This is a genomic window from Mesorhizobium sp. RSR565B, from assembly GCF_054719465.1.
Map to the genome: position 1 here is coordinate 3,020,680 of NZ_JBTTIE010000001.1, position 54,771 is coordinate 3,075,450.

General features: G+C 64.0%; 57 protein-coding genes and 1 tRNA gene (2 of these 58 cut by a window edge). 26 read left to right on the top strand and 32 right to left on the bottom strand.

Annotation, left to right across the window (positions count from 1 at the left end; genetic code table 11):
* Positions 1-266 carry the 3' portion of a thiol:disulfide interchange protein TlpA gene (gene tlpA / locus ACYG9R_RS14750; protein ID WP_023824696.1) on the top strand. The gene continues 427 nt to the left of window position 1, outside the view, so only the last 266 of its 693 coding nucleotides appear in the window; its start codon lies off the left edge, out of view; the stop codon is at positions 264-266.
* On the opposite strand, the gene ACYG9R_RS14755 is transcribed toward tlpA, so the two are convergent.
* Both ACYG9R_RS14755 and ACYG9R_RS14760 read right to left on the bottom strand, forming a co-directional pair.
* Positions 263-2,710 (bottom strand): bifunctional diguanylate cyclase/phosphodiesterase, encoded by a 2,448-nt coding sequence (locus tag ACYG9R_RS14755; RefSeq protein ID WP_023824695.1) that lies wholly within the window; start codon positions 2,708-2,710, stop codon positions 263-265. The two genes, tlpA and ACYG9R_RS14755, sit on opposite strands and share 4 nt — an antisense overlap.
* 147 nt (positions 2,711-2,857) lie before the next feature.
* On the bottom strand, positions 2,858-3,004 hold the full coding sequence (locus ACYG9R_RS14760) for a hypothetical protein (protein WP_023685332.1): 147 nt from the start codon (positions 3,002-3,004) through the stop codon (positions 2,858-2,860).
* A 185-nt stretch (positions 3,005-3,189) separates the two neighbouring features.
* Between ACYG9R_RS14760 and ugpB the strand changes: the two genes are divergently transcribed.
* The 4 genes from ugpB to ACYG9R_RS14780 all read left to right on the top strand — a co-directional run bounded on the left by ugpB (position 3,190) and on the right by ACYG9R_RS14780 (position 7,382).
* Entirely contained in the window at positions 3,190-4,500 is a 1,311-nt protein-coding gene (ugpB, locus tag ACYG9R_RS14765) for a sn-glycerol-3-phosphate ABC transporter substrate-binding protein UgpB (protein WP_023685331.1), read from the top strand.
* A 70-nt stretch (positions 4,501-4,570) separates the two neighbouring features.
* Positions 4,571-5,455, top strand: coding sequence for a sn-glycerol-3-phosphate ABC transporter permease UgpA (gene ugpA, locus ACYG9R_RS14770; protein WP_023685330.1), 885 nt, complete (start codon positions 4,571-4,573; stop codon positions 5,453-5,455).
* A gap of 9 nt (positions 5,456-5,464) precedes the next feature.
* Positions 5,465-6,313 carry a sn-glycerol-3-phosphate ABC transporter permease UgpE gene (gene ugpE, locus ACYG9R_RS14775; RefSeq protein WP_023694018.1) on the top strand — a complete coding sequence of 283 codons (849 nt, stop codon included), beginning with the start codon at positions 5,465-5,467 and terminating at the stop codon, positions 6,311-6,313.
* Positions 6,314-6,320: 7 nt separating this feature from the next.
* Positions 6,321-7,382, top strand: a complete 1,062-nt coding sequence (locus ACYG9R_RS14780) for a sn-glycerol-3-phosphate import ATP-binding protein UgpC (protein WP_023824694.1) — start codon at positions 6,321-6,323, stop codon at positions 7,380-7,382.
* Positions 7,383-7,417: 35 nt separating this feature from the next.
* Here ACYG9R_RS14780 and ACYG9R_RS14785 read toward each other — a convergent pair whose 3' ends face one another.
* From ACYG9R_RS14785 to ACYG9R_RS14795, 3 genes are all read right to left on the bottom strand, one after another.
* Positions 7,418-8,500, bottom strand: coding sequence for an ABC transporter ATP-binding protein (locus ACYG9R_RS14785; protein WP_023686694.1), 1,083 nt, complete (start codon positions 8,498-8,500; stop codon positions 7,418-7,420).
* Positions 8,497-10,068, bottom strand: a complete 1,572-nt coding sequence (locus ACYG9R_RS14790; protein ID WP_023824693.1) for an ABC transporter permease — start codon at positions 10,066-10,068, stop codon at positions 8,497-8,499. Before ACYG9R_RS14790 ends, ACYG9R_RS14785 begins: the two co-directional genes overlap by 4 nt.
* A gap of 154 nt (positions 10,069-10,222) precedes the next feature.
* Entirely contained in the window at positions 10,223-11,230 is a 1,008-nt protein-coding gene (locus tag ACYG9R_RS14795) for an iron ABC transporter substrate-binding protein (protein WP_023698702.1), read from the bottom strand.
* Between the two features lie 204 nt (positions 11,231-11,434).
* On the opposite strand from ACYG9R_RS14795, the gene ACYG9R_RS14800 reads away from it, so the two are divergent.
* The 3 genes from ACYG9R_RS14800 (at position 11,435) to ACYG9R_RS14810 (ending at position 14,763) form a co-directional block, all read left to right on the top strand.
* Positions 11,435-11,986, top strand: coding sequence for a sigma-70 family RNA polymerase sigma factor (locus ACYG9R_RS14800; RefSeq protein ID WP_023824692.1), 552 nt, complete (start codon positions 11,435-11,437; stop codon positions 11,984-11,986).
* 1 nt (position 11,987) lies between these two features.
* Positions 11,988-12,626, top strand: coding sequence for an NrsF family protein (locus tag ACYG9R_RS14805; protein ID WP_023824691.1), 639 nt, complete (start codon positions 11,988-11,990; stop codon positions 12,624-12,626).
* A gap of 202 nt (positions 12,627-12,828) precedes the next feature.
* Positions 12,829-14,763, top strand: a complete 1,935-nt coding sequence (locus ACYG9R_RS14810) for a PAS domain S-box protein (RefSeq protein ID WP_050590548.1) — start codon at positions 12,829-12,831, stop codon at positions 14,761-14,763.
* A 27-nt stretch (positions 14,764-14,790) separates the two neighbouring features.
* Here the strand turns inward: ACYG9R_RS14810 and ACYG9R_RS14815 are convergent, their stop codons facing one another.
* The 7 genes from ACYG9R_RS14815 to ACYG9R_RS14845 all read right to left on the bottom strand — a co-directional run bounded on the left by ACYG9R_RS14815 (position 14,791) and on the right by ACYG9R_RS14845 (position 20,217).
* Positions 14,791-15,669: a 3-hydroxybutyryl-CoA dehydrogenase gene (locus ACYG9R_RS14815; RefSeq protein WP_023671668.1), complete on the bottom strand. Its 879-nt coding sequence runs from the start codon at positions 15,667-15,669 to the stop codon at positions 14,791-14,793.
* A 120-nt stretch (positions 15,670-15,789) separates the two neighbouring features.
* Complete coding sequence (locus ACYG9R_RS14820) at positions 15,790-16,719, bottom strand: electron transfer flavoprotein subunit alpha/FixB family protein (RefSeq protein ID WP_023824689.1); 930 nt, start codon at positions 16,717-16,719, stop codon at positions 15,790-15,792.
* A gap of 20 nt (positions 16,720-16,739) precedes the next feature.
* Positions 16,740-17,489 (bottom strand): electron transfer flavoprotein subunit beta/FixA family protein, encoded by a 750-nt coding sequence (locus ACYG9R_RS14825; RefSeq protein WP_023685322.1) that lies wholly within the window; start codon positions 17,487-17,489, stop codon positions 16,740-16,742.
* Positions 17,490-17,703: 214 nt separating this feature from the next.
* Entirely contained in the window at positions 17,704-18,504 is an 801-nt protein-coding gene (locus ACYG9R_RS14830) for a rhomboid family intramembrane serine protease (protein ID WP_023685321.1), read from the bottom strand.
* Between the two features lie 29 nt (positions 18,505-18,533).
* Positions 18,534-19,115: a cob(I)yrinic acid a,c-diamide adenosyltransferase gene (locus tag ACYG9R_RS14835; protein WP_023671672.1), complete on the bottom strand. Its 582-nt coding sequence runs from the start codon at positions 19,113-19,115 to the stop codon at positions 18,534-18,536.
* 19 nt (positions 19,116-19,134) lie between these two features.
* Positions 19,135-19,326, bottom strand: coding sequence for a twin transmembrane helix small protein (locus ACYG9R_RS14840; protein WP_023671673.1), 192 nt, complete (start codon positions 19,324-19,326; stop codon positions 19,135-19,137).
* Positions 19,327-19,350: 24 nt separating this feature from the next.
* Positions 19,351-20,217 carry an SDR family oxidoreductase gene (locus tag ACYG9R_RS14845; RefSeq protein WP_081726921.1) on the bottom strand — a complete coding sequence of 289 codons (867 nt, stop codon included), beginning with the start codon at positions 20,215-20,217 and terminating at the stop codon, positions 19,351-19,353.
* A gap of 60 nt (positions 20,218-20,277) precedes the next feature.
* Here ACYG9R_RS14845 and ACYG9R_RS14850 point away from each other — a divergent pair, with 60 nt between their 5' ends.
* Positions 20,278-21,129 (top strand): YihY/virulence factor BrkB family protein, encoded by an 852-nt coding sequence (locus ACYG9R_RS14850; protein ID WP_023671675.1) that lies wholly within the window; start codon positions 20,278-20,280, stop codon positions 21,127-21,129.
* Here the strand turns inward: ACYG9R_RS14850 and ACYG9R_RS14855 are convergent.
* Positions 21,126-22,001: a DMT family transporter gene (locus ACYG9R_RS14855; protein ID WP_031199678.1), complete on the bottom strand. Its 876-nt coding sequence runs from the start codon at positions 21,999-22,001 to the stop codon at positions 21,126-21,128. The genes ACYG9R_RS14850 and ACYG9R_RS14855 overlap by 4 nt on opposite strands.
* Positions 22,002-22,220: 219 nt before the next feature.
* On the opposite strand from ACYG9R_RS14855, the gene ACYG9R_RS14860 reads away from it, so the two are divergent.
* Positions 22,221-22,508, top strand: coding sequence for a hypothetical protein (locus ACYG9R_RS14860; RefSeq protein ID WP_023701414.1), 288 nt, complete (start codon positions 22,221-22,223; stop codon positions 22,506-22,508).
* On the opposite strand, the gene gluQRS is transcribed toward ACYG9R_RS14860, so the two are convergent.
* Positions 22,509-23,384, bottom strand: coding sequence for a tRNA glutamyl-Q(34) synthetase GluQRS (gene gluQRS / locus ACYG9R_RS14865; RefSeq protein ID WP_023824688.1), 876 nt, complete (start codon positions 23,382-23,384; stop codon positions 22,509-22,511).
* A 73-nt stretch (positions 23,385-23,457) separates the two neighbouring features.
* Here gluQRS and ACYG9R_RS14870 point away from each other — a divergent pair, with 73 nt between their 5' ends.
* Positions 23,458-24,099 carry a DNA-3-methyladenine glycosylase family protein gene (locus tag ACYG9R_RS14870; RefSeq protein WP_023685318.1) on the top strand — a complete coding sequence of 214 codons (642 nt, stop codon included), beginning with the start codon at positions 23,458-23,460 and terminating at the stop codon, positions 24,097-24,099.
* Between the two features lie 128 nt (positions 24,100-24,227).
* Entirely contained in the window at positions 24,228-24,785 is a 558-nt protein-coding gene (locus ACYG9R_RS14875) for an HNH endonuclease (RefSeq protein ID WP_008874122.1), read from the top strand.
* Between the two features lie 266 nt (positions 24,786-25,051).
* Here ACYG9R_RS14875 and ACYG9R_RS14880 read toward each other — a convergent pair whose 3' ends face one another.
* Complete coding sequence (locus tag ACYG9R_RS14880; RefSeq protein ID WP_023685317.1) at positions 25,052-25,570, bottom strand: disulfide bond formation protein B; 519 nt, start codon at positions 25,568-25,570, stop codon at positions 25,052-25,054.
* 62 nt (positions 25,571-25,632) lie between these two features.
* Positions 25,633-26,217 carry a YqaA family protein gene (locus tag ACYG9R_RS14885; protein ID WP_023685316.1) on the bottom strand — a complete coding sequence of 195 codons (585 nt, stop codon included), beginning with the start codon at positions 26,215-26,217 and terminating at the stop codon, positions 25,633-25,635.
* 206 nt (positions 26,218-26,423) lie between these two features.
* Here ACYG9R_RS14885 and ACYG9R_RS14890 point away from each other — a divergent pair.
* A tRNA-Leu gene (locus tag ACYG9R_RS14890) sits at positions 26,424-26,508 on the top strand.
* Positions 26,509-26,696: 188 nt separating this feature from the next.
* On the opposite strand, the gene ACYG9R_RS14895 is transcribed toward ACYG9R_RS14890, so the two are convergent.
* The 7 genes from ACYG9R_RS14895 to ACYG9R_RS14925 all read right to left on the bottom strand — a co-directional run bounded on the left by ACYG9R_RS14895 (position 26,697) and on the right by ACYG9R_RS14925 (position 32,804).
* Positions 26,697-27,272, bottom strand: a complete 576-nt coding sequence (locus ACYG9R_RS14895) for a cation transporter (protein WP_023673757.1) — start codon at positions 27,270-27,272, stop codon at positions 26,697-26,699.
* A gap of 139 nt (positions 27,273-27,411) precedes the next feature.
* Positions 27,412-28,563, bottom strand: a complete 1,152-nt coding sequence (locus ACYG9R_RS14900) for a YncE family protein (RefSeq protein ID WP_023694009.1) — start codon at positions 28,561-28,563, stop codon at positions 27,412-27,414.
* A 75-nt stretch (positions 28,564-28,638) separates the two neighbouring features.
* Entirely contained in the window at positions 28,639-29,919 is a 1,281-nt protein-coding gene (locus tag ACYG9R_RS14905; protein WP_023698693.1) for a GNAT family N-acetyltransferase, read from the bottom strand.
* A complete protein-coding gene (locus ACYG9R_RS14910; protein ID WP_023824687.1) occupies positions 29,919-31,322 on the bottom strand; it encodes a lipopolysaccharide biosynthesis protein in 1,404 nt (467 codons plus the stop codon). The genes ACYG9R_RS14905 and ACYG9R_RS14910 overlap by 1 nt, the downstream gene beginning before the upstream one ends.
* Positions 31,323-31,586: 264 nt before the next feature.
* Positions 31,587-32,090 carry a hypothetical protein gene (locus tag ACYG9R_RS14915; RefSeq protein ID WP_023694007.1) on the bottom strand — a complete coding sequence of 168 codons (504 nt, stop codon included), beginning with the start codon at positions 32,088-32,090 and terminating at the stop codon, positions 31,587-31,589.
* Between the two features lie 158 nt (positions 32,091-32,248).
* Positions 32,249-32,554, bottom strand: coding sequence for a hypothetical protein (locus ACYG9R_RS14920; protein ID WP_081725564.1), 306 nt, complete (start codon positions 32,552-32,554; stop codon positions 32,249-32,251).
* Positions 32,532-32,804: a DUF4242 domain-containing protein gene (locus ACYG9R_RS14925; protein ID WP_023673765.1), complete on the bottom strand. Its 273-nt coding sequence runs from the start codon at positions 32,802-32,804 to the stop codon at positions 32,532-32,534. Before ACYG9R_RS14925 ends, ACYG9R_RS14920 begins: the two co-directional genes overlap by 23 nt.
* Positions 32,805-33,048: 244 nt before the next feature.
* Here ACYG9R_RS14925 and ACYG9R_RS14930 point away from each other — a divergent pair, with 244 nt between their 5' ends.
* On the top strand, positions 33,049-35,637 hold the full coding sequence (locus ACYG9R_RS14930; RefSeq protein ID WP_031199676.1) for an ATP-binding protein: 2,589 nt from the start codon (positions 33,049-33,051) through the stop codon (positions 35,635-35,637).
* Positions 35,638-35,857: 220 nt separating this feature from the next.
* Here ACYG9R_RS14930 and secA read toward each other — a convergent pair whose 3' ends face one another.
* Entirely contained in the window at positions 35,858-38,590 is a 2,733-nt protein-coding gene (gene secA, locus ACYG9R_RS14935) for a preprotein translocase subunit SecA (protein ID WP_023672992.1), read from the bottom strand.
* Positions 38,591-38,834: 244 nt separating this feature from the next.
* Between secA and ACYG9R_RS14940 the strand changes: the two genes are divergently transcribed.
* Entirely contained in the window at positions 38,835-39,755 is a 921-nt protein-coding gene (locus ACYG9R_RS14940) for a peptidylprolyl isomerase (protein ID WP_023672991.1), read from the top strand.
* Positions 39,756-39,801: 46 nt separating this feature from the next.
* Here the strand turns inward: ACYG9R_RS14940 and ACYG9R_RS14945 are convergent, their stop codons facing one another.
* Both ACYG9R_RS14945 and ACYG9R_RS14950 read right to left on the bottom strand, forming a co-directional pair.
* Complete coding sequence (locus tag ACYG9R_RS14945; protein ID WP_023714960.1) at positions 39,802-40,389, bottom strand: TetR/AcrR family transcriptional regulator; 588 nt, start codon at positions 40,387-40,389, stop codon at positions 39,802-39,804.
* A 114-nt stretch (positions 40,390-40,503) separates the two neighbouring features.
* The gene (locus ACYG9R_RS14950; protein ID WP_023824685.1) at positions 40,504-41,733 is read right to left on the bottom strand and encodes a caspase family protein; all 1,230 of its coding nucleotides are present in this window, start codon (positions 41,731-41,733) and stop codon (positions 40,504-40,506) included.
* Positions 41,734-41,902: 169 nt separating this feature from the next.
* Between ACYG9R_RS14950 and argJ the strand changes: the two genes are divergently transcribed.
* From argJ to ACYG9R_RS14975, 5 genes are all read left to right on the top strand, one after another.
* Positions 41,903-43,144, top strand: a complete 1,242-nt coding sequence (gene argJ, locus ACYG9R_RS14955) for a bifunctional glutamate N-acetyltransferase/amino-acid acetyltransferase ArgJ (RefSeq protein WP_023824684.1) — start codon at positions 41,903-41,905, stop codon at positions 43,142-43,144.
* 29 nt (positions 43,145-43,173) lie between these two features.
* Positions 43,174-43,923 (top strand): GNAT family N-acetyltransferase, encoded by a 750-nt coding sequence (locus tag ACYG9R_RS14960; RefSeq protein WP_031195769.1) that lies wholly within the window; start codon positions 43,174-43,176, stop codon positions 43,921-43,923.
* Entirely contained in the window at positions 43,920-44,336 is a 417-nt protein-coding gene (gene mutT / locus ACYG9R_RS14965) for an 8-oxo-dGTP diphosphatase MutT (RefSeq protein WP_023685791.1), read from the top strand. The genes ACYG9R_RS14960 and mutT overlap by 4 nt, the downstream gene beginning before the upstream one ends.
* A gap of 97 nt (positions 44,337-44,433) precedes the next feature.
* Positions 44,434-44,742, top strand: a complete 309-nt coding sequence (locus tag ACYG9R_RS14970; RefSeq protein WP_023824682.1) for a hypothetical protein — start codon at positions 44,434-44,436, stop codon at positions 44,740-44,742.
* A gap of 127 nt (positions 44,743-44,869) precedes the next feature.
* Positions 44,870-45,052 carry a Flp family type IVb pilin gene (locus tag ACYG9R_RS14975; RefSeq protein WP_023672984.1) on the top strand — a complete coding sequence of 61 codons (183 nt, stop codon included), beginning with the start codon at positions 44,870-44,872 and terminating at the stop codon, positions 45,050-45,052.
* A 12-nt stretch (positions 45,053-45,064) separates the two neighbouring features.
* Here ACYG9R_RS14975 and ACYG9R_RS14980 read toward each other — a convergent pair whose 3' ends face one another.
* A complete protein-coding gene (locus tag ACYG9R_RS14980; RefSeq protein WP_023733657.1) occupies positions 45,065-45,937 on the bottom strand; it encodes a methyltransferase domain-containing protein in 873 nt (290 codons plus the stop codon).
* A 72-nt stretch (positions 45,938-46,009) separates the two neighbouring features.
* On the opposite strand from ACYG9R_RS14980, the gene ACYG9R_RS14985 reads away from it, so the two are divergent.
* From ACYG9R_RS14985 to ACYG9R_RS15000, 4 genes are all read left to right on the top strand, one after another.
* Positions 46,010-46,795 carry a ComF family protein gene (locus ACYG9R_RS14985; RefSeq protein WP_196813620.1) on the top strand — a complete coding sequence of 262 codons (786 nt, stop codon included), beginning with the start codon at positions 46,010-46,012 and terminating at the stop codon, positions 46,793-46,795.
* 22 nt (positions 46,796-46,817) lie between these two features.
* Entirely contained in the window at positions 46,818-47,099 is a 282-nt protein-coding gene (gene grxC / locus ACYG9R_RS14990) for a glutaredoxin 3 (RefSeq protein WP_023672982.1), read from the top strand.
* Positions 47,100-47,185: 86 nt separating this feature from the next.
* Entirely contained in the window at positions 47,186-48,052 is an 867-nt protein-coding gene (locus tag ACYG9R_RS14995) for a carbon-nitrogen hydrolase family protein (RefSeq protein ID WP_023824681.1), read from the top strand.
* The gene (locus tag ACYG9R_RS15000; protein WP_023824680.1) at positions 48,049-48,474 is read left to right on the top strand and encodes a DUF1178 family protein; all 426 of its coding nucleotides are present in this window, start codon (positions 48,049-48,051) and stop codon (positions 48,472-48,474) included. The genes ACYG9R_RS14995 and ACYG9R_RS15000 overlap by 4 nt, the downstream gene beginning before the upstream one ends.
* 4 nt (positions 48,475-48,478) lie before the next feature.
* Here the strand turns inward: ACYG9R_RS15000 and ACYG9R_RS15005 are convergent, their stop codons facing one another.
* Positions 48,479-48,964 (bottom strand): MarR family winged helix-turn-helix transcriptional regulator, encoded by a 486-nt coding sequence (locus ACYG9R_RS15005; RefSeq protein ID WP_023672979.1) that lies wholly within the window; start codon positions 48,962-48,964, stop codon positions 48,479-48,481.
* Between the two features lie 101 nt (positions 48,965-49,065).
* Here ACYG9R_RS15005 and ACYG9R_RS15010 point away from each other — a divergent pair, with 101 nt between their 5' ends.
* Positions 49,066-49,956: a DMT family transporter gene (locus ACYG9R_RS15010; protein WP_023824679.1), complete on the top strand. Its 891-nt coding sequence runs from the start codon at positions 49,066-49,068 to the stop codon at positions 49,954-49,956.
* Between the two features lie 86 nt (positions 49,957-50,042).
* On the opposite strand, the gene ACYG9R_RS15015 is transcribed toward ACYG9R_RS15010, so the two are convergent.
* The 4 genes from ACYG9R_RS15015 to ACYG9R_RS15030 all read right to left on the bottom strand — a co-directional run bounded on the left by ACYG9R_RS15015 (position 50,043) and on the right by ACYG9R_RS15030 (position 53,373).
* Positions 50,043-50,375, bottom strand: a complete 333-nt coding sequence (locus ACYG9R_RS15015) for an MmcQ/YjbR family DNA-binding protein (RefSeq protein ID WP_023693995.1) — start codon at positions 50,373-50,375, stop codon at positions 50,043-50,045.
* Positions 50,376-50,400: 25 nt separating this feature from the next.
* The gene (ubiG, locus tag ACYG9R_RS15020) at positions 50,401-51,150 is read right to left on the bottom strand and encodes a bifunctional 2-polyprenyl-6-hydroxyphenol methylase/3-demethylubiquinol 3-O-methyltransferase UbiG (RefSeq protein WP_023672976.1); all 750 of its coding nucleotides are present in this window, start codon (positions 51,148-51,150) and stop codon (positions 50,401-50,403) included.
* Between the two features lie 85 nt (positions 51,151-51,235).
* Positions 51,236-51,535, bottom strand: coding sequence for an antibiotic biosynthesis monooxygenase family protein (locus ACYG9R_RS15025; RefSeq protein WP_050588469.1), 300 nt, complete (start codon positions 51,533-51,535; stop codon positions 51,236-51,238).
* Complete coding sequence (locus ACYG9R_RS15030; protein ID WP_023824678.1) at positions 51,532-53,373, bottom strand: CHASE3 domain-containing protein; 1,842 nt, start codon at positions 53,371-53,373, stop codon at positions 51,532-51,534. Before ACYG9R_RS15030 ends, ACYG9R_RS15025 begins: the two co-directional genes overlap by 4 nt.
* A 245-nt stretch (positions 53,374-53,618) precedes the next feature.
* On the opposite strand from ACYG9R_RS15030, the gene ACYG9R_RS15035 reads away from it, so the two are divergent.
* Positions 53,619-54,771, top strand: partial view of an aspartate kinase gene (locus tag ACYG9R_RS15035; RefSeq protein WP_023685777.1) — the 5' portion only. It continues 101 nt past the right edge of the window; only the first 1,153 of its 1,254 coding nucleotides appear in the window; it begins with the start codon at positions 53,619-53,621; its stop codon lies off the right edge, out of view.

Genomic DNA, 54,771 nt, shown 5'->3' on the forward strand with positions numbered 1-54,771 from the left:
TCGAAGTGGTCGCGGTCAATGTCGATGCCGGCGACGATGTGAAGCCGAAGAAGTTCCTAGCCGATATCGGCATCGGGTCGCTCGGCTACTACCGCGATTCGACGCTGGCGCTGTTCAACGACGTCAAGACGCGTGGCTTGGCGCTAGGCCTCCCCGTCACCATGCTGATCGACGGCGAAGGCTGCCTGATCGCGCATATGAACGGACCGGCCGAATGGTCGGGACCGGATGCCAAGCGCCTGGTCGAGGCCGCACTCGCCCCTTAGGATGAGCGCAGGGCCGCCGCCGGCGGCAGCATCAAGATGCTGCCGCCGCGTTGTTTGACGCTGGCGTCGTCGTGTGCCGCCGGCGCCGCGACGCCGGTCAGTTCGCTGAACGCCTCGATCGGGCTCGGCCGGCCTAGATAGTAGCCCTGGCCGATCTCGCAGGCCTCGGCGTCGAGGAATTTCAGCTCGCCCAGCGTCTCGACGCCCTCGGCCAGAACCGGCAGGCCGAGACCGCGGCCAAGCCCCAGAACGGCGCGCACGATGGCTGCCACCTGGCCGTTGCTGTCGACTGATTTGATGAATGAGCCGTCGATCTTGATCTTGTCGAAGGGGAAGGCGCGGAGATTGGACAGCGAGGAGTAGCCGGTGCCGAAATCGTCCATCGCCACACGCACGCCAAGCGCCTTCACCTGGCGCAAGGTCGCCAGCGCGCGCGGCATGTCCTTGACCAGCGCCGTTTCGGTGATCTCGAGTTCGAGCCTGCCGGGCGTCAGGCCGGAGCCGAGCAGGACTTCATGCACCTTGCGGCTGAAATTCGGATTGTGGAGCTGCACCGCCGAGACATTGACCGCGACGGTGAGAGGGTTCTTCCAGCGCGCAGCCTCGGCGCAGGCCGTCGCCAGCACCCATTCGCCGATCTGGATGATGACGCCGCTGTCTTCGGCCACCGGGATGAAGGTCGCCGGCGACACGTCGCCGCGCTGTGGATGGCGCCAGCGGATCAGCGCTTCGAACCCGACCATCCGCCCGCAGCTGATCTCCTTTTGTGGCTGGTAGACGAGGCGAAACTCATCGCGCGCCATGGCCTGGCGCAGTTCGTGCTCCATCACGCGCCGGTCTCGCGCCTCGGCGCCCATCGAGGCCTCGAAGTAACGGTAGGTGTCCTTGCCCTCGGCCTTGGCGCGGTAGAGCGCGGTGTCGGCGTGGCTGACCAGGAGTGTCGGCTCATCGGCGTCGAGCGGATAAAGTGCAATGCCGATGCTGGCCGACACCAGCCCGCCACCGACCGACAGCCGGTTTTCCTCGCGCATTGCCGCCAGCACCGCCTCGGCGATGCGGCCGGCCGCCTGCGGATCGGGAAGGTTCGGAGCGATGATGGCGAACTCGTCGCCGCCGAGACGCGCCAGCATCTGTCCGTGGCGGAGCACGGCGGAGGCGCACAGCGCCACCTTCTGCAGCATGGCATCGCCGGCGCCATGCCCGAACAGGTCGTTCACTTCCTTGAAGCGGTCGAGGTCGAGCAGCAGCAGCGCAAGATGCCCACCCTTGCCGCCGCGGTCCATTGCGGCAATTTCGGCCTCGAGCCGGCCGGAGAAACTGCGGCGGTTGGGGAGCCCGGTCAGCGGGTCGAAATGGGCGAGGCGCAGGATCTCCTGCTCGGCCTTCCTGCGTTCGCGGATGTCGCGCACGGCGACCACGCTGTGCCGCTTGCCGCAATAGTCGATGCTTCTAGCGATAAGTTCGACGGGGATGGTGGCGCCGTCATGGGCTCTGAGTTCGGCTTCCTGTGCCTGTCCGCTGCAGTCGGACATGCCGGCCGCGGTGCGTTCGCCGAAGAGGTCGCCAAGCAGCATCGCGTTCAGCACTTCCGGCGCAATGCCGGTGAGTGCCGCGATGCTGTCATTGGCGCTGACGATGCGGGCGCCGTCGCAGACGATCAGCCCCTCGACGGCGGCGTTGGCGAGGCCGTGCATGCGCTCGGCCTCGAGCTTGTGACGCCGGAAGCGAAGGTCGATCCACAATGCTGCGGCTGAAAGCACCAGGATAGCCATGCTGACTGCAGCGGCGGCGAAGGCCTGCGACACCGGTTCGACCGTGAACTGCGATATCTCGATGGAGGAGTCCGGGAAGATCGACACCGCGCCCATGGCGATGAAGTGCAGGCTGCAGATCGCCAGCGTCAACAGGATGGCGGCGGCGATTGTGGCCTGCATGGACGGCCGTCGCAACACGACCAGCAGCGCCAGCGCGGCGAGGGTGACGCCTGTCAGCACCGAGACGCCGACCAGCAGCGGGTTCCAGACGATGCGCCCTTCGACCTCGAAGGCGGCCATGCCGATATAGTGCATGGCGGCGATACCAGCGCCGAGGACCGCGCCGCCGACCAGAGGGTAGTCGATGCCCCGGCGCAAGGTGGCGATCCACATGCCCGCAGCGGTCAGGGCGACGGAACCGGCGAGCGAAAGCGCCGACATTTCCGTATTGTAGGCGTTGGGGATTCCGGGAGAAAAGGCAAGCATTGCGATGAAGTGCGTCGCCCAGATACCGAAGCCGGTGGAAGTGGCTGCTATCATCAGCCAGGTATAGCGGTTGCGCTCGCTCGAGCGGTCGACATGGCGAAGCAGGTTGACCGCCGAGAAGGAAGAAATACCGCAAATGAGCGCTGCCAGTGCGACCAGTCTCAGATCGTGCTCATGCACGATACAATTATAGACCGTCAGCATCTCGCCCCACCTGCTCTCCCACAGCAATCAAGCCGTCCACTTGATTAGTATGCCACGCTTGACGAAGAATCGGTTATGCGAACTACAACTACAGCGGGTTTTTCGGGTTGTACGTTGCGGCGATCCTGTCTCATTCCAGACGCACGGTTACAGCAGCGCCTGGCGCGATGCCGCTCGGCCGATCTCGATCTGGCCGAGCGCCGGTTTGGCGGCCGCACGGTGCAGGTGCGTGGCGCTGTCACGCGGGCCCTTCACGCATCGCTGGGCGGTCGGCGATCCTTGCAGGCCCACCATGCCCCATTCTATCGCTGAGCCGGCTTGGCATTTCTCTCTGTCCTCGTTGCAAGGCGAGGGGGCGCGAAGTTAGCCGGGTATGAAATTCACGAAACAGCAACAAATCCGTTGTCCGATTGTCATCAGCGACACATATTGCGTTCGCGGGAGCGCCCCTTTCGCCAATGACAAACGGGAGATGAAACATGAAGTTGTTCGGCTTTGCGGCCGGTGTTGCCGCCACCTTGACCCTGCTTTCCACCACCTCCGCCTTCGCCGCCACCCAGATCAGTTGGTGGCATGCAATGACCGGCGCCAATGCCGAGGTGGTCGACAAGATCGCCAAGGATTTCAATGCCAGCCAGAGCGACTATGAAATTCTCCCCGTTTTCAAGGGCACCTATCCCGAAACGCTGAATGCCGGCATCGCTGCCTTTCGTGCGGGGCAAGCGCCCGACATCATCCAGGTGTTCGACGTGGGTACCGGCGTCATGATGGCCGCCGAAGGTGCGATCAAGCCGGTGGCCGATGTGCTGACCAGCGCCGGCGTGACCTTCGACAAGAGCCAGTATTTGCCCGGCATCGTCGGCTACTATTCGAAGCCGGACGGGACCATGCTGTCCTTCCCCTATAATTCCTCGTCGCCCATCCTCTACTACAACAAGGATATCTTCCAGAAGGCCGGGCTTGATGTGAACAATCCGCCAAAGACCTGGAACGAGGTGTGGGAAGCCGCCAAGAAGATCAAGGCGAGCGGCGCCGCTTCCTGCGGCTATACCTCGACGTGGTTGACCTGGATCCACCTTGAGGCCTTCGCTGCCTGGAATGACGTTTCCTATGGCACCAACCAGAACGGACTTGCCGGAACTGACGTCGAGCTCAAGATCAATGCGCCGATCTTCGTCAATCATTTCCAGGCGCTCGCCGACCTGGCCAAGGACGGCACCTTCAAATATGGCGGCCGTACATCCGAAGCCAAGCAGATCTTTCTTGCCGGAGAATGCGGCATCTTCACCGAATCGTCGGGGGGTCTCGGTGACATCGTCAAGTCGGGCATGAACTACGGCATCGGCCAGCTTCCCTATGATAGTGACGCCAAGGGCGCGCCCCAGAACACCACGCCGGGCGGCGCCAGCCTGTGGGTGTTCGGCAACAAATCGGACGAGGAATACAAGGGCGTCGCGGCGTTCTTCTCCTACCTGTCCAAGACCGAAGTGCAGGAGTATCTGCATCAGAAGTCGGGTTATCTGCCGGTGACGCTCGCTGCCTATGAGGCGACCAAGAAGTCCGGCTTCTATGACAAGAACCCGGGCCGTGAGACGCCGATCCTGCAGATGCTGGGCAAGGCGCCGACCGAGAACTCGAAGGGCGTGCGCCTCGTCAACCTGCCGCAGGTGCGCGACATCGAGAATGAGGAGTTCGAGAAGATGCTGGCCGGCCAGCAGACTGCGCAGCAGGCGCTCGACAACGCGGTCGCACGCGGCAACAAGGCGATTCAGGAAGCGATCGGAAACTGAAGCGATTGTCAGTTGAACCTCGTCCACGCGGACCCGCGTGGACGATTTCCTGAATAGCGAGGGAATCACCCTGTCTCCACGCGTCGTCTTTCCCAACAAGACCCTGCCTTACCTGCTGGTGGCGCCGCAACTCGCCATTACGCTGATCTTTTTCTACTGGCCGACCGGGCAGGCGCTCTACCAGTCGATGCTTAGGGAAGACCCGTTCGGGCTGAAGAGCAAGTTCGTCGGGCTCGCCAATTTTCGCAAGGTGCTGGCCGACCCGGCCTACCTCAACTCGATCAAAGTTACGCTGGTGTTCTCTCTGGCGACCGCGATGGTCGCCATGGGTGTGGCCCTGTTGCTTGCCGTCATGGCCGAGAAGGTGGTGCGCGGCAAAGGCCTTTATCGCACGCTGCTGATCTGGCCGTATGCGGTGGCGCCGGCGATTGCCGGCATGTTGTGGCTGTTTCTGTTCAACCCCTCGATCGGTTCGCTGGCCTACGCCTTGAGAGGTCTCGGCATCGCCTGGGATCCCTTGCTTAACGGAAACCAAGCCATGATCCTGCTGGTATCTGCGGCTGCCTGGAAGCAGATCAGCTACAATTTCCTGTTCTTCGTCGCCGGGCTGCAGGCGGTGCCGAAGACGTTGATAGAGGCGGCGGCCATGGACGGCGCCGGGGAGACGAAGCGCTTCTGGACCATCGTCTTCCCGCTGCTCGCACCGACGACCTTCTTCCTGCTGGTCGTCAACACTGTCTATGCGCTGTTCGACACTTTCGGTATCGTTCATGCCGTCACCGGCGGCGGGCCAGGCAAGGCCACCGAGACGCTGGTCTACAAGGTCTACAATGACGGTTTCGTCAATTTGATCCTCGGCGATTCGGCCGCGCAGTCGGTCATCCTGATGGTCATCGTCATCTCACTCACGGCCATCCAGTTCCGCTATGTGGAACGCAAAGTCCACTACGGTTGAGCGCGAGCGATGATTGGTCAGTCCCCGCTTCGCGCCCTCATCGCCCACGCCGTGCTCATCCTGGGCATCCTGATCGTCGCTTTCCCGATCTACTACACCTTCGTTGCCTCCACGCAGACGCTGCAGACCATCCTCAAGCCGCCATTGCCTCTTTTGCCCGGCGACCAGGTCTGGAACAATTACAGCGAGGCGCTGTTCGGCGGTGTCGGCCGCATCGGCGGCGTCAGTGTCGGCCGATTGCTGCTCAACACCACGATCATGGCGCTCGGCATCGCGGTGGGGAAGATTTTCATCTCGATCCTTTCGGCCTATGCGATCGTGTTCTTCCGTTTTCCGCTTCGGATGGTCTTCTTCTGGCTGATCTTCATCACGCTGATGCTTCCCGTCGAGGTGCGCATCCTGCCGACCTACAAGGTGATGGTCGATCTCGGCATGATCGACACCTATGCCGGCCTGATCATTCCGCTGATCGCCTCGGCCACCGCCACGCTTCTGTTTCGCCAGTTCTTCATGACCATCCCAGGTGAGTTGGTGGAAGCGGCGCGTGTCGACGGCGCCGGACCATGGCGCTTCTTTTTCGACATCCTGCTGCCGCTGTCGCGCACCAACATCGCGGCGCTGTTCGTCATCCTCTTCATTTATGGATGGACGCAGTACCTGTGGCCGCTGCTCGTCACCAACAGCAATGACATGAACACCATCGTCATCGCACTTAGAAAGATGGTCTCCTTCGCCGATGCCGATACCCAATGGCATCTGGTCATGGTCACCGCGATGCTGGCCATCCTGCCGCCGATCCTGATCGTGGTGCTGATGCAACGCTGGTTCGTGCGCGGACTGGTCGATACCGAAAAGTGAGAAGCTGATGGCGACCGTCGATCTGAAGGATGTGAAGAAAGCCTATCCCGGCGGCGTCGAGGCGGTGAGGGGTGTCTCGATCGCCATTCCCGACAAGGAGCTTTGCGTTCTGGTTGGGCCGTCCGGCTGCGGCAAGTCCACGCTGCTGCGGATGATCGCCGGGCTTGAGACCATTTCTTCCGGCACCGTCGCCATCGACGGCAAGATCGTCAACACGATCGGTCCGACCGAGCGCGACATCGCCATGGTGTTCCAGAACTATGCGCTCTACCCGCATATGAAGGTCTACGACAACATGGCCTACGGATTGCGCAACCGGGGTACTCCCAAGGACGAGATCGACAGCAGGGTTCGCTCGACCGCCAAGGTGCTGGAACTCACGGCGCTGCTCGACCGGCGCCCACGCGAGCTTTCCGGCGGCCAGCGCCAGCGCGTGGCCATGGGTCGCGCAATCGTGCGCAATCCAAAAGTCTTCCTGTTCGACGAACCGCTTTCCAACCTGGACGCCAAACTGCGCGGCCAGATGCGGGTCGAAATCAAGAATTTGCAGCGCTCGCTCGGTGTCACCTCGGTCTACGTCACCCATGACCAGCTTGAGGCGATGACGCTGGCCGATATTCTCGTCGTCATGAATGGCGGATTGGTCGAGCAGACGGGCGCGCCGCTCGACATCTACGAGAAGCCAGCCTCGACCTTCGTCGCTTCCTTCATCGGCGCACCGCCGATGAACCTTCTGCCTCTTTCGCAAGGACCGGCTGGTCCAGCGCTGACCGATGGCAAGGCGATTGACTTTGCGCCTGCGAAGGCCGCCACGCTTGGCTTCCGTCCCGAGGATGCCGACGTCACCTTCGGTGCCGAGGCACCGTCCGGCGCGCTTATTCTGCCTGCGGCGGTCGAGGCGGTCGAACCTGTGGGAGCCGAAAGCTTTCTTCACTGTGCCGCCGGCGGCAACCGCATCGTCGTGCGTGTGGCCGGCCGCGCCACGGCCAAACCCGGCGATCAACTGCGCGTCGTGGCCAGGGCCGAGAAGCTGCATTGGTTCGACAATGCTGGGAAACGAGTCGATTGACGCAGCCGCTCGCGCCAATCCGACGCATCGGCAGTTCAGGCGAAGACATGCGCCTTGCCGGAAACTGTCAGACGCACGATCTCGCCGACGGCAGGCGCGTCGATTCCCGGCTTGCGTAAGGTCAGCGGTGTGCTGCCGATCGCCGCGGCGTCCGGCGGATCGGGGTTGTTCAACAGCCGCACGGCAATGGTGCACATCGAGCCTGCGAATTCCGAGTCCGTCACCTCGGCGAATATCGTGCCCGCAGGACCCGACATGCCTTCGCGCGACGTGCGCTTCACCTGCACCTGCTCCGGTCGCAGCATGATGCGGGCGATGTCGCGCCGCTCCTTCGAGTCGACGGCTATGCGACCAAGCGAGGAGGTGGCGAAGCCGCCTGAAATCTTTGCCGGCAAGATGATGGCGTCGCCAAGAAACTCGGCAACCATGCGGTCTTTCGGCTGCAGATAGAGTTCTCGAGGTGTGCCGATCTGAGAGAACTTTCCGTCGCGCATGACCGCCACCTGGCTGGCGAAGGACAGCGCCTCGGCCTGGTCGTGGGTGACCAGGATGGTGGTGATGCCGGCGGCTTCGAGTAGTTCGGCGACCGCCTTGCGCATCGAGGCGCGCAGACCGGTGTCGAGCGCCGAGAACGGTTCGTCGAGAAGCATCAGCCTGGGCTTCATCGCCATGGCGCGGGCCAGCGCCACGCGCTGCTGCTGGCCGCCGGAGAGCTGGTGCGGGCGGCGCTTGAGGATCGCCTTGTCCAGCCCGACGGTATAGGCGAGCTCGGCGATGCGCTCGGCGCGCTGGTCCTCGCCGCGGGCCATGCCAAAGCCGATATTGTCGCCGATGCTGAGATGCGGGAACAGGGCGCCATCCTGCGCCACCAGGCCGATGCCGCGGCGGTGCGCCGGCACCGCATGGCCGCCATTGGCCAGCACCTCGCCGTCGAGCACGACGCGGCCCTGGTCGGGCGCCTCGAAGCCGGCGATCAGCCGCAGCAACGTCGTCTTGCCGCAGCCGGACGGGCCGACGATCGCGGTGCGACTGCCGCTTGCGGCGCTGAGCTCGATGCCGGCAAGGGCTGCGACCGGGCCGTAGTGCTTGGTGAGGCCACTGATTTCGAGAAAGCTCATCGCCCGGCCATCCGTTTCGACTGGACATAGAGCAGCCAGGTCAGCGGCAGCGACATCGCCACCATGATGAAGGCGTAAGGGGCGGCGGAGGCATAGTCGATCTCGCCGCTGTAGGACCAGAACGCCATGGCCAGCGTGCGCGTGCCGTTGGGCGCCAGCATCTGGGTGGCGGTCAGCTCGTTCATGATGCCGAGCGCGACCAGCGCCATGCCGGCCGCAGCCCCCGGCGCCGACAGGCGAATCGTTGTCGACCAAAGCGCCTTCAGCGGCGGCCGGCCAAGGCTGGCGGCGGCGCGTTCGAGCTCGACCGGCGCCTGTGCGATCGAGGCTCTGAGGCTGATCAAGGCGCGCGGCAGGAACATCAGGGCATAGGCGACCAGGATTGTGAACAGCGTCTGGTAGAGCGGCATGGCGATGCGCACGGTAATGGTGACCAAGGCCAGCGCGATGACCACGCCGGGCAGCGAACCGACAATGTAGTTGCAGCCTTCGAGCAGCCGCTGCAGCGGTCCCGGCGCGCGGATCGAGATCCAGGCCATCGGCATGGCGGCGATGGTCGCAAGCAAGGCGCCGGCCAGCGCCAGGAACAGCGTCTGGCCCAGCGCCAGGCCGATCTCGTCCAAACGCCAGACATCGGCGCCGCCGGCGACCAGCCAGCGGCCGATGGTGACGAAGGGCACGCCGATGGCGAGCAGCGTGGTGACGGCAGGCAGAGCCAGGCAAGCCAGCGTGGCGCGCCCGAGCCTCGAGCGCTGCCGGTGGCGCGCCGCGCCTGAGCCGACGCGGGCATAGCGCTCTTCGCCGCGCACCAGCACCTCCAGAGCGAGCAGCACGAAGCAGCATGTCACCAGGACGCCGGCCAGCATGTTGGCGGCGGGGCCGTTGAAGGTCGACTGGAACTGGTCGACGATCGCGGTGGTGAAAGTGTCGAAGCGGATGAAGACATAGAGGCCATATTCGGCAAGCAGATGAAGTCCAACCAGCAGCGCACCGCCGCAAATGGCGAGCCTGAGCTGCGGCAGCACGACGCGCCAAAACACGCGCCATGGTCCGAGGCCAAGCGCTGCGGCCGCATCTTCCAGGGCGGGATCCAGCCGGCGCAATGCGGCCGCTAGTGGCAAATAGAGGAATGGGAAATAGGCAAGGACCGACACCAGCACGCCGGCCCACAGGCCATGCAGTCCCGGCACCAGGGTAATCCAGGCATAGGAGTGCACGAAGGCGGGGATGGCAAGCGGCGCTACCGACAGCCAGGCCCAGAGGCGGGCGCCTGGCAGGTCGCTGCGCTCGGTCAGCCATGCCAGCGTCACCGACAGCACGGTGGCGATCGGCACGGTGAGCGCCACCAGAAGCACGGTGTTGACCAGAAGTTCGCCGACGCGCGGCCGGAAGACCAGGGCCGAAGCAGTGTCCCAGCCGATCTGCACACCGATCCAGATGATGAACGCCAGCGGCAGCAGCGACAGCAGCGAGACAATTATGGCGGCAAGCGCGATCCAGGACATGGGCTTCCGGCGGGACCGCCCGACTGTCTGGCCTGAACGTGCGAGATCGACCGCAGTTTGCATCAGCTCGACCGCGCCACTGCCGCCGGGGCGGGGGCGCCGCAGGCGCGGCCGGAAACGCAATGTGTCGTCATGGACAATGCCATCTCGAAAACAGAGCGCTCCTGCGGAAAGTCCGGCAGGAGCGCAATCGTTGCCCTTTTAGGACGAACCCAGCCTAAAGCAAGCCGGCTGCCGTCATCAGGTCCGTCACCTTTTTGGAGTTCAGTGTCGCCGGATCGACCTTCGGCGCCTGCAGGTCGGCCAGCGGCACCAGCTTGGGATTGGACTGCGCGTCCTTGCCGATAGCGTATTCGAAGGACGTGCCGGTCTTCAGCACGTCCTGGCCGCCTTTCCCGGTCACCCATTTGAGGAACGCCTGGGCTTCCTTCGGGTGTTTGCTCGAGGCGAGCACGCCGCCGCCGGAGATCGAGACGAAAGCGCCGGGATCCTGGTTCTTGAAATAATGCAGTTCGACGTTCTTGCTGTTTTCGCCGGTCTTTGCCTGATCGCCGAAATAGTAATAGTGGTAGATGATTCCGCCTTCGATCTCGCCGGCATTGACCGCCTTCATCACCGTGCCGTTGCCCTTGTAGGCGGTGAAATTCTCCTTCATGGCCTTCAGCCAGTCGGCGGTTGCGGCTTCGCCCTTGAGCTCGAGCAGCGCGCTGACGATGGCCTGAAAATCGGCGCCGGAAGGCGAGGCTGCCCAGCGGCCTTTCCAGGCGGGATCGGCGAGATCGAGCATCGATTTGGGCAGCTTTTCGGCCGTGAGCTTGGTCTTGTTGTAGGCAAAGACGGTGCTGCGCGCCGCGACACCCACCCATTTGCCGCTGCTCGGCTGGAATTCGGCCGGGACTTGCGCCAGCGTGTCGGCGTCGACCGGCGCGAAAAGGCCCGCCGCTTCGACCAGAGTCATGGCCGGCGAGTTCTCGGTCAGGAACACGTCGGCCGGCGAAGAAGCGCCCTCGGCGACGATCTGGTTGGAGAAATCGCTGTCGCCGCCATTGCGCAGCGTGACCTTGATGCCGGTTTCCTTGGTGAAACCTTCGACCCATTCCTTGGCCAGGCTCTCATGCTGGGCGTTGTAGACGATGATGCCGGCATCCGCGGCCATCGCCGGCCCGGCGATCATGCTCACGGCCAGCGCTGTGGCCCCCGCTAGGGTGGAGAGCGTGTATCTCATGGCGTCATCCTCAATCTCGGTGGTTCTGGTTTCGCAGGTTGCACCTATCGATACCTGACAGCAGTAGTCAACATTGCTCGGCTGCTTCAATCGGTCGCCGCTCCCGCAAACTTTCGTGATTTTGCGGCACTTTGGCTTGGACATCATTTCGCCGGACACGTAACAAATCGGTGCCGAGGCGCGAAGATCGGGGAGTGAACTCTTGTGAGCGGCAAGGATGAGGCCGAGCTTTCCCGGCTGATGCGGGCCGCGATCGCGGGAGATGAAAGGGCCTACGCCGACTTTTTGCACCGGATCGCCGCGCTGGTTCGCGGCTTTGCGAGGCGCAAGATCGTACAGGGCGGGGTCGATCCCGAGGATGTCGTGCAGGAAACCTTGCTGGCCATTCATGTGAAACGGCATACCTGGCGCCAGGACGCGCCGGTGTTGCCATGGATCTATGCGATAGCCCGCTTCAAGCTGGTCGATGCTTTCCGGCGGCGCGGACGGCGCATCGAAATCGAGATCGACGAGATCGCCGAGACCTTTGCCGAGCCGGAAACCGAGACCGTCAGCGAACGCGACATCAACCGGGCGCTGGACGGACTGCCGGCTGCGCAGCGTTCCGTCGTTTCTTCGATCTCGGTCGACGGCCGCTCCATCGGCGAGACGGCGGCCAGGCTCGGCGTCAGCGAGACGGCGGTGCGGGTGTCGCTGCATCGCGGGCTTGCCGCGATCGCCAAGCGATTTGGGCAGGGGCGCTTCGGGCGGCAGTGACATGAGGACGGAGGATCTCATCAAGGCACTCGACGCCGACACAAGCAGCAAGGCGATGCCGCTGCGCTCGGCCTGGTTGATGGCGGCGGCAGCCGCGGCGGTGATCGCGGCTCTGGTCTTCTTTCTCACCATCGGCCCGCGTCCCGACATCATGACCGCCATGCACACGATGCGGTTCCTGGCGAAGTTCGTGTTCACCATCGTGCTCGCCGTCACCGCCTTTGGCCTGGTCCGGGCGTTGTCGACGCCGGGCGCTTCGACGGCGAGAGCTGCGGCCTGGATACTGGCGGCGCCGCTGCTGGTGGCCGTGGCGGTGGCTCTCGAACTGTTCATGGTGCCGGAGCCGATGTGGAGCACGCGCATGGTCGGCTCCAACATGATGATCTGCATGGGGTTCATCCCGCTGATCGGCATCGGCCCGCTTGCCGTCTTCCTGTGGATGCTGCGCTATGGCGCGCCGACGCGGCCGGTGTTGGCCGGGGCGGTCGCGGGACTGCTCGCCGGCGGCCTGGCGGCGACCTTCTACGCCGCGCACTGCTTCGACGATTCGCCGCTTTTCGTCGCCACCTGGTACACGCTCGCCATCGCCGTCCTCGCCGGTCTGGGCGCGCTCGGGGGACGGTTCTTCGTGCGCTGGTGACCGGGCCGTTCAAGATCGCCCAATAATCACCGATCCTTAATCATGCCGGCAATTGTTTGCGGGTTCACCGTGTTGCCGGTGGCTCCGGCGCAACCTTTCCTTAAAATCGATCATCCAGTGTTTTTTGCAGAAATGTGTTGCGCATGGGGTGGCATGCACAGTGATGCGGCGAGAGCGAAAAAGCCTGCGGGCTGACAGTCACGTGGCTTTGGTGCTTGCGGCCGGAGGGCTTTGCGCTGCCGTGGTCGCGCTCCTGCTGTCGCGGCTCGATGTCAGCGCCGAAGTGCTGAAGCTATGCCTGCAGATATCGGTGCCGGTCGCCGCCGTGGCGCTGATTCTCGCCGCCCTGTTCATTTACCGGATACTGGACGATCGCCGGCAGATCGCCGAAAGCGAGCAGCGTTTCCGCCGCGCCATGGAGGATTCGGCGATCGGCATCGCCATTGTCGGCCTCGACGGCCGCATCCACGAAACCAACCCGGCCTTCGCCGCCATGCTCGGCTACAGCAAGCAGGAGATCGAGGCGCTGACCTTCTTTCAGATCACCCATCCCGACGATGTGCAGATCGGCCGTGAGACGATGGACGGCATGCGAGCGGGCACCGTCAACGCCTTCCACTTCGAAAAGCGCTACCTCAGGAAGGACGGCACGCCGGTATGGGCCCATCTTGCCGGTTCCGTCATTCGCGACGAGAAGAGCGGCAGCCCGCTCTACCTGGTCTCGCAGATCGAGGATATCGATGCGCGCAAGCAATCCGAGGCGCGCATAGCCGAGGCCGAAACGCGCTGGAATTTTGCCCTGGCCAGCGCCGGACAAGGCGTCTGGGACCTCGACATGCGCAAGGGTGGCACCACCTACTCCGCCACCTGGGTGAAGATGCTGGGCTATGCCGATGGCGAGCTGGACGGCGACCCCGACCGCTGGCTGGCGATGATCCACCCCGGCGATCGCGAAAACGTGGCCGAAGCCGATCGTGCCCATCTGGAGGGCAGGACACCGTTCTTCGAAGCCGAGTTCCGGATGCGCCACAAGGATGGCCACTGGGTCTGGATCCTTGATCGCGGCAAGACGCTCGAACGCGACAAGGACGGAAGGTTGGTCAGGGCCATCGGCAGCCTGACCGACATCACCCAGCGCAAGCAAACCGAGGAAAGCCTCATCGTATCGGCGGCAATGCTGGCCGACGAGAAGGAGCGGCTGAGGGTGACGCTGCAGTCGATCGGCGACGCCGTCATCTGCACCGATGCCGCAAACCGCATCACCTTCATGAACCCTGTCGCCGAAAAGCTCACCGGCGTTGTTGGCGCAGAGGCGCTCGGCAAGACGCTTGGCCATGTCTACTGGGCGGTGGACGAAGAAACCGGGCAAAGGATCGGCATGACGCGGCCGGCGCTCGGCAGCGCCAGCCCTGCCGACCAGAACAGTCGCGCCGTCCTCATCCGTCGCGACGACACGCGCTGCAGCATCCGCCAGGTGGTGTCGCCGATCATGAACGACCGCCAGGAGTTCTGCGGCCTGGTCATCGTCTTCCAAGACTTCACAGATGCGCGCGCCTTGCAGCGCCAACTCGCCTATGCCGCGGCGCATGATGCGCTGACTGGCCTTGCCAACCGTTCGAGCTTTATCCGCACCATGGAGGAACTGGTCGACCGGAGCCGCAAGGCCGGCACAGCCAGGCCGGCGGGCGAACATCATTTCATGTTCATCGATCTAGACCATTTCAAGCTGGTCAACGACACTGGCGGGCACGCCGCCGGCGACGCCTTGCTGAAGCGGGTTGCCGAGGCCATTCGCGGTGCGCTTGGGCCGGAGGATATCGTGGCCCGCCTCGGCGGCGACGAATTCGCGGTCATCCTGAAAGCCGGGCCGAGCGCCGGCGCCAGGATTGCCGCACGCTCGGTCATCGACGCCATCCGCGGCCTGCAGTTCAGCTGGGACGGCCGGCCGCATGCGATCGATGCCAGCATCGGGCTGGCGCCAATCCACAGCAACAGCGGTGAAGTCGACGAGATCATCGCCCGGGCCGATGCTGCCTGCTATGCGGCCAAGGCCGCCGGCCGCGGCTGTGTTTCCGTGGCGCCTGACGATACCGGGTCAAGAGGCCAAGCAGAGCCGCCGCTTGCAGCGGCGTCCTGAGGGAGCACGGAACTTTCGTTCTGGTGGTTAGCGCGTCGGAACCGGATGCTCGCCGCGATAGTCGTAGAAGCCGCGCCCGGTCTTGCGGCCGAGCCAGCCGGCCTCGACATATTTCACCAGCAGCGGGCAGGGGCGATATTTCGAATCCGACAGGCCGTCATGCAGCACCTGCATGATCGACAGGCAGGTGTCGAGGCCGATGAAATCGGCGAGCTGCAGCGGTCCCATCGGATGGTTGGCGCCGAGCCGCATGGCGGTGTCGATGGCATCGACCGAGCCGACCCCCTCATAGAGCGTGTAGATCGCCTCGTTGATCATCGGCAACAGAATGCGGTTGACGATGAAGGCCGGAAAATCTTCAGAGACGGTGATCGTCTTGTCGAGCTGTTTCACATAGGCCTTGGCCGCCTCGAAGGTCTGATCCTCGGTAGCGATGCCGCGCACCAGTTCGACCAGCTTCATTAGCGGCACGGGGTTCATGAAATGTATGCCGATAAAACGCTCGGGACGGTCGGTCTGCGCCGCAAGCCGGGTGATCGAAATCGACGAGGTGTTGGTCGCCAGAATGGCTTCCGGGTTGAGCTGGGGACAGAGCTGCGCGTAAATCTTGCGCTTGACCGTCTCGTCCTCGGTCGCCGCCTCGATCACCAGATCGGCACCGGCGAGATCAGCCATGGTGGGGGCTGCGGAAATGCGCGCCATCGCTTCGTTACGCAGCTTTTCCTCAAGCTTGCCGGAGCCGACCTGGCGGGCCATGTTGCCGCTGACCGTGGCAATACCCTTCTCGATACGGTCGGGCGAGACGTCGTAGATCAGCACCTTGAAACCCGAAAGTGCTGATACATGCGCGATGCCGCCGCCCATCTGGCCGGCGCCGATGATGCCGATCGTCTCGATCTTGGCCATTTGCAGCGATCCCGTCGAAAAGGCCTTTGCGGCCTGCTTTTTGTGCAGTGCAAACTAAAAGGGTGGGGCAGCTTCGTCTACCCCACCCTTTCACAATTTAATACGCTTTGGCAGAAAGCGTCAAAGCGCCTTTTGCAGTTCCGGCAGGATGACGAACAGGTCGCCGACCAGGCCATAATCGGCAACCTGGAAGATCGGCGCCTCTTCGTCCTTGTTGATGGCGACGATGACCTTCGAATCCTTCATGCCGGCAAGGTGCTGGATGGCGCCGGAAATGCCGACGGCAATATAGAGGTCAGGCGCCACGACCTTGCCGGTCTGGCCGACCTGCCAGTCATTCGGGGCGTAGCCGGCGTCGACGGCAGCGCGCGAGGCGCCGACGGCTGCACCGAGCTTGTCGGCGACCGGCAGGATGACTTCCTGGAACTTTTCCGAGGAACCGAGCGCGCGGCCGCCCGAAATGATGATCTTGGCCGAGGTCAGCTCCGGACGGTCGGTTTCCGAGAGTTTGTTCTCGACGAAAGTGGAGAGGCCGGGATTGGCCGCGGCCTTGACCGTCTCGACAGCTGCCGAGCCGCCCTCCGGGGCAGCCTGGAAGGAGGCGGTGCGCACAGTGATGACCTTCTTGGCGTCGCTCGACTGCACCGTCTGGATGGCGTTGCCGGCATAGATCGGCCGTTTGAACGTGTCTGGTGAAACCACTTCGATGATCTCGGAGACTTGCGCGACATCGAGCAGGGCCGCCACGCGCGGCGCGACATTCTTGCCCGACGAGGTCGCCGGCGCGATTATGGTGTCGTAGGCGCCGGCCAGCGAGACAACGAGTGCGGCGAGCGGTTCGGCGAGGCGCTCGGCCAGTTCGACGGCCTCGGCCAGCAGCACCTTGCTCACGCCCTCGAGCTTGGCAGCGGCGTCGGCCGCGCCCTTGGCGCCTTTGCCGGCGACCAGCACATGCACGTCCGAACCGATCTGCAGCGCCGCCGAGAGCGCCTTCGCGGTCTGGTCGGAAAGGCTGGCGTTGTCGTGTTCTGCGATGAGGAGAATGGTCATTTTATCTGTTCCTTCCAGTCTCAGAGCACGCCGGCTTCGTTCTTGAGCTTGTCGACCAGTTCGGCGACACTGTTGACCTTCACGCCCGCCTTGCGGCCGCTGGGCTCCTCGGTCTTGAGCACCTTCAGGCGCGGCTTGACGTCGGCGCCGTAATCGGCCGGGCTCTTTTCGTCGAGCGGCTTCTTCTTGGCCTTCATGATGTTGGGCAGCGAGGCATAGCGCGGCTGGTTGAGGCGAAGATCGGCGGTGATGATCGCCGGCATCTTCAGTTCCACCGTCTGCAGGCCGCCGTCGACTTCGCGCGTCACCTTGGCCTTGTCGCCGTCGATCACGACCTTGGAGGCGAAAGTGCCCTGTGCCCAGCCGAGCAGGGCGGCCAGCATCTGGCCGGTCTGGTTCGAGTCATCATCGATCGCCTGCTTGCCGAGGATCACGAGACCGGGCTGTTCGGCGTCAACGACGCCCTTCAGCACCTTGGCGACGCCGAGCGGCTCGGTCTGCTCGTCGGTCTTGACCAGGATGGCGCGGTCGGCGCCCATGGCGAGCGCGGTGCGGAGCGTTTCCTGCGCCTGCTGCGGGCCGACCGAAACGACGATGATCTCTTCGGCCTTGCCGGCTTCCTTCAGCCGGAGCGCCTCTTCCACCGCGATCTCGTCGAACGGGTTCATCGCCATCTTGACGTTGGCGAGTTCCACCGCCGAACCATCGGCCTTGACGCGAACCTTGACGTTCGCATCCACAACCCGCTTCACGGGCACAAGGATCTTCATTGTCTGTCACCTCTCCTGAGATATCCGGGCGCGCTATAGCAGCGTGCGCCTCCGCAGAGTTGTCGAAAGCCGACATTCCTGACTGAATTCCGGCCAAACGGAATCCTGGCCGGACGAATTCTGGTCTTCTGCCGCCTAGCGGTGGCGCTCTCCGTAGTTGTGGCGACGCAACACGTCAATATGCCACGGCAGCGGCCAAACCACCCAAATCGGTTCACTTGTGACCGGAAGCGCCACCCCGGCCCCAACGCGTCTCAGGTTGCACGGGAGCGGGACCGGCTGGCGCCGGCCCAGTAGAAGCGGCTGGCTGATCGGCGGGTTGCGGCTCGCCGTCGCCACCGGCGAGCAGCGGCACGCCGCGGCTGCGCATAATGAGCACCAGCACGCCACCGGCAATGATGCCGCCAATATGGCAGGCCCAGGATATCTGGTTTTCGCCGCCGGCGGCAAACATCACCACCTGGAAGCCGATCCACAGGATCAGCGGGATGAAGGCCGGGATACGCAGCGGAATCCGGGCAAAGACCAGCACCCACACTTTCACCCGGGGGTAGAGGACCAGATAGGCGGCGACGACGCCGGCAATGGCGCCGGAGGCACCGATCAGCGGAACCTCCGAACTCCAGGCGACGAGCCCCTGGAAGAAGGCGCCGGCGATGGCGCAAAGCAGGTAGAAGATGAGGTAGCGGATGTGGCCGAGTGCGTCCTCGACATTATCGCCGAACACCCACAGGAACAGCATGTTGCCGCCGAGATGAAAGATATCGGCATGCAGGAAGGCATAGGTAAGGTAACTCAGGCTCTCGGGAATGACGACGAATTGGGGCGAGAGTTCTGCCGTGTCGTGGACAACCGAAGGAATGAAGCCGAAGCCGAGCACGGCTGCGTTGTTGAAATTTTCGCCGCCGATCGTGGTGATGAGAAACACAAGCGCGTTGACCGCGATCAGGCCGATCGTCACATATTGCAGCCGGATGTGGCGCAACCTGTTGGAGTCGTAAAGCGGGATGAACATGCCCCAAGCCCTTTCCCGCCTTCGAAAATTCAGCGGTTCTTGCCGGGCACCCATAACACGTCGGCATTTCCGTTGTCATTGACCGCACGAGCGGCGACGAACAGAAAGTCCGAGACGCGGTTTATGTATTTCAGCCCCTCGCGATTGACATGTTCGGCCGGGTCCTGCGCCAGCGCCACCATGATCCGCTCGGCCCGTCGCGCCACGGTGCGGGCAAGATGAAGTGCTGCCGCCGCCGGCGTGCCGCCATTGAGCACGAAGGATTTGAGCGGCTGCAGATCCTTGTTGAGAAGGTCGATATCCTTTTCGACGCGGTCGGTCTGCGAGGCGATGATGCGCAGCGGCTCGTAGCCCAGCGGCTTGCCGTCGTCGGGCACGGCGAGATCGGCGCCGAGGTCGAACAAATCGTTCTGGATGCGGGACAGCATGGCGTCGATGGCGGGATAACTTGCCGCTGTGTGCAGGCGGGCGATACCGATGCAGGCATTGGCTTCATCGACGGTGCCGTAGGCATCGACGCGCAGGTCGGATTTCAGCCTGCGTTCACCGGTGCCGAGGCCAGTGGTGCCGTCATCGCCGGTGCGGGTGTAGATCTTGTTGAGCTTGACCACGTCGCCTCCCGAACGGCCGTCACTTGCGGGTGAAATACACCACGAGCAGGATCAGTGCCAACGCCAGCGCCTGCAGCAGCACGCGTGCCTGCATCAGCTTGTTCGAGCTCACACCGGAGCCGCCGCGCATCATGTTGATGAGGCCGCGGACAAGCACGATCACCACGGCGACCATGACGAGGACGAGGAGGACTTTGATGACGGTTGCCATGATCTGTTCCCAGTTCTGTTGCGATCAGGCGCGTCCGGCCAGAACGCGGTAGAGCATCGATGCCGGCAGGATGCGCTTGAGCATCACGCCGATCCTGGCCGGCACTGTTACCACATAGTGCGGGCGCGGGCGCCGCGACAGAAGAGCATGGCGCAAGGCCGCATAGACCACCTCCGGCCCCTTTTTCAGCGGCGATGAACTGCCGCCGGCCCGAAGCCGCGCCAGTTGCGCGGCATAGGCGACGTGGTGGACGGAATTCTCGTGGTCGATGTTCTTCAGGAACCAGAACAGCCCGTTGCTGGCGATTTTCGAGGTCACCGGCCCCGGTTCGATCAGCGAGACATGGATGCCGCTGCCCCTGAGTTCCTGCTGCATGCACAGCATCAGGCCTTCGATCGCGTGCTTGGAGGCTGAGTAGGCGCCGCGAAAAGGCACCGGCGCGAGCCCAAGGATCGAGGAACAATGAACGAGGCGGCCATGTCCCTGGCGACGCATTACCGGTACGATGCGTCGGGTGAGGTCGTGCCAGCCGAAGAAATTGGCCTCGAACTGCTCGCGCAATGCCGCAACCGGCAGGTCTTCCACAGCGCCGGGCTGTGCATGGGCGCCGTTGTTGAACAGGGCGTCGAGGCGTCCGCCTGTCCGCTCCTGCACCGAGCCCACAAGGGCTTCGATAGAGTCCGGCTCACGGTAATCGAGGTAAAACGCCTCGATGCCGTCGGCTTCAAGTGCGGCTATGTCATCCGGCTTGCGCGCCGTTGCAAACACGCGCCAGCCATCCGCCTTCAGCGCACGGGCGCAGTAGGCGCCTATCCCGGACGAGGCGCCGGTGACGATGATGGTGCGCAACTCTTTGGCAGGCGGCATCGTGGTTTGAGCAAGGGTTGCCATTTGCCACAATCCCTTCCCATATTCGCGGCGTCGAGACAATCGAAGGGAACGCGGCTCTTGATGCGGAATATCGTCGTGCTGCGCCGCGTGCTCTATGACGCGCTTGGCCATTTCAACACCGATGACGGCTGGGCCATGGCCAGCCATCTGGCGATCACTTCGCTCATGGCGCTGTTCCCGTTCCTGATCTTCGCCACCACGCTGGCGAGCTTCCTCGGCGCGCAGGCGTTCGCCGATACTGCCGTGCACCTGGTCTTCGACACCTGGCCCGAACAGATCGCCAAGCCTATCGCGCGCGAGGTGCTCAACGTGCTGACCGTGCGGCGCACCGATCTTTTGACCTACGGCGTGCTTCTGGCGGCCTATTTCGCCTCCAACGGCATCGAGGCGCTGCGCACCTCGCTCAACCGCGCCTACCGCGTCGCCGAAACGCGCGGCATCATCTACCGCCGGGTGCAGAGCATTTTCTTCGTGCTGATCGCGACGGCCGGTTTCCTGGCGATCAGCGTGCTCCTGGTCTTTGCGCCTTTGCTGGCGCGGCTGGCGGAAGCTCATTTCGAGTGGATCAAACCCTATACGGGCACGATCACGCTGTGGCGCTACGTCATCGCCTCAACCGTCATCATTGGTGGCTTGTTTGCCGTCCACTACTGGCTGCCGGCGGGCAAGCGCCGCTTTGTCTCGCTGGTGCCTGGCATCATCTTCACTCTGGCTGCGTGGCTTGTCGGCTCGACGATGTTCGCGACCTACCTCGACCATTTCTCGTCCTATGTGACGACCTATGCCGGCCTCGCCTCGATCATGATCGCCGTGGTTTTCCTCTATATGCTGTCGGCGATCTTCATCCTCGGCGGCGAACTCAATGCGGCGATCAGCCGCTTTCTCGAAGCGCGCGCACGGGTCGGCAGCTAGGTTTTGGCTGGCCGAGCCGTGGCCAGCCCGACGCCGAGCGTCGCGATTGCCATGCCGACGATCTGCACGAGGCTGAGCTGTTCGCCGAACAGCGCCCAGGCGATGACAGCGGTGACGGCCGGCACCAGGTAGAACAGCGACGCGACCTTCGACATCTCGCCGTCGCGGATCATCACCATCAGCAGGAAGATGGCGCCGATCGACAGCACCAGGACCAGCCAGGCCATGGCGAAGATCAGTTCGCCGTTGATGATCACCGTGTGGGTCTCCAGTGCCAGCGAAGCCAGGATCATCAGCGAGCCGCCGCCGATATATTGCCACATCGTCGCCGCCACCAGGTCGCCGCCCGAGGCATAGCGCTTCTGCCAGATGGTCCCGGCGCTCATGCCCAGCACCGAGACCAGCGACGCCGCCAGGGTTTCGGGCGTAACGCCGCCGCCGAGCGCGCCGAGCTTCGGCCACAGCACGATGATCACCCCCACAAGCCCGACGGCAAGGCCGGCCCAGTGGCGCGGCAGGATGGCCTCGCCGAGGAACCGGCCGGCAAGCACGGCGGTGATCAGTGGCTGCAGGCCGACGATCAGCGCCGAAAGCCCAGCGGGCATGCCCCTGTGGATCGCCCAGAACACGGCGCCGAGATAGATGCCATGCATGAGGATGCCGGCGACCGTGGCGTGAAGCGCTTCTGCCCTTGTGGCTCGCTTTGAGCCAAGCACGAGCATCAGCCCGGCAAGCAGCAAGGCGGCGATGACAAAGCGGGCTGCCAGAAAGGTGAAGGGCTCCGCCCAGGGCATGGCGTAGCGCGCGCCGATGAAACCTGTCGCCCACAGGACGACAAACGAGGCGGGGATGAACCGCTTGAGACTGTGCATTTTCGGGGAAGCCGTTTCCGGTGGAGAGGTCCGATTCGGTGAAGAGACAAATACGGCAATTGCTCTAATGCGGTTCAATCCGGCAAGCAAAGCGAAACAATTGGTACATAAGCTCATCCTGATGTAGGAGGTGGCCGAATTCAAAGGGCGGCGTCAGGGCAATCGACTTCTGTCGATCGATCCGGCGACATGGCGTTTTGGCTTCGACAGGGAGCGCGCATGCTGTTGCATCTGGACACAAGCTGGCTGTTGATGACGGTGGCCAGTGTGGCCGTGTTCGGCTTCTTCTTCGGTTCAGCGCTCGACGCCATCATGCAGGAGGACGGTTTTGGGTCGACCGGCAACACATTGCTGTTCACGCTCGGCTTTTTCGTCGCGGTCATGGCCGCGAACGAACATGGCATCGTCCTGAGAGATCTGAAGCTCGCGGTTGCCTGGGGACTGGGCGGCGCCTTCGCGTTTATCGGCGCGTTGGCGCTGCTCAAGGCGGGGCTGGCCCGGCTTTAGTCAGAGCCCGACCAGCCGCCTGACATCGTCCGGCGACATGCCTGCCTGCCTCAGCGCGGCAAGGCCGGTATCAGCAAAACTCTTCGACAGTTTGCGCCCATCCGGTCCGAGTATGAGACGGTGGTGGAAATACTGCGGCTGGCCGAGGCCGAGCAGTTCCTGCAGCAGGCGCTGGATGCCGGTCGCGGAATAAAGGTCGCGGCCACGCACGACATGGCTGACGCCTTGCAGAGCGTCGTCGACGACGACGGCCAGGTGATAGCTGGTCGGGATGTCGCGGCGCGCCAGAATGACGTCGCCCCAGTCCTGCGGACGCGCCTCGACACGCTGCGTCGCCGAAAGCGTCTCGTTGGTGAATTCGCGCCAGGACAAATCCGTGCCGACGCGCGCCAGCGCTGCATCAATGTCGAGGCGCCAGGCGAAGGGCGCATTTTCGGCGATGCGGCGTTTGCGTTCGCTGACCGGCAGCGCCTTGTCGGCGGCGGGATAAAGCGGCACGCCGTCCGGGTCGCGCGGCCAGTCGCGGCCGCGTTTTTCACTGTCGGCGATGAAGGCCCTGATCTCGCCACGGCTCATGAAGGCAGGGTAGACGAGGTCTTCGCGGACCAGCCGGTCGAGCACGGCCTGGTAGTCGGTGAAATGCTCGGCCTGGCGCCGCACCGGCCGCTCCCATTCGAGGCCTAGCCATTCGAGGTCGCGAAAGATGCCGGCCTCGAATTCAGGCGTGCAGCGGATCGTGTCGATGTCCTCGATGCGCAGCAGCAGGCGGCCGCCGGCCGCACGCGCCAGTTGCTGGTTGAGCAGTGCCGAATAGGCATGGCCGAGATGCAGTTCGCCATTCGGGCTCGGCGCGAAGCGGAATGTCAGGAGCGTCATCTCACAAGCGGCAATCGGGTTGTGCAGCGGTTTTGCCAATTGCTACCGTGCGGTCGGTTCAGGAACAAGAAACATGCAACGCATCGCGACACTGGACGATATTGCGCGCGGGCTGGATGCGCTTTGCGCAATCGATCCGCGCCTGGAAAAGGTGCGCGGCATGGCCGGAGAGGTGCCGCTGCGGCTGTCGGAGCCCGGCTTTCGAAGCCTGGCCTCCATTATCGTTTCGCAACAAGTATCCCGTGCGAGCGCCGATGCGATTTTCGGCCGGCTGGTGAAACTGGTCGATCCGCTGACGCCGCAGGCGATCCTTGCCGCCGGCGAGGACATGTTTCGCGAGGCCGGGCTGTCGCGGCCGAAGCAGCGCGGTCTGATCGCGGTTGCGCAGGCCGTGGTTGAGGGGCTCGACCTGCATCACCTCTGTTCGCTCGACGCCGAAGAGGCGATCGCGGCTATGATCGCGGTGCCGGGCATCGGCCCGTGGACGGCGGAAGTCTATCTCCTGTTTGCCGCCGGCCACCCCGATATTTTCCCCGCGCGCGACGTCGCGCTGCAGAGCGCGGTCGGCCACGCGCTCGGTATCGAGCCGCGTCCGCCGGAGAAAACGCTGATCGCCCTGGCCGAATCATGGAGCCCGTGGCGAGGTGTCGCATCGCGGCTTTTCTGGTCCTATTATCGCGAAACCAGGGGCCGGGACGCGGCACCTCCGGCCTGAAACCGCAAAAAAGCATGAAAACCCTGCATTTTTGCCGCGTTTGGCTGATGACAATCCGCTTCACATCCCTGTCATGTCGGGCTTACAGTATCCACGCCGATCGGTTCTAGAACGAGGAGGTCAACAAGGTGACGGTTGCCGTATCTCCGGATGGGCTTCCTGCGCTGGTGCTGAATGCGGATTACCGTCCGCTCAGCTATTACCCCTTGTCGCTCTGGTCCTGGCAGGATGCCATCAAGGCGGTGTTCCTCGACCGGGTCAACATCGTCGCCGAATACGAGCATGCGGTGTCTTCGCCGACCTTTTCGATGAAGCTGCCCAGCGTCGTCAGCCTGAAGGCCTATGTGAAGCCGTCGAGGCACCCGGCATTCACCCGCTTCAACGTGTTCCTGCGCGACCGCTTCCAGTGCCAGTATTGCGGCACGCCCGAGGATCTGACCTTCGACCACGTCATCCCGCGCCATCGCGGCGGGGCGACGACGTGGGAGAATGTCGTGGCCGCCTGTTCACCCTGCAATCTGAGGAAGGGCGGCATGATGCCGGCGCACGCCAAGATGTGGCCGCTGCAGAAGCCCTACCAGCCGACCGTGCACGACCTGCACAACAATGGCCGGCTGTTCCCGCCCAACCATCTGCATGAAAGCTGGATGGATTATCTCTACTGGGATGTGGAGTTGGAGCCGTAGGGATTGGCCCGATCGGCCTTGCCAGGGCAATCGCCGATGTCAGGTGCTGCCCCTCATCCGGCTGCCGCCACCTTCTCCCCGTATAGTGACGGGGAGAAGGGAATTGGCTGCAAATTTGGCGCCCTTCTTTCAGCGTTCGGGATTGGCGAAACCATTGATGACTGCGTCTTTCTCCCCGTCACTATACGGGGAGAAATGCCCGGCAGGGCAACGAGGGGCGGTGCCAACATTTAGAGACTGGCCGCATGGCGCGACCTCGCACTTGATTAATCGCGGGCCAGCGCGCCGCGAAAGGCGACGGCGGCGAGGATGAAGCTGGCGATGGCGTTCCAGCCGGCCAGCGACAGGCCGAGGATACGAAGGGCTGCCTTGTCGCAGGATGGCGGCACGAATTTGTCGAGCGCGTCGAGCACGCCCTTGCCGCCGGTGTCGACCGGGCCGGCGCCGGCCGTGCAATCGGCCGGGCCCTGCCACCAGGCCCATTCGACGCCCGAATGATAGACGCCGAGATAGAGCCCATAGAGCATCAGCAGGCCGCCGACGGCAAGCAGGCCGCGCGTCAGCCATGCGGGCGCGCTAAGCATCGAGGTAATCACCGCCAGCAGCATCAGCGGGGCGCCGATATAATAGGGCGTGCGCTGCTCCAGGCACAGATGGCAGGGGATGTAGCCGCCTATGTGCTGGAAGGCGAGCGCGGAGCCGACCGTGGCGGCCATGGCCACGGCGAGAAACAAAGCGGTGCGCGTCCGCTGGCGTCCGGTATCGGCTGTCATCGTGGCTGTCATGTTTCGTCCGTTGAATTCGCCGTCCGCCGGCATAGTCCTGACCCACCGCCCGCCTTGGACGGTCAGAAGGCGTATTTGACGACGATATAGAGCAAAATCAGGGCGGCGGCGCCGGCGCCGACGATCAATCCCAAACGCTTCTCGATGAATTCCTTGATCTCTTCGCCATAGCGGCGCAGCAGCCAGGCAAGAAGCAGGAAACGAGCGCCACGCGCCAGGATGGCGGAGACGATGAAGACGACAAGATTGACGTGGAGGGCGCCTGCCAGAATGGTGACCACCTTGATCGGCGGCAAGTGGGCGGCACCCGATGTGACAAGCAGCACCAGCATCAGCCCGGTGCCGGCCGACTGCCACCTCTCGAACGCGTCAAGGCCGCCAAAGTGCTCCAGCATCGGCCGTGCTATCGTGTCGTAGGCATAGTAACCGATCAGCCAGCCGGCAATGCCGCCCAGCACCGACGCGACAGTGGCGGTCAGCGCATAGCGATAGGCGCGTTCGGGCCGCGCCAACGCCATGGGCAGGTACAAGACGTCGGCAGGTATGAAAAACACCGAGCTTTCGACGAAGGCGATGAAGGCCAGCCACCATTCGGCGGATTTGCGGGCCGCCAGCGACAAGGTCCAGTCGTAAAGTCCGCGAAGCATCGGCTCTCCTGGATGCAAGTTGCCCAGACGCAACGCGCTTTGATACGCGTCTGTCTAGAAAGGTTTTCCGCGCCGCACAATGGCAGGAGCTTCACGAAACAGAAAGGCGGGCTTTTGCCGCAAGCAGGGCACGGCGGCGCATTTGGCCAGTTGACGAACAGGCCTCCAACCGTATAGTCCGCGCCCATCCAGGCCTTTGGGCCTGAGCCCCTATGGCGGAATTGGTAGACGCGCTCGACTCAAAATCGAGTTCCGCAAGGAGTGCTGGTTCGATTCCGGCTAGGGGCACCATTTTTGATCTCACGCCAGTTCGCTTCGCTCATGGGCTCCGATGGGGCGGCCTGACCGGCCGACGGGCGGTCGCCCTTGCGAACCCTCCGGGTTCGAACAGTGCCTCGAACACAGAGCCAACCGCGGCTGCTGAGGATGACAGCGATAGCGCCAATCAGCGGCGGCCGGTAGCCCCGCACTACGTGCTCTCAGGCCGCCGCACGGTGTTCTTCACGGGCAGCTTCCCACACTTCGCGGGCCGCGTCGGCGTTCATGACCGCGATCCCCAATCCCACCGCCAAATCGGGCCACGCGGAATGCCAGAGCAAGGCCGTGACCAACCCTGCGGCAATAATGGCGATGTTGGCCAAGGCGTCGTTGCGGGCCGACAGGAAGGCCGCCTTTGTGAGGCTGCCGCCACGATGCCGGTGCGCGGCCAGCATGTAGGCGCAGGACAGGTTGACGGCGAGAGCGCCAAGTCCCGCCAAGGTCAAGGCGATGGGCTGCGGCGGCACCGGCACGTTGAACTTCTCCCAAGCCGTCCAGAGCGTTGCCAGACCCGGCATGAGAAGGATGAGCGCCAATGCCATCCCCACCCGCGCACGGGAGCGCACAGACCACCCAAGTGCGAGCAGGATAAGGAGGTTCACGGAAGCATCTTCAAGAAAGTCGATGCTGTCGGCGAACAGGGACACTGATCCAATGGCGAGCGCCACAGCGAACTCGATCCCGAAATAGGCAAGATTGAGAAGCGCGACGATGAGGACGATGCGGCGAAGGTTCATCTTCTGGCAGTATCCGAAACCAGTGTGTGGAGCTACAGCTTCGCGGTTTCCAAGGAAAGCCCCTGCTCGTTCCGGGTCCCGGCCGATGGGCGGTTGCCCTTGCGACCTTTTGCGTTCGAGCCGCGCCTCGAACACGGACTTAGCGCATATTCCCCGTATGCCCTTGCGAATACCGCCCCGGCTGTGGCCACACCGTCAGGCCGTGCGGCTCTGAGCCAACCCGAAACTTGGTCACCGCGCCTGATGTCGTGTCGATCATGTAGGCGGCACTGTCGAAGCGGCCGGACAGCCATAGTTGTTTGCCGTCGGCGCTGACGTTGCCCATGTCGGGGCTGCCGCCGCCGGGGATCGGCCATTGCGTGACGACCGCGCGGGTAGCGAAGTCGATCACCGTCACGCTGCCCGGTCCCTTTGCCTGGCCCTGCTCCATCTTGTGCGAGCCCCGGTTCGAGACATAGAGCCGCTTGCCGTCGCGGCTGACGACGAAGCCATGGGCGCCGATGCCGGTCGGGATGAAGCCGATTTCCTTGAAACTGTCGCCATCGACGAGGAACACGCCGTCATTCATCATGTCGGCGACGTAAAAAACCTTGCCGTCGGGCGAGAGGCGGATGTCCTGCGGCATGCCCATTTTCGAGAAGTCGAGATGGCCAAGCACCTTCTGGTTCTTCAGGTCGATCTTTGCCAATCCGCCATTGCCGTATTCGCAGGTGAAGATCGCGTAGGCCCCGTCGACCGAGAATTCGGCGTGGTTGATGCCGGGGCAAGTGGGCGTCGGCAGGCTCGACATTAGCGCCATGGTGTGAGGATCGCGGAAATCGAGCCGCTCCAGGGCTTCGTCGACGACGATGGCCGCGCCCGGCATGAAATACAAATTGTAGGGATCGTCCACGGCGATCTGCGGGCCGGGCTTGCCGGTCATCGGGTCGATCGGCGTCAGGCTGCCGTTCTTGCCGGTGCCATTGTTGGCGACCCAGAGCGTCTTCAGGTCCCAGGACGGCACGACGTGCTGCGGTTTGCTGCCGACCGGGAACCTGTCGACTTCCTTGAGTGTCATGGTGTCGATCACCGTGACGCTGTTGGAGGAGCGGTTCGGCACATAGACGCGCGGCAGTGCACCCAGCGTGGCCGGGCTGAGATGGCTGGCGGCGGTGTGGCTGTAGATGTTGATGGACGGCGCGGGCTCGCTGCAATCCTCGGGACAGCTATCGGCCCAGGCGCGGACAGGCAGCAGCGCAAGCAGCAAAAAGGCCGCACGGGGACCGGCGTGACGCAAAAAGGTTCTGATCATCAGGATGGCTTGTCGTGAAGGCCGGCCGAAATTGCCGCCGGAGCCATAGCTGGTGTCTTGCCGTTGATCCAGTGGCTACCGCCGTCCCAGCAAACTCTTCACGCGATTGCGCAGCAGGCGGGCCATGTTGCGGGTTTCGCGGTAGAGATGCAGCTGCGAGGCGGCCTGGCGGGCGAGGCGGTCGGCATCCGGCGTCAGCCCGATCACCAGCGAGCCCATCGGCTTGCGCTCGCTCCACAGCCGGCTCATCACCGGGTGGTCGGGCACGGCGCAGGAATCGGTCATCATGATGTTGGGGTCGTCGAGATGCTGCCTGGTCACCTCGATCATCAGCAGCGTGCCCGGCGAATAGGTCGCCAGCGTCTCGTCATAGGCGGTCTTCCAGGTGTAGGCGACGCCGGCCTCGACGAAGACGACCAGGCAGGCGATCGTGCGGCCGTCCAGCGTCAGCGAATGGATGCGGCACATGTCGTGCTCGGCCAGCCGGTGCACGGCTTCGCGGGCAAAGGCGGCGCGGTAGCGGTCGATGGCCATGGCGGTGCGCTCGCGGCCCTTCCAGCCGGCCGCCTCTAGCGTCAGGAAACTTTCGATGGCGTGGCGGATTTCGTCCGGTCCCCGCGCCACGACATGTTCCAGCCTGCCGAGATCCCCTAGGCGCCGCTTCAGGCGGCGGAATTCGCGGTAGTGGTGCGCGCGCAGCGATGCCTTCAGATAGGCCTCGCCGTCGAGCGTGCTTTCGAGCACCGGCCGGTCCGCCTTGCCGGTGGTGACCATTGTCAGGCCGCGCGTCTCGGCAACGGTGGCCAGCACGCTGGCCAATGGGCCGTCGAGGCGCATGTCGGGCAGCACGAAGACCTTCGGCAGCTTGAGATGCGGCCGCGACAGCATGCCGAAGAAATCCTCGACGACGCCGATCGGGTCGTCGTGGTCGACCAGCGGTGTGCCGATCGGGCCGAACGGGCTCGACCAGGTGCGCATCACCGGAACGCCGAGCGGCACGGCCGGCCTTTCGACCGAGAACGGCACCAGCAGGCGCAGCCGGTTGCGGTATTCGTCGCCGTCGCGGATCACCGCCAGCTTGACCTCGCGATCTTCCAGCCGGGGCATGGCCGGCGCCAGAAAGCGCGGGTTGAAGAAGACGTTGGGCTCGATCGTGCGGGTGCACAGATAGTCGAGTTCCTCGACCAGTTCGAAGCCGGCCGAAGCCGGATAGATCGCCAGCTTGCGCAGCGGCCGGTTGTTGGCGAGGATCTCGAGATGCGCCGGATCGGCGTCGCGCGCCAGGCCGGCAAGGCCCGACACCATGGCGCCGGCCGGACCGCCGCTGGTTTCCTCGATCAGCGGGATGGCGGCCATCAGGCGGCTCCCTCGGCAGCGGGCACGAAGATCAGCATGACGATGCCGAGCTTGCGCCAGACGGTGAAGGACAGGGCGCTGGCCTCGAAGACCATGGCGAGGCTGGTGGCGATCGCCGCCCCCCACAGGCCAAAGAGCGGGATCAGCACCACGTTGAGGCCGATGTTGAAGGCCAGCGTCATGGCATAGACGGCGGCGCAGATGTTCTGGTTGCCGCTCATCGTCAACAGGCTTTCGCAAGGGCCGACGGCGGCGCGCGCCACGACGCCGAACACCAGCAGGAACAGCAGCGGATAGCCGTCGGTGAATTCGGGCCCGAACAGCACCAGCATCGGTTCGCCGAGCGCCAGCACCAGCAGCGCCATCAGCAGCGACGGCCAGAACGTCCACGACACGGTCTCGCGGGCGAAGGCGGCGAGCTTTTCCGGTTCGCCATGGGTGAACTGCGCATAACGCTGGGCGACGCCGGCCTTGACGGAGAAATAAACGAAATGCACCAGCGCCAGCGTTTTGACGGTGGCGAAATAGACGGCGACGTCATTGGGCTGGAGATAGGCGCCGACCATCAGCACGTCGGCGTTGGTGAGCAGGAAGAAGAAGCTCTCGACCAGGAAGATCGGCAGCGAGACGATGAACCACTCGGCGAAATGCACCTTCATCGGCCCGGCCGGGATATTCCTGCCCATGCGTGTGGTCACGCCGATGAGCTGGCCGAGCGTGGTGGCGTAGGTGGCGGCGATCGAGGCGAAGATCGCGGTCCTGGCGTCGGGCGCATAGCCCATTGCCAGCATCAGCGCCATCAGCGCCAGGATCAGCACCGGCCGCACCAGATAGGTCGGCGACAACGCAAACAACGCCCAGGAATTGGCGCGTGACTGGCCTTGCAGCAGATCGCCCATGGCGATCATCGGCAGGCAGAACAGGCCGAGGATGAAGGGCATCACATAGTAGCTCTCGATCCAGTTCGCGCAAAGCCAGACGCCCAGTGCGCCAAGTCCGGCGATCGCGGTCGAGGCAATCAGCACGAACAGGCGGCTGGCGACCACGATGCCGCGCAGCTCGGCCATCATGTTGCGTTCGCGGTATTCGGGGATGAAGCGGATGACCGAGGTGTGGAAGCCGAGGCAGGCGAGGTTGCCGACGATGACCATCGTCACCCAGACGAGGACGAAGATGCCGTATTCGAACGAGCCCATCCAGCGCGCCATCAGCACCTGGCTGATGAAGGCGATGACGGCGCTGACGATGCGGATGGCAAAGGCGATCAGCGACATGCGCCCGGCTTCGCCGCGCTCGTCGGCGGTGAACAGCACCGCATCGATGCGGCCAAGCAGAGGCCCCATGCGCAGCGCCAAGCGCTGCGGCAAGAACCGCCCGGCCGTCGTCGCCGCGGAAAAGCGCACCCCGATGTCTCTCCGTTTTCCGCCTGTTTCCAAGCTTTCGATGTATCCGAAACACCTTAAGAAAGGGTGGGCAGGTGCGGGTGCGCCGAGGGGCCAAGGACGGCCGCGTGTGCAAGGTGCGTCATCGTATGCCGGGGCATAATAAAAGGCGAGCGAACGCCGGGGAAGACTGGGGAGCCGGTCGGCGTTTCGCTCGCCCCTCCCCCGCCAAGGGGGATGGCCAGGCACCGGATGTCCGGTGCCCGAGGTGTCACATGTGAGGCGTTACATCCCCTTCATGGCGTCGCACGACACGTTCGGGTTCATGTCGGCAAAGGCGCCCGTCGGGTTCTGTTTCCATGCCCAGACGTGCAGTTCGTAGAACGGGCCGAGGCCGTAGCGATTGGGGGCGCTGTTGAAGTTGAACAGCTGGCCTTCGAGCGAGGCCGGGCCCTTCGAGGTGATGTATTCGACCGCTATCAGCTTCAGGCTGCCGTCGGCCGTCGGCTCGTACATCACCGCTTCGGGCTTGGCGACATCGACGGCATCGTCCTTGAGATAGGCGCCGTTGACATAGTGGATGCCCATGGCGCCGCCGGTGATGCCGCTGGCGCAAGGGATGGGGGCATAGCCTTCGGCAGTGGCGGCTGCCACATTTTCGAAGCGGCTGTTGGCGGCGCGCACCTTTTCGGCCAGCGGATTGGCGTCGTGCGCCTGGGCGGCCGCACCCGCCGCGATCGAGATGGCGGCGAAAGCCGCGAAGCGTGTCGTCCAAAGAGTTATGGTCATGGTCTTCCGTCCGTTTGTTGACGCTTAAGGCGACGGCGGCCGATCAGGCTGCCCGAAACGCTGCGGCGTTGGTTTAGGATTTGGTTTGTCCGTCCCGGTTCATGCGATGCGGCTTCCGTTGCCGGGCTTTGGCCGCAGCCCTTAAAAACCGTGCAAAATCAACGATCCCAAAAATAGTATTGCCAATACTCATGCGGGATCTCTCGCTCCGAGAGCCCGATGTCGCGCCTCAGATAGTCGCCTTCCGGCGGCAGGCGCCGCCTTTCAGACAGATACGCAGGCAGCTTCGACGCGAACCGCCATAGACGGCCGAGCACGGAGGTTGGCCGGCCGGTCTTTCCCAGGACAGGCCCGATTCCACCGAGCGGCAGGCCATCAGGCAGTTCGCCATGGCCGCGAAGGACAGTTTGATGCTCATCATCGTGGCGACCGAACGCAGGATCAGAGGTAAAAGTAAGGGTCAAGAACCCGCACCTCCGTGATCTTGTCGACCGGCAGCGAGTTTTTCTGAGCGGTGCTGCGGATCGCTTCGGGCGTCGGCGCGTCGTAGATGCAGAAGCTGTGCTTCTTGTCGGGCGTGACGAAGGACTGGATCCAGGTGACGCCCTTTTCGGCATTGCGCATGACGACGCCGCCCACCGCGCTGGCGCCGATGTCGGTCATCGGAATGTTGAGGCCGTCCGGAAATGTGCGTTCAATCAGGTAGCGAGGCATGGAAGGTTTCCTTTTCCATTGGTTCACGCTCGATCGGAGCGCTGCTGGACGTTGACCACGCCGGCCCGGCCCGCGCATCGGAACGATTCCCCATATTTGGCGGGACGATTCCCTATATTGGCGTCGTTCTTTGTGGAAAGAGGCACGGCAATGTGTGCAAAGTCACATTGCGGCGCTTTCTTCACGGGCTAATCGTGAGCGGCCCGCCATGGTGGGAAAACTCCGATCCTGTGAGACGATGACAATGATGCTTCTGGAACGGCAGATGCAGCTGCAGCAGCTGGAGACACTGCTTGGCGATGCAATACGCGGCCATGGCCGCATCGCCGTGCTGGCCGGGGAGGCCGGCGCCGGCAAGACGGCGCTTGTTGAGGCATTCGCGGCCCGTGTCGGGCAAAGCGCGGCAATGTTGCGCAGCGCTTGCGAGGACCTGTCGATCCCAGATCCGCTGGGGCCGCTCTACGATCTGGCCCGTGAGGCGCAATGGGCGCTGCCGCGCGCAATCGACGCCCGGCATGGGCAGAGACTGCCGCTGTTTTCCGATGCGCTCGACGCCTTTGCGGCCAAGGGACCGAGCCTGCTGGTGATCGAAGACCTGCACTGGGCCGACGATGCGACGCTCGATTTCGTGCGCTTCCTCGGCCGGCGTATCACCAACACCCACATCCTGCTGTTGCTCACGGCGCGCACCGACCGCAGCGAAGGACAGATGCGCGTGCGCCGCGCCCTTGGCGAAATCCCGACCGGCAGCGTGGCGCGCATGGACGTGCCGCTGCTCAGCGAGGCGGCCGTGCTGTCGCTCGCCGATGCGGCCGGACGCGACGGCGACGCCATCTACCGGGCGACCGCCGGCAATGCCTTCTTCGTCACCGAATTGCTGTCGGCGGAAAACGAAACGGCGCTGCCGGCAAGCGTGCGCGACGCCGTGTTGGCGCGGGCTGAACGGCTGTCGCCAGGCGCCCGCGCAATGCTCGACGCGGTGTCGGTGTTTCCGCGCCGCGCCGACGTCTGGGCTCTGCAGGGCCTGTGCGGCGTCGCCAGCGCCGGCCAGCTGGCCGAGTGTGTCGCCAACGGCCTGCTCGACGATCTGGGCGACGGCTACGCCTTCCGGCACGACATCGCGCGGCGCGCCATCGAGATGATGCTGACGACGTCGCACAGGCGGCAATTCAACCAGCGTGCGCTGGCGGCACTGCTCGAAAATGGCGACGTCTCCACAGGCCGCCTGGTGCATCATGCGGTCGAGGCGCATAATCTGGCGGCGGTGCGCGAACTTGCGCCAATCGCCGCGCGCGAGGCGTCGCGCGTCGGCGCCCATCGCGATGCCGCCGGCTATTACGAGATCGCCCTGCAGCAGGCCGACAGCCTGCCGGTGATCGAGCGCGCCGCGCTCTACGAAAGTCATGCCTTCGAGTGCCATCTCATCGGCAAGATCGATGATGCGCTTGCAGCGCAGGGACAGGCGCGCCGGTTGCATCAGGCAGACGGCAACAGGCTGAAGGAGGGCGACAGCCTGAGATGGCTCTCCCGGCTGAGCGAAATGGGCGATGACCGCGAGGCGGCGGCCGCCTTCGGCGCCGAGGCTGTGGCTATGTTGGAAGCGGCTCCCGCCGGTCCCGAACTCGCCATGGCCTATTCGAACCTTTCGCATCTGGCGATGCTTTCGGAGAGGGTGGAGGACACGCTGTTCTATGGCGAGAAGGCAGCGGCGCTGGCTGCGCGCATGAACCGTCCCGACATCGCCTCGCATGCTCTCAACAATGTCGGCTGCGTCGAGCAGTGGCTCAATCCGGATGCCGGACGCCTGCGCCTCGACCAAAGCCTTGAGATTGCGCTCCAAGGCAATTTCCAGGAACATGCCGCGCGCGCCTTCACCAACCGCGCCTGTTTCGAGATCACCCAGATGAGCTACGACGTGGCGCGTCCGGTGCTGGAGAGCGGCATCCACTATTGCACCGAAAACGACCTCGGCACCTGGCGCGACTATCTCAGGGGCATGCTGGCCGATGTGCAACTGCGTCAGGGCCAATGGGATGAGGCCGCCGCGACGGCAAGCGATGTCATCGACAATGAGCGGACAACCACCGTGGGCCGGTTTCCGGCGCTGCTGGCACTGGCGAAACTGCGCCTGAGGCGCGGCGATCCCTCGGCCGAGCCGCTGTTCGCCGAAATGGCGCGCCTGGTCGGAAGCGGCGGCGACCTGCAGATGCTGAGCTCCTATGCGGCCTTGATAGCGGAGCAGGCATGGCTGGGCCTGGCCGACAGGCAAGAGGCGCTGGCGCTGATCACCCGCGCCGAAACGCCGGTGCGCTCGCGTGCCCATGTCGGGGAGCTGGCGCTGTGGCGAACATTGCTCTCTCCCGATATGCCGGCCGGCGACACCGCCGACATGGCGACACCATACCGGCTGCTTCTAACCGGCGACTGGCGTTCGGCTTCTGCACTCTGGGCCGAATTGAATGCGCCATACGAGCGCGGACTGGCGCTCATCCTCGGCGACGACGAGGGGCAGCGGCTGGCATTGGATATTTTCGACGGCCTGGGGGCAAGGCCGGCAGCCCAGCGCCTGCGCGATATCATGCGCAAGAACGGCGTTGGCGGCATCGCCCGCGGCCCGCGCCGCTCGACGCGCGCCAACCTCGCCGGCCTCACCTTGCGCCAGATGCAGGTGCTGCAGCTGATCGAACGCGGCCTCTCCAACAAGCGGATCGCCGAGCAATTGACGATTTCGCCAAAGACGGTCGATCACCATGTCTCGGCGGTGCTGGGCAAGCTGGATGCGGTGTCGCGCGGCGAGGCGACGGCGGCGGCGCGCGATTCGGGGTTGTTGTGAGAAGCTTGTTTTAAAATTTCGACTGAGAGGTCGCGATCCTTCGCGCCCCCCTCTGTCCTGCCGGACATCTCCCCCTCAAGGGGGGAGATTGGCTGTCACTGTGGCTTTCGCCAATTGTCGAAATTGAAAGAAAGTTACGGCGCCGAAGCTGCTGATCTCCCCCCTTGAGGGGGAGATGGCCGGCAGGCCAGAGGGGGGTGCTGTCCCGCCGACCTAATGATCAAGCAAACGCGCCATGGCAGTGCTTGTATTTCTTGCCTGAGCCGCAGGGGCAGGCTTCGTTGCGGCCGATCTTGCCCCAGGTCGCCTGGTTGTTCGGATCACGGTCTTCAGGAGCGACAATGGCGTTGCTCTCCTGGCGGACCAGAAGTGCGGTCTCGCCACCCTCGAAATCGTCCTCGCCCGTGGTGCCGTCAATGTGGCTGCCGAACATTTCAGGCGCTTCGGGCGGCGGCGCTTCGGCGGCCTGGCGGACCAGTTCGACGCGCATCAATTGCGCGGTGACGGCCTGGCGCAGATTGCCGAGCAGCGCCTGGAACAGCTCGAACGCCTCGCTCTTGTATTCCTGCAGCGGATCGCGCTGGGCGTAGCCGCGGAAGCCGACGACCGAACGCAGATGGTCGAGGTTGACGATGTGCTCGCGCCACAGATGATCGAGCGTCTGCAGCACCACCGAGCGTTCGACATAGCTCATCACGTCGGGGCCGAAGCGCTCGGCGCGCTCCTTGGCGGCGGCGTCGGCGGCCTTGGTCAGGCGCTCGCGGATGTCGTCCTCGGCAATGCCTTCTTCCTTGACCCAGTCCTCGACCGGCAGGTCGAGATTGAGGAATTCGGCGACCTCGGCCTTGAGGCCGGCGACGTTCCACTGCTCGGCATAGGCGTTTTCGGGGATGTTCTTGGTGACGATCTCCTCGATGACGCCTTCGCGCATCTCGGCGATCGTCTCGGACAGGCCTTCGCCGTCCATCAATTCGATGCGCTGCTCGAACACCACCTTGCGCTGGTCGTTCGAGACGTCGTCGTATTTCAACAGGTTCTTGCGGATGTCGAAGTTGCGCGCTTCGACCTTCTTCTGCGCCTTTTCCAGCGCCTTGTTGATCCACGGATGGATGATGGCCTCGTCTTCCTTGAGGCCAAGCTTCTGCAGCATGCCGTCCATGCGCTCGGAGCCGAAGATGCGCATCAGATCGTCCTGCAGCGACAGGAAGAATTTCGAACGGCCGGGGTCGCCCTGGCGGCCGGAGCGGCCGCGGAGTTGGTTGTCGATGCGGCGCGATTCATGGCGCTCGGTGGCGAGCACGTAGAGGCCGCCGGCGGCTAGCGCCTTTTCCTTCAGGCGCTCGACATCGGCAATGATTTCCTTTTCGCGCGCCTCGCGCTCGGGACCAGCAGGCATGTCGCCCAGTTCGTCCTCGATGCGCATCTCGGCGTTGCCGCCGAGCTTGATGTCGGTGCCGCGTCCCGCCATGTTGGTGGCGATGGTGATGGCGCCGGGCTTGCCGGCCTGGGCGACGATGGCAGCTTCGCGCTCGTGATGGCGGGCGTTCAGCACTTCGAAATCCTTGAACCCTTCCTTGCGCAGGCGCTCGGCCAGTTGCTCGGATTTTTCAATGGAGGTGGTGCCGACCAGCGTCGGCTGGCCCTTGGCGCGCGCTTCCTTGATCTCCTTGACGATCGCCTTGTACTTCTCCTCGACCGTCCGGTAGACCTCGTCGTCCTCGTCCTTGCGGATGACCGGCAGATTGGTCGGGATCTCGGTGACTTCGAGGCCGTAAATGTTGCCGAACTCCTCGGCCTCGGTCAGCGCCGTGCCGGTCATGCCGGACAGCTTCTTATAGAGGCGGAAATAGTTCTGGAAGGTGACGGAGGCCAGCGTCTGGTTTTCCGGCTGGATCGCCACATGCTCCTTGGCTTCGAGCGCCTGGTGCAGGCCTTCCGAATAGCGGCGTCCCGGCATCATGCGGCCGGTGAATTCGTCGATGATGACGATCTCGTCGTTGCGGACGATGTAGTCCTTGTCCTTCTGGAACAGCCGGTGCGCCTTCAGCGCGTTGTTGACGTGGTGGACGATGGCGACGTTCTCGACGTCATAGAGCGACTCGCCCTTGAGCAGGCCGGCCGCGCGCAGCAGGTTTTCCAGCTTCTCGGTGCCTTCCTCGGTGAAGATCGAGGTCTTCTGCTTCTCGTCGATCTCGTAGTCGGCTGGGCCGAGCTGCAGCATGAAGGCATCGATGGTGTTGTACATTTCCGAACGGTCCTCGAGCGGACCGGAAATGATCAGCGGCGTGCGCGCCTCGTCGACCAGGATGGAATCGACTTCGTCGACGATCGCGTAATTGTGGCCGCGCTGCACCATCTGCGCGCGCTCATACTTCATGTTGTCGCGCAGATAGTCGAAGCCGAGCTCGTTGTTGGTGGCATAGGTAACATCGGACGCGTAGGCGACGCGGCGTTCCTCGTCGGACAGGCCATGGACGATGACGCCGACCGAAAGGCCGAGGAATTTGTAGACGCGGCCCATCCATTCGGAGTCGCGGGTGGCAAGGTAGTCGTTGACGGTGACGACATGGACGCCCTTGCCGGCAAGCGCGTTGAGATAAACGGGCAGGGTGGCGACCAGGGTCTTGCCCTCGCCGGTACGCATTTCGGCGATGCCGCCATTGTGCAGCACCATGCCGCCGATCAGCTGCACGTCGAACGGGCGCATGCCGAGCACGCGGCGGGATGCCTCGCGGACGGTGGCGAAAGCCGGCACCAGCAGGTCATCGAGCGTAGCGCCGTTGGCGATATCCTGGCGGAATTTTTCCGTGCGGGCCTGAAGTTCGGCGTCGGACAGCGCCCGCATCTCGTTTTCCATGGCGTTGATCGCCTCGACACGCGGCCGGGTCGATTTTACGCGGCGATCGTTGGAGGAACCGAAAACCTTACGGGCGAGACCGCCGAGACTGACCATCCGATGGTCCTTTCGATAGAATTCTCAATTTTGAGATGAGCGCCGGCCGGCCCCATCAATTCCGCGTGAAACGCGGACAAACACAAAAAGCGCCCGGAAAACGGTTCTGGACGCAAAGTCGTTGGACAGATAAGAGGGGGCTCAACTGATGTCAACGCCGCGTTAGCCCTATGGGCAGCGCCAAATTCCGCCACAATCCGGCTGATCTGCAAGCCCTACCAATCCCCCCTTGGAGTTAATCTTGATGTCCTTACTGTTTCGCCGTGCGTCGCTCGCCAGCCTTGGCTTGGCTTTCGGCCTGTCGGCCCTGTCGCTGTCTCCGCTGATGGCCCAGGAAGCCGCTCCCGCCCCGGCCAATGCCGCAGCAGCGCCGGCGGCAGCCCCCGTCGATCCGAACGCCGTCATCGCTACCGTCAATGGCCAGAAGCTGACCGAGGCGGACCTTGGGCTTGCCGAGGGCGAGCTGTCGCAGCAGTTCTCGCAGTTGCCACCCGAGCAGCGCCGCGCCGCCGCCCTTTCGGCGGCCATCGAAATCCGCGTCATGGCCGCCCAGGCGGTCGCTACCGGGCTCGACAAGGATCCCGAATTCCAGCGCCGCATGGCGTTCCTGCAGCAGCGCGCGCTGCATGGCGAGATGGTCGAGAAGGGCGTCGTCGACAAGGTTACCGATGCCGAGGTGCGCGCCCGCTACGACCAGGAAATCGCCAGCACGCCGCCGGTCAATGAGATTCATGCCCGCCACATCCTCGTGAAGACGAAGGAAGAGGCCGAGGCGATTATCAAGCAGCTCGATGGCGGTGCCGACTTCCAGAAGCTCGCCAACGAGCATACCAGCGATCCCTCGGGCAAGACCAATGGCGGCGATCTCGGCTGGTTCGGCCCGGGGCAGATGGTGCCGGAATTCGACAAGGCGGCAGTTGCGCTCGAAATCGGCAAATACACCAAGGAGCCGGTGCAAACGCAATTCGGCTGGCATGTCATCAAGCTCGAGGACAAGCGCACCAAACAGCCGCCGGCCTTTGACGACGTCAAGGACCAGGCCAAGCAGGCGGTGATCCGCGACAAGTATTTCGCACTGGTCAAGCAGCTGCGCGGCGCCGCCAAGGTCGAAATCCCCGACGCCAATCTGAAGAAGGCCGTCGACACGATGGAAGCCGGCAAGTAAGGCCGGCACCGAAAAAACATGCAAAGGGCGCCGTTCGGCGCCCTTTTCAATTGCGGGAGATGCCTGACATCACATAGCGGACAGTGGCAAGGATTGTCGCCTCATCTTCGTCCAGCCGGTTGGTCAAAAGGTGTTTCCAGGCATAGGAAGCGATGAGGTCGGCGACCAGCGCTGCGTCGATATCGGCCGCAACCTCGCCGCGCGCTTTGGCGCGCTCGATGATCCGAGCGGTGTGGGACACGCGCCCATCGGCATAGCCAGTCAGGGCCGCGGCCGCCGCTTCGTCCGACTGGGCCTCGGCGATCAGCGAGCGGAATACGCTGCCCGAGGATGTGTCGCGCCAATGCGCGAAGAGGTTCCTCAGGAAACCGACGAGGTCGTCTTCGAGACTGCCGGTATCGGGGACGTCGACACGCTTTTGCCGCTTGTAGACCTCTAACAGCAGGGCCGCCTTGCTCGGCCACCAGCGATAGATCGTGGGTTTGCCGGCGCGCGCCCGCCGCGCCACGGCCTCTATGGAGAAGCCGGCATAGCCGGCCTCGACCAGCACCGCCTCCGCGGCCTCGAGAATGGCCTCGGCGCTGTCTGGGTTGCGCCGCGCCCCGATCGATCTGCGCGCCGGATCCTCGCCCATGTCTGTCCTTGCCAACAATCTCGCCGGCAATATAGGTGAGCTGGCAGGCAAACGAAACGGCCCGTTTCCAGCGCTTGTAGAAGCAGGTCTCACATTCGCCCTTCGCGGGGATTTTCAGTTCATCGCTTGCGAGGTTTCCGAGGCGATCCGCCACTGGCCGTCGCTCTTCACCAGCCCAAGCGTGACGCGTGCCTTGCCGGTCATGCGCGCCGCCGATTTGTCTTTCGACACATAGTCGTAGCTCATCGCGAACACGGCTTCGGCGCGGTTCTCGCCCTGCGGCGTCACCTCGAGGCTGCCGGGCTCGAGACTGAACGACCAGGATGCAAATTGCGCGAACCAGTCCGTCTTGAGCTTGACGACGGCGTCGCTGTCATAGCGCGTGCGGAAGATGGTGGCGGAAGGCGCATAGAGCCGCTTGACGGTCTCGCCGATCGCCGCGGCATCGGGCGCAAGATAGTCGTCACGCAGGAATTTCTCGATTGCGGTCTTGTCGTCGCCTACAGACCGTTCGAGTGCCGCAACCTTTGTTTCGGGCGCCGGGGGGACGGCGGGCTTCGGCTGTGCAACCGTTTCGCCGCCGGGCACAAACTCAAACCGTTCGAGCAGCGAACCCTGTTCCCATGGGCGCTGTCCCTCGCGGGTTTCGGAGACCACGTCGCGGCGCACCGCGATCATCATGTCGTTGATGCTCTGGCCGGGCTCGGCCATGTGTCGCAGCAGGGCGGCGGCGAACGGCGAATTGCGCCCGGTGCCGTCCATGGCGACAGCGCCTGGCGCCGTCGAGAAGGCGATGAAGGAGCCACGCGTCGAATCGAACTGGGCCAGACCGGCAAGCGCCGTTGCCGAGCGCGTGGTGGCGGTGCGGCTCAGGCTGCGGGCAAAGGGATTGTTGCGGCAGGCATCGAGGAACACCAGGCTGACCTTGGTCTGCTGCTCCATGATGTCGAGGACTTCGTCGATCGGCACGGCTTCGAGCTGCAGCTTGACCGGCATGTCGAGCCGGGCGTCGACCGGGACGATGTAGTTGCGCCCTTCGACCTGCAGGCCGTGGCCGGCATAATAGAACAGCCCGACCCCGGCGCCTTCCAGCGCATCGGAAAATTCGCCGATCCTGCGCTCGAGTTCGCGCTTGCCGAGATCGTTGCCCTCGATGACGTCGAAGCCGATCGAGCGCAGCTTGCCGGCAATATCGAGGGCATCGTTGACCGGATTGGTGAGCGTGCCGGCTTCGGCATAGGTGCCATTGCCGATGACCAGCGCCACGCGCCGTTCCGGCTGCGCATCGGCGCTCAGGAGCAAAAGCCCCATAAACGCCACCGCCAAGATCACCAGCCTGCCCATGGCCGATATCATAACGCCAGAGGCCCCGGTGACGCCAACGGATTTGAAATGCAAGCTTAATCCCTGGTGGCTTGCCGACAGCGGCGGCCAAGAAAACGCCCTTGCGCCGGGCCGTGCTATCGGGCAAACCGGCCTTCGCCTAGCGTTTTTCCGTCGCCCGAGGTCCCCAATGTCCGCAACGATTTCGCCGCTCGCGCCGAAGAAATATCCCAAAATGCCTGCCATTGAGGGCGTGCGCATCGCCACCGCAGAGGCCGGGATCAAGTACAAGAACCGTGCCGACCTCTTGGCCATGGTCTTCGATGCCGGCACAGCGGTTGCCGGCGTGTTCACGAAGTCGAAATGCCCCTCGGCGCCGGTCGACTTCTGCCGCGAGAACCTTGGCGCCGGCAAGGCGCGGGTGCTTGTGGTCAATTCCGGCAACGCCAACGCCTTCACCGGCAAGAAGGGCCGCGCCTCCACCCAACTGACCGGCGAGGCCGCGGCCAAGGCCGCAGGCTGCACGCCAGGCGAAGTGTTCCTCGCTTCTACCGGGGTAATCGGCGAGCCGCTCGACACCACCAAATTCAGCCATTTGCTGGCCGGACTGGTCAAGGACGGCAAGCCGGATCTGTGGATCGAGGCGGCAAAGGCCATCATGACCACCGACACCTATCCGAAAGTGGCGACAGCGACGGTCAAGCTCGGCGACACCGACGTCATCATCAATGGCATCTCCAAGGGCGCCGGCATGATCGCGCCCGATATGGCGACTATGCTGTCCTTCATCGCCACCGATGCGCCGATCGCCGCCCCCGTGCTGCAGGACTTGTTGTCGCGCGGCACGGCCAAGACCTTCAACGCCGTCACCGTCGACAGCGACACCTCGACCAGCGACACGCTGCTGTTGTTCGCCACCGGAGCCGCTGCCAAGCGCGGCGCGCCCGCCATCAGCGATCCCAAGGATGCGCGTCTCGGCGCGTTCCGCCGGGCGCTGGGCAAGGTGCTCAAATCGCTGGCGCTGCAAGTGGTGCGCGACGGCGAGGGCGCCCGCAAGCAGGTCGAAGTCACCGTTACCGGCGCCAAATCGGCGCGCTCGGCCAAGCGCATCGCGCTGTCCATCGCCAATTCGCCGCTGGTCAAGACGGCGGTTGCCGGCGAGGACGCCAATTGGGGCCGCGTCGTCATGGCCGTCGGCAAGGCCGGCGAGCCGGCCGATCGCGACCGGCTGTCGATCTGGTTCGGCGACAACCGTCTGGCGCATGAGGGCGAACGCGACCCGGGCTACTCCGAGGAAGCGACCTCGGCCTATATGAAGCGCGACGACATTCGCATCCGCGCCGATATCGGTATCGGCCGCGGCAAGGCGACGGTGTGGACCTGCGACCTCACCAAGGAATATGTCGCCATCAATGGCGATTACCGGAGCTGATGGAGTTGGCTTCCAGGCATCCGGCAAGCATGCTCGCCATCGTGCGCCGCTACGAGGCTGCGGGGTTTCGCGCCTGGCCGGCGGCGGCCGTGCATTATGACGGCACCTGGGTGGTGCGGCTGACAGCCGGCCATCCGGCCAAGCGGCTGAACTCGGTCAACCCGCTCGATCCCGGCGACACCCAGCACATTGCCGAGCGCATCGGCCGCGCCAGCCGGCGCTTCGACGCCTATGGCAGGCCGCTGACCTTCCGCATCTCGCCGCTGTCGGGGCCGGACCTAGCCAAGCATCTCGACAATGAGGGCTGGAGCACATTCGACGAATCCCTGGTGATGCGGCTGCCGCTGGCGGACGCGCAACTGGCGCCGGCCATGGACCAGATTCCGCTGAAGGATATCAGCCGCTTTCTCGGCGCGTCGCTCAAGGTCAGCGGCTCGGATGCATCGCTGCGGCCCGGTCTTTCGGAAATCATCGGCGCTATCCAACCCGAAGTCGGGCTGTTTGCGCTGGAGGAAGGGGCCGACCCTCTGGCGGTGCTGATCTGCGTCCATGACGGCGATCTTGCCGGCCTGTTTGAGATCGCCACCGCCAAGTCGGCGCGCAATCAGGGCCATGGCCGCAACCTGATCCTGTCGGCGCTGAAGTGGGCGAGGCTGCGTGGCGCTCGCGAAGCCTGGCTGCAGGTCGAGGCCAGCAATGCGCCGGCGCTGGCGCTCTATCACTCGCTGGGCTTCGACGAAGTCTATCGCTACCACTATCGCCGGCCGCCGGGCGCATGAGCGAGATCACCGGCAAACGCCTGCTGCTGGTCGCCGCGTGCGCGCTGGTCGATACCGATGGCCGCGTGCTTCTGGCGCAGCGGCCCGAGGGCAAACAGCTTGCCGGCCTGTGGGAATTTCCCGGCGGCAAGGTAGAGCCAGGCGAGACGCCGGAACAATGCCTGATCCGCGAACTGCAGGAAGAAATCGGCATCGAGACCGACATTCCTTGCCTGGCGCCGCTCACCTTCGCCAGCCATTCCTATGATGATTTCCATCTCCTGATGCCCCTGTTCGTCTGCCGCCGCTTCCGCGGCATCGCGCAGCCCAGGGAAGGGCAGGCGTTGAAATGGGTGCGGCCAAAGCAGATGCGCGACTATCCCATGCCGCCGGCCGACGCGCCGCTAATCCAGTTCCTCATCGACCTGTTGTGATACAAAGCCATTTCGCGGTCTGATCTAGCCAGCGTTAATGGAAGATTTATCTCGTCGTGAAAAATTGCGGCAAAGCGGGTTCGCGGGGAGCGATTGCATGAGCCTCGACAGGGAATGGGACTCGATCCGGCCAGATCGCAGCTTTCGCGCCGCCGGCGTCGGCTTATTGCGCGTCACGCTGTTGTTCGGCTCGGCCGCAGTGGCGCTGGCGCTGATCGCGGTCCCCGTGCTGGACAACCAGACGCGATCATCCAGCCGCGATGCTCTTGCAGGCGGTCTCGACCCGATGAGCACGGGTTCGATCGGCTCGCGGGCCACCTATACTCTGCGCAGAAGCGTGCTGCAGCCCTCACCGAGCCCAGTCTGCATCATCCGCGCCGACGGCCAACGCAGCGGCGACTGCTGACCAACAAGGTCGACACCAGCTTGAGAACTTCCTCAACGCAGGCCCATTTCACAGCCTGTTAAGCTTGTGCCGTTAACCTTTCTTAACAGGTCGGCGATATGGTCGGGGATGAGAGGGATCGACGATCATGAAGCCATTGCTGCGCCGATTTTTGCAGGACGAAACAGGCGCCACGGCCATTGAATATGGCCTGATCGTTGCGGTGCTGTCGCTTGCCATCGTCGGGGGTGTCGGCAAGGCCAGCAATGCGATCCAGTTTCTGTTCAGCGACAACAACAGCAGGCTCGCAAACGCCTTCGCCGAGCACTGATCCGGAGCGCCGTCACCGCCCGCCGGGGTTTTCCAGTATCGTCTTCAGCGAGACCTTCGCCGAACCCGGTTTCAAGGGCTTTTGCTGCGAGGCATCGGGCGCCCAGCCCGACATCCAGACGATGGAAAAGCTTGCCCTGATGCGGCCATCAGCGTCCGAAAAGCGTTCGGCATAGATTTCGGCGGCACGGGTAAAAAGCTTTCGCGCTCCCGGTCGCCGGCTGCGATCAGTCAGCGCGCTGGTTTCGCCCATCGCCCTGAGATCGGCAATGAGGTCGAAGAGGGTATCGTAGCGGACGGTCACCGTTTCGACGTCGGCCACCGGCAGCGCCAGTCCGGCGCGCTGCAGCAGTGCGCCGGCGTCGCGAACATCGGTGAAGGGGATGACACGCGGGCTGGCGCCGCCATAGAGTTCGGTCTCGGCGGCGAGCAGGCTTTCGCGCAATTCGGAAAGTGTGCCGGCGCCGGCAAAGGCGCCGAGGAAAAGCCCGTCGGGCCGCAGAGCGCGGCGGATCTGCACCAGCATGCCGGGAATGTCGTTCATCGCCTGCAACGACAGAAGTGAAACGACGAGGTCGAGGCTTTCCGGCTGGAACGGCACTGTTTCCAGCGGTGCTATCAGCCCTGGCCGGCCGTCCAGAAACGCTGGATCTGCCTCGACGCGCACGATCTCCGCTGCCTTGCCGCTTGCAGCGACCACGTCCGTTGCGTCCGGCGTCTGGCAAAACAGCACCGCGGCCTTGCCGAATTTCCGCTCGACCGCGCCGAGCCGGTCGGCAAGGTCTTCCGCCGCCCGCCGCATCAGAAAATCCGCGCCGGCTACGGGGTGGGCCAGCGCCCTGCGCTTGCGCACCAGCCAAAGTTCAGTATCGATGATCGGCTGCAACGGTAGACATCCCTGTTTGTCCGTCTAGTGATATCCTGGCGCGGACGACAAAACCACGTGGCCGATCCGGTGATGGAGATCAAGAGCCTCGCTCAAACCATGTTGAAACTGGCCATGTTGGACTGGCCGGCGCGGATGCTGTTCCCGCCGGTCTGTGCCGGCTGTCGCAGGCACGTCTCGCAACCCGGCGTTTTGTGTGGTGCCTGCTGGCCGAAACTCAGGCTGCTGGAGCGGCCATGGTGCGCGGTGATGGGCACGCCATTCACGCACGATATGGGCGAGGGATTCCTGTCGGCCGAGGCGATCGCCGATCCGCCGCCGTTCGAGCGGGCGCGGGCGGCCGTGGCCTATTCAGGTGTCGCCCGCCAGATGGTGCAAGGTCTGAAATACCAGGATCGCACCGATCTGGCGCCGTGGATGGCGCGCTGGATGCTGCGCGCCGGCGCTGAGGTAATTGCAGACGCCGATGTCGTCGTACCGGTGCCGCTGCACTGGCGGCGCTTCTTTCGGCGGCAGTTCAACCAGTCGGCGGAGTTGGCAAGGGCGGTTGCGCAGCTTAGCGGGCTGCCTTTCTCGCCCTCGGCGGTCCGGCGCGTCAAGCTCACGCGCCAGCAGGTCGGGCTGGAGCGGCAGGAGCGCGAGGACAATGTGCGCGCCGCCTTCCGTGTGCCTGCGGAAGCCGAAATCGAGATCACTGGGCGCCGCGTGCTTCTGGTCGACGATGTCTACACCACCGGCGCTACCGTGCGCTCGGTCGCCAAGGCGCTGAAGAAGGGCGGCGCCGGAGCGGTCGATGTGCTGACCTTTGCGCGTGTCCTGCCGGGGGACTTTCGGGCCGACGAGTCCGCGACTATATAAGGTCAAAGAAAGGCACGGACCGATGCTCGATGTGACGATTTACACCCGTATGATGTGCGGCTATTGCGCAGCGGCCAAGCGGTTGCTCGACCGCAAGGGCGTCGCCTACACCGAGCATGACGCTTCGTTTTCGCCGGAATTGCGCCAGGAAATGATTTCGCGGGCGCATGGCCGCTCGACCTTTCCGCAGATTTTCATCGGCGACACGCATGTCGGCGGCTCCGACGACCTCCACGAGTTGGAGGCACGGGGGCAGCTGGATAGGCTGCTTGCCAACGGCTCGACGACAAAGAGCGGTTCGTAGCGCCGCTCTATGTCTTTGTTTTTACGCAATTCCGGACGGAAAACCGTTACACACTTTTCCTGGAATTGCTCAAAGAGGACGTGACGATGGGTATTTTCAAGGCGGCGGCGATCCAGATGCGTTCGGGCGAGAGCCCCGAGCGCAACGCGTTCGATCTCGAACGGCTGGTGCGCGAAGCGGCAGGCCTCGGTGCAACCTACATCCAGACCCCGGAAATGACCGGTGCGCTGATCCGCGACAAGGAAGCCAGGGCTGCTTCCTTCACCTTGGAAGACAAGGACATCGTCGTGGCGGCCGCGCGCAAGCTCGCCAGCGAACTCGGCGTCTTCCTGCACATCGGCTCGACCGCCATCCTGCGCACCGACGGCAAGCTCGCCAACCGGGCGCTGCTGTTTGGGCCGGACGGCGCCACCCTTGCCACCTACGACAAGATCCACATGTTCGATGTCGACCTCGACAATGGCGAGAGCTGGCGCGAATCCGCCGCCTATGAGCCGGGCACCGAGGCCGTCGTCACCGAGATCGACGGCGCTAGTCTCGGCTTTGCCGTCTGCTACGATCTACGCTTTCCACAGCTGTTCCGCGCCGAGGCGATGGCCGGCGCCGACCTCTTGTCGGTGCCTGCCGCCTTCACCCGCCAGACCGGCGAGGCGCACTGGCATGTGCTGCTGCGAGCCCGTGCCATCGAGAACGGCGCCTATGTGGTTGCTGCAGCACAAGGTGGCCTGCATGAGGATGGCCGCGAAACCTATGGCCATTCGCTGATCGTCGACCCATGGGGTCGAATTCTCGCCGAGGCCGACCATGACGATCCGGAGGTGATCATCGCCGAGATCGACACGGCGCAGTCGTCGGCCGCGCGTAAGAAAATCCCCAATCTCAAGAACGCGCGTGATTTTGCCGTCAATGCCGGCGCAGTGGAAGCGCCGCGGCTCAGGGGCGCGGCTTCGTGATCCGCTTTGCCCTGATCTGCGAGCACGAGCACGAATTCGAGGGCTGGTTTCGCAGCAATGACGATTTCGACACGCAGAAGAAGCGCGGCTTCGTCGATTGCCCGAGCTGCGGCTCGCACAAGGTGCAAAAGGCGCTGATGGCGCCAGCCGTCTCCACCGCGCGGAAGCAGGAAACAATTGCGCTGGCCATGGGCGAAACCCAGAAGCAGGCTTTGGCGCAACTGAAGGCGATGGCCGAGAAGGTGCGCGAGAATGCCGACTATGTCGGCGACAAGTTTGCCGAAGAAGCGCGCAAGATCCATTTCGGCGAGAGCGATGCGCGCGGCATCTATGGCGAGGCGACGTTGGACGATGCCAAGAGCTTGGCCGAGGATGGCATCGATTTCATGCCGATCCCGAGTTTTCCCGAGGAGCGCAATTGAGCGATCAGCTGGCGCTATCGATCAATTTGCCAAGCAACTGAGCCAGTGCCCCCCGCTCCGTGCCGGTGAGCCCGGCGAGGATTTCATGCTCGTTGGCGACGTGGGCGGTCAGGGCTTCGTCGATCAAGGCCAGACCTTTTTCGGTCAGTTGCACGACAATGCCACGCCGGTCGTTGGGGTGCGGGCCGCGCAGGATCAGTCCGGCCTTCTCAAGCCGGTCGAGCCGGTTGGTCATGGCGCCGGAGGTCACCATCGTCGCCTCGTATAGAGCGGTCGGTGTCAGCGCGTAGGGCTGGCCGGAGCGGCGCAGCGTCGCCAGCACATCGAATTCGCCGGCCTGCAGTCCGAAACGGGCAAACAGCGGGGCGAGGCGCTCGCGGGCGATTAGCGACGAGGCTTCGTTCAGCCGCCCAAGCACCAGCATTGGCGACACCTCCAGGTCCGGCCGTTCCCGCTTCCATTGCTCCACCGCCTTTGCCGCGCGATCCATCTGTCTCACCGCTAAGTATCTTGACGTTAAGAATCTTTGTGGTATGCTACCTAAAGATACAGTTTCGACCCAGTGCCGCAAGTGAGTGACGGGACCATCCGATGAAATTTCTCTGGGAATCGGCGCTTGGCCTGCTGGTCGTCACCGGCGGCCTGCTCGGCCTGACCCTGCCGTTCGGCAAGCTGGCGACGGCTGTCGGCGTTCCGGCCATGGTCTGGGCCTTCGTCATCTCGTTCGGCGCCGGGGGCGTGCTGCTGTGCGCGTTGCTCGCGAACGGCGAGCGCATGCGGCTCACCTCGCACAGACTGCGCTATTTCTTCATCACCGCCGCCGTGTCCTACGCCGTGCCCAATCTGCTGATGTTTTCGGCTATCCCGCATCTCGGCGCCGGCTATACCGGCATCATGTTCACGCTGTCGCCGGTCATCACACTGGTGTTTTCGATCCTGCTCGGCGTTCGACGGCCAAATACGCTCGGCAGTATCGGTATCGCCGTCGGCTTCATCGGCGCCGTCATGGTGGCGGTGACGCGCGGCGAGGCCGGCCAGCCGGCCGATGTCTACTGGGTGCTGGCCGGACTTTTGATCCCGGTCAGCCTTGCCGCCGGCAATATCTATCGCACCGTCGACTGGCCCGAAGGCACCGGTCCGATCGAACTGGCCGTCGGCAGCCACCTGGCCTCGGCGACGCTGCTGCTGATCGGCATTCTCGCGCTGTTCGGCGTCGGCGCTTTCGCCCCGCTCAGGGCCGTGCCGCTGGTTGTCGTGGCGCAAGTCGCTTCGGCCTCGGCGATGTTTGCCTTCTTCTTCCGGCTGCAGGCCGTGGGCGGTCCGGTCTATCTCAGCCAGATCGGCTATGTGGCGGCGGCCGTCGGCCTGTTTGCCGGAACCATCTTCCTCGGCGAGCACTACCAGTTGCTGACCTGGGCCGGCGCGGTGATCATCACCATCGGCGTGATCATCACCACCAAGGCGCAGAGCCAGAAGGCATAGGGTCTTTGGTTTACGCAATTCCCTAGGCAAAGCGCTATGCGCTTTCCCGGGAAAACCGCTTCACACTTTGCTCGAACTGCTCAAGCTTAAATTTGGCTCGCGTCGAGGCGCTTCCGTAGCGCCGGCGGGACGACGTTTCGCCAGGCCGTCCGAACGGCGCTGCGGAATGTCTGTTCGTCGCAGGCTTCGAGCATGATCGACGTCCATCCCTTTTGGCCCCAGCCGCCTGTCACGGGCCTGAAAACCGATGGCTCAGCCGCGGCCATCATCTCTTGCTGGTCGCGGTCGAGCTTGACGACAGCACGGTCGGCTTCGGGCAGCGAGACGAAGATACGGTTGCGGACGCGGAAGTCAGCCTTGCCGAAATGCGATTGCTCGACCGTTTCGGGAAGATCGAGCGCCAGCTCTCGGGCCCTCATAGTGTCCACGGCCGCCCCCTTTCGTTCAGACCGATCGTTTTTCCGCCAGCACCATATAGTTGACGTCCATGTCCTTGGAGCGTGCCCAGCGGTCGGCGAGAGGATTGTAGGTCACGCCGGTGCGGTCGATGATGGTCATGGCGGCGCTGCCGAGGGCCTTTTCAAGCTCTTCGGGCCGCACCAGCTTGCCGAACTGGTGGGTGCCGCGCGGCAGCCAGCGCAGCACATATTCGGCGCCGATGATGGCCAGGCCCAGTGCCTTCAGCGTGCGGTTGATGGTGGCGACGAACATGATGCCGCCGGGCTTGACCATCTCGCCGCACTTGCCGATGAACAGGTCGACATCGGCAACATGCTCGACGACTTCCATGTTGAGGACGACGTCGAATTTCTCGCCGGAATCGGCCAAATCCTCAGCGGTCGTAGCGCGATAATCCACCGTCACGCCGCCTTCGGCCGCGTGCAGCTTCGCCACCTCGATGTTGGTTGCCGAGGCGTCGGCGCCGACCACTTCGGCTCCAAGCCTTGCCATCGGCTCGCACAATAACCCACCACCGCAGCCGATATCGAGGAAACGCAGGCCTTCGAACGGCCGCGCCGCCCGCGGATCGCGGCCGAAGCGCGCCGCCACCTGGTCCCGGATATAGGCCAGCCGGACCGGGTTGAATTTGTGCAGCGGACGGAATTTGCCGTTCGGGTTCCACCATTCGGCGGCAAGCGCGGAAAAGCGTTCCACTTCTCCGGCATCGATTGTCGATCGTCGGGCCTCTGGCATGGGGCGGGTCTCCTCGGACGCTAGGAAGTCGGGTGCCGGGGCAAGAAAGTCAAGGCCGGTTTTATGCGACTGCTGGCAAGTCGACCTAGGGCCTCGAGATCACAATCGCCGCATGTCCCATCTCAACACTCGCGGGATCGATGGCCCGCATCGCTTCGCAATCGCCGATCTCGGCGATGATGCGGCCGGCGGCGGCGAGAGCCTGCTCGCGACTTCGCCAGCGCACGACATCGACCCAGCTGCCATCGTCCCGCCGCGCCAGGCAGCGGTTTACGAAACCAGGTTGCCGCGCCAGCCAGTCGGCGACCAGGTTGTTGGCGGCGGCAAAGCCCGCTTCGGCTCCAGGCTTGAGGCGAAAGGTGACGATTTCCAGGGCCTCGGTCATTTTGCGTCCAGCACGTCGCGCAATTTCGCCGCCAGCTGCTCGATGGTGAAGGGCTTGGCCAGGAAATGCACGTCATGGTCGAGCACGCCATTGTGGACGACGGCGTTCCTGGTGAAGCCGGTGGTGAAGATCACCTTCAGCTTTGGCATGCGCGCCAGCGCCTCCTCCGCGAGCTTGCGGCCATTCATCACCGGCATGACGATATCGGTGAACATGAGCGCCACACCAGGGTTGTCGCCCAGCTTTTCCAGCGCTTCCTGGCCGCTTGCGGCATGAATGACGGTGTAGCCGAGTTCGCGCATGGCATCGGTGGTGGAAGCCCGCACGCGTGGATCGTCCTCCACGACAAGGATGGTTTCGGTGACCGGCACGGCAGGATTTCCGGCTCGTTCCGAAGATATGGCGGCCTCTTCCGGGCCGAAGAAGCGCGGCAGGTAGATCCTGATCGTGGTGCCTTGGCCGGGTTCCGAGTAAATCTTGACGTGTCCGCCGGACTGTTTGACGAAGCCGAACACTTGGCTCAGCCCGAGGCCGGTGCCCTTGTCGACCGGCTTGGTGGTGAAAAACGGCTCGAAAGCCCGCTCCATGACGTCCGCCGGCATGCCGGCGCCGGTGTCGCTGACCGCGATCATCACATACTGGCCGGCTTTGACCTCGGCATGGGTGGCGGCGTAGCCCTCGTCGAGGTGGCTGTTGGCGGTCTCGATGGTCATCTTGCCGTCCTCGCCCATGGCGTCGCGCGCATTGACCGCCAGGTTGAGAATGGCATTTTCGAGCTGGCTCGGATCGGCATGGGTCTTCCACAGGCCGCCAGCCAGCACGGTTTCGATGCGGATGGTTTCGCCGAGCGCCCGCCGAAGCAGGTCCGACATGCCGGCGACCAGACGATTGGCGTCTACAACCTGAGGCGCGAGCGGCTGCTGGCGCGAGAAGGCAAGCAGCCGTGACGTCAAGTTTGCGGCCCGGGTCGCCGCATCGGTCGCCGCTTCGATGAATTTCATGATGTCGTGCTCGCCCCGCGTCAGCTTGCGCTGGGCGAGGTTCATGGCGCTGATGATCACCGCCAGCATGTTGTTGAAATCGTGGGCGATACCGCCGGTCAGCTGGCCCACAGCCTCCATCTTCTGCATCTGGCGGATCTGCGATTCGGCCTTTTCACGCGTCTGGATTTCGTTGCCGAGCTCGATGTTCTTGCGCATCAGCTCTTCCTGGGCGATCGCCACTGCGCGGAACCGGCGGCGCGAAAGGCGAACCGTGTAGGCGCCAAGCAGGAAGATCGCCAGCAGCGCCGCTATCGAGCCGATTCGCAGCCAGTTTTCGACCCGGTCGGTATGAGCGTCGCGCGCGGCGATGGCTGCGCCGCCAATGCGCCGGATCGTGTCCATGCTGGCCCGGATCTGGTCCATGGCGGCCTTGCCTTGGCCGCTGCGGACCAGTTCCAGAGCTTTTGCCGCATCGCCGCGATCGTAGAGTGCAATCGTCTCAGCCAATTCGGCCTGGTTTTGTGAAAGCGCGTCCTTGACGTGGTTGATCTGCTGCACGAGTTCGTCGTCCGGCGCGGTCATGCCGTCGATGCGGGCAAGCTGGCCCGGAATGGCGTCGACCGCCTGCCGATAAGGCTGGAGGTAGGATTTCTCGCCGGTCAGGAGATAGCCGCGCTGGCTGGTCTCGGCCTCCTGAGCCATCGCAAGCAAACCGGAAAGCAATTCCTGATACTCGACCGCCTCGCGCGCGGCCTCACGATTGGCTCTCTGGGTCTCGACCAGCACGGCGCGTGTGCCGACGATCAACGCCAGCACGGCGAAGCCGATGAACAGCGGCAGCGATTGCCACCGCATGGCGCGTCGAAGGCGAACAATCATTCGATATGCCGGACCAAAAGGAGTTTCCCGCGGGCAGCATTTGGTAAGCGGCGGCGGGGCCGAACGCAATATGCCGCGATCCTGAAGCCGGCATCCGCCGCCAGCCTTGCGAAACCGTGATCATTTGGCTAAGGAGGCGCGCATTCAGCGGCCGGCTTCTGTCGAGCGCTTACTTCCCCTTTCGGTCCTGGGCCGGCTTCAGTCAAAGGCATTTCGCTTCCATGGCGCGCATCGTGATGAAATTCGGCGGAACCTCCGTCGCCGACATCGCCCGCATCCGCAATGTGGCGCGTCACGTCAAACGCGAGGTCGATGCCGGCCATGAGGTCGCTGTCGTGGTTTCGGCGATGGCGGGCAAGACCAACGAACTGGTTGGCTGGACGCGCGAAGCCTCGCCCATGCACGACGCGCGCGAGTATGACGCCGTGGTCGCCTCGGGCGAGCAGGTGACTGCCGGCCTGCTGGCGATCACACTGCAGAATATGGGCGTCCATGCCCGCTCCTGGCAGGGCTGGCAGATCCCGATCAAGACCGACAACGCGCATGGCGCGGCGCGCATCCTCGACATTGACGGCGCGTTCCTGATCAAGCGCTTCGGCGAGGGCCAGGTGGCTGTCGTCGCCGGCTTCCAGGGCATCGGCCCGGACAACCGCATCGCCACGCTCGGCCGCGGCGGCTCCGACACAAGCGCGGTGGCCATTGCCGCGGCGGTCAAGGCCGACCGTTGCGACATCTACACCGATGTCGACGGCGTCTACACCACCGATCCGCGCATCGAGCCGAAGGCGCGGCGGCTCAACAAGATTTCGTTCGAGGAAATGCTCGAAATGGCGTCGCTCGGCGCCAAGGTCTTGCAGGTGCGCTCGGTCGAGCTTGCCATGGTGCACAGGGTGCGTACGTTCGTGCGGTCGTCCTTCGACGACCCCGATGCGCCCGGAATGGGGGATTTGCTCAATCCTCCGGGAACGCTCATTTGCGACGAGGAAGAGATCGTGGAACAGCAGGTCGTCACCGGAATTGCCTACGCCAAGGACGAAGCGCAGATTTCTCTGCGTCGCGTCGGCGACCGCCCGGGCGTTGCCGCCGGCATTTTCGGCCCGCTGGCCGAGGCCAACATCAATGTCGACATGATCGTCCAGAACATCTCAGAGGACGGCAAGTTCACCGACATGACCTTCACCGTGCCGTCCGGCGACGTGGACAAGGCGTTGGCCGTGCTGGAGCGTCTGAAGGCTTCGATCGGCTATGACGTGGTGCAGTCGGAAGCCGGCATGTCGAAGGTTTCGGTCATCGGCATCGGCATGCGCAGCCATGCCGGTGTGGCCGCCACCGCTTTCAAGGCGCTGGCCGACAAGGCGATCAACATCCGCGCCA

Excerpts from the sequence above, each read along its gene's own strand:
- ACYG9R_RS14755 (WP_023824695.1), bottom strand. The coding sequence starts at position 2,710 with ATGCTGACGGTCTATAATTGTATCGTGCATGAGCACGATCTGAGACTG.
- ACYG9R_RS14760 (WP_023685332.1), bottom strand. The coding sequence starts at position 3,004 with ATGGTGGGCCTGCAAGGATCGCCGACCGCCCAGCGATGCGTGAAGGGC.
- ugpB (WP_023685331.1), top strand. The coding sequence starts at position 3,190 with ATGAAGTTGTTCGGCTTTGCGGCCGGTGTTGCCGCCACCTTGACCCTG.
- ugpE (WP_023694018.1), top strand. The coding sequence starts at position 5,465 with ATGATTGGTCAGTCCCCGCTTCGCGCCCTCATCGCCCACGCCGTGCTC.
- ACYG9R_RS14780 (WP_023824694.1), top strand. The coding sequence starts at position 6,321 with ATGGCGACCGTCGATCTGAAGGATGTGAAGAAAGCCTATCCCGGCGGC.
- ACYG9R_RS14785 (WP_023686694.1), bottom strand. The coding sequence starts at position 8,500 with ATGAGCTTTCTCGAAATCAGTGGCCTCACCAAGCACTACGGCCCGGTC.
- ACYG9R_RS14790 (WP_023824693.1), bottom strand. The coding sequence starts at position 10,068 with ATGCAAACTGCGGTCGATCTCGCACGTTCAGGCCAGACAGTCGGGCGG.
- ACYG9R_RS14795 (WP_023698702.1), bottom strand. The coding sequence starts at position 11,230 with ATGAGATACACGCTCTCCACCCTAGCGGGGGCCACAGCGCTGGCCGTG.
- ACYG9R_RS14805 (WP_023824691.1), top strand. The coding sequence starts at position 11,988 with ATGAGGACGGAGGATCTCATCAAGGCACTCGACGCCGACACAAGCAGC.
- ACYG9R_RS14815 (WP_023671668.1), bottom strand. The coding sequence starts at position 15,669 with ATGGCCAAGATCGAGACGATCGGCATCATCGGCGCCGGCCAGATGGGC.
- ACYG9R_RS14820 (WP_023824689.1), bottom strand. The coding sequence starts at position 16,719 with ATGACCATTCTCCTCATCGCAGAACACGACAACGCCAGCCTTTCCGAC.
- ACYG9R_RS14825 (WP_023685322.1), bottom strand. The coding sequence starts at position 17,489 with ATGAAGATCCTTGTGCCCGTGAAGCGGGTTGTGGATGCGAACGTCAAG.
- ACYG9R_RS14830 (WP_023685321.1), bottom strand. The coding sequence starts at position 18,504 with ATGTTCATCCCGCTTTACGACTCCAACAGGTTGCGCCACATCCGGCTG.
- ACYG9R_RS14840 (WP_023671673.1), bottom strand. The coding sequence starts at position 19,326 with ATGGCAACCGTCATCAAAGTCCTCCTCGTCCTCGTCATGGTCGCCGTG.
- ACYG9R_RS14845 (WP_081726921.1), bottom strand. The coding sequence starts at position 20,217 with ATGGCAACCCTTGCTCAAACCACGATGCCGCCTGCCAAAGAGTTGCGC.
- ACYG9R_RS14850 (WP_023671675.1), top strand. The coding sequence starts at position 20,278 with ATGCGGAATATCGTCGTGCTGCGCCGCGTGCTCTATGACGCGCTTGGC.
- ACYG9R_RS14855 (WP_031199678.1), bottom strand. The coding sequence starts at position 22,001 with ATGCACAGTCTCAAGCGGTTCATCCCCGCCTCGTTTGTCGTCCTGTGG.
- ACYG9R_RS14860 (WP_023701414.1), top strand. The coding sequence starts at position 22,221 with ATGCTGTTGCATCTGGACACAAGCTGGCTGTTGATGACGGTGGCCAGT.
- gluQRS (WP_023824688.1), bottom strand. The coding sequence starts at position 23,384 with ATGACGCTCCTGACATTCCGCTTCGCGCCGAGCCCGAATGGCGAACTG.
- ACYG9R_RS14870 (WP_023685318.1), top strand. The coding sequence starts at position 23,458 with ATGCAACGCATCGCGACACTGGACGATATTGCGCGCGGGCTGGATGCG.
- ACYG9R_RS14880 (WP_023685317.1), bottom strand. The coding sequence starts at position 25,570 with ATGACAGCCACGATGACAGCCGATACCGGACGCCAGCGGACGCGCACC.
- ACYG9R_RS14885 (WP_023685316.1), bottom strand. The coding sequence starts at position 26,217 with ATGCTTCGCGGACTTTACGACTGGACCTTGTCGCTGGCGGCCCGCAAA.
- ACYG9R_RS14895 (WP_023673757.1), bottom strand. The coding sequence starts at position 27,272 with ATGAACCTTCGCCGCATCGTCCTCATCGTCGCGCTTCTCAATCTTGCC.
- ACYG9R_RS14900 (WP_023694009.1), bottom strand. The coding sequence starts at position 28,563 with ATGATCAGAACCTTTTTGCGTCACGCCGGTCCCCGTGCGGCCTTTTTG.
- ACYG9R_RS14905 (WP_023698693.1), bottom strand. The coding sequence starts at position 29,919 with ATGGCCGCCATCCCGCTGATCGAGGAAACCAGCGGCGGTCCGGCCGGC.
- ACYG9R_RS14915 (WP_023694007.1), bottom strand. The coding sequence starts at position 32,090 with ATGACCATAACTCTTTGGACGACACGCTTCGCGGCTTTCGCCGCCATC.
- ACYG9R_RS14925 (WP_023673765.1), bottom strand. The coding sequence starts at position 32,804 with ATGCCTCGCTACCTGATTGAACGCACATTTCCGGACGGCCTCAACATT.
- ACYG9R_RS14930 (WP_031199676.1), top strand. The coding sequence starts at position 33,049 with ATGATGCTTCTGGAACGGCAGATGCAGCTGCAGCAGCTGGAGACACTG.
- secA (WP_023672992.1), bottom strand. The coding sequence starts at position 38,590 with ATGGTCAGTCTCGGCGGTCTCGCCCGTAAGGTTTTCGGTTCCTCCAAC.
- ACYG9R_RS14940 (WP_023672991.1), top strand. The coding sequence starts at position 38,835 with ATGTCCTTACTGTTTCGCCGTGCGTCGCTCGCCAGCCTTGGCTTGGCT.
- ACYG9R_RS14945 (WP_023714960.1), bottom strand. The coding sequence starts at position 40,389 with ATGGGCGAGGATCCGGCGCGCAGATCGATCGGGGCGCGGCGCAACCCA.
- ACYG9R_RS14950 (WP_023824685.1), bottom strand. The coding sequence starts at position 41,733 with ATGGGCAGGCTGGTGATCTTGGCGGTGGCGTTTATGGGGCTTTTGCTC.
- argJ (WP_023824684.1), top strand. The coding sequence starts at position 41,903 with ATGTCCGCAACGATTTCGCCGCTCGCGCCGAAGAAATATCCCAAAATG.
- ACYG9R_RS14960 (WP_031195769.1), top strand. The coding sequence starts at position 43,174 with ATGCTCGCCATCGTGCGCCGCTACGAGGCTGCGGGGTTTCGCGCCTGG.
- mutT (WP_023685791.1), top strand. The coding sequence starts at position 43,920 with ATGAGCGAGATCACCGGCAAACGCCTGCTGCTGGTCGCCGCGTGCGCG.
- ACYG9R_RS14970 (WP_023824682.1), top strand. The coding sequence starts at position 44,434 with ATGAGCCTCGACAGGGAATGGGACTCGATCCGGCCAGATCGCAGCTTT.
- ACYG9R_RS14975 (WP_023672984.1), top strand. The coding sequence starts at position 44,870 with ATGAAGCCATTGCTGCGCCGATTTTTGCAGGACGAAACAGGCGCCACG.
- ACYG9R_RS14985 (WP_196813620.1), top strand. The coding sequence starts at position 46,010 with ATGGAGATCAAGAGCCTCGCTCAAACCATGTTGAAACTGGCCATGTTG.
- grxC (WP_023672982.1), top strand. The coding sequence starts at position 46,818 with ATGCTCGATGTGACGATTTACACCCGTATGATGTGCGGCTATTGCGCA.
- ACYG9R_RS14995 (WP_023824681.1), top strand. The coding sequence starts at position 47,186 with ATGGGTATTTTCAAGGCGGCGGCGATCCAGATGCGTTCGGGCGAGAGC.
- ACYG9R_RS15005 (WP_023672979.1), bottom strand. The coding sequence starts at position 48,964 with ATGGATCGCGCGGCAAAGGCGGTGGAGCAATGGAAGCGGGAACGGCCG.
- ACYG9R_RS15010 (WP_023824679.1), top strand. The coding sequence starts at position 49,066 with ATGAAATTTCTCTGGGAATCGGCGCTTGGCCTGCTGGTCGTCACCGGC.
- ACYG9R_RS15015 (WP_023693995.1), bottom strand. The coding sequence starts at position 50,375 with ATGAGGGCCCGAGAGCTGGCGCTCGATCTTCCCGAAACGGTCGAGCAA.
- ubiG (WP_023672976.1), bottom strand. The coding sequence starts at position 51,150 with ATGCCAGAGGCCCGACGATCGACAATCGATGCCGGAGAAGTGGAACGC.
- ACYG9R_RS15025 (WP_050588469.1), bottom strand. The coding sequence starts at position 51,535 with ATGACCGAGGCCCTGGAAATCGTCACCTTTCGCCTCAAGCCTGGAGCC.
- ACYG9R_RS15030 (WP_023824678.1), bottom strand. The coding sequence starts at position 53,373 with ATGCGGTGGCAATCGCTGCCGCTGTTCATCGGCTTCGCCGTGCTGGCG.